Source organism: Mesorhizobium sp. B2-3-13, from assembly GCF_006442195.1.
Classification (GTDB): Bacteria; Pseudomonadota; Alphaproteobacteria; order Rhizobiales; family Rhizobiaceae; genus Mesorhizobium; species Mesorhizobium salmacidum.
The window spans coordinates 109,419-164,688 of sequence record NZ_VFVQ01000006.1; the positions used below are offsets into that span (position 1 = coordinate 109,419).

55 protein-coding genes (2 of these 55 only partly in view) are annotated in these 55,270 nt (G+C 63.6%); 24 read left to right on the top strand and 31 right to left on the bottom strand.

From position 1 onward, the window contains the following. Positions 1–42, top strand: partial view of an MBL fold metallo-hydrolase gene (locus tag FJ941_RS09290; protein ID WP_140504951.1) — the end only. 597 nt of this gene lie to the left of the window's left edge; the window shows 42 of its 639 coding nt (coding positions 598–639); its start codon lies off the left edge, out of view; it ends in the stop codon at positions 40–42. Between the two features lie 198 nt (positions 43–240). Here FJ941_RS09290 and FJ941_RS09295 read toward each other — a convergent pair whose 3' ends face one another. From FJ941_RS09295 to FJ941_RS09305, 3 genes are all read right to left on the bottom strand, one after another. Next, positions 241–675, bottom strand: coding sequence for a BA14K family protein (locus FJ941_RS09295; protein ID WP_140504953.1), 435 nt, complete (start codon positions 673–675; stop codon positions 241–243). A gap of 192 nt (positions 676–867) precedes the next feature. After that, a complete protein-coding gene (locus FJ941_RS09300) occupies positions 868–1,080 on the bottom strand; it encodes a cold-shock protein (protein ID WP_008877668.1) in 213 nt (70 codons plus the stop codon). Between the two features lie 318 nt (positions 1,081–1,398). Then, complete coding sequence (locus tag FJ941_RS09305) at positions 1,399–1,611, bottom strand: cold-shock protein (RefSeq protein ID WP_006202520.1); 213 nt, start codon at positions 1,609–1,611, stop codon at positions 1,399–1,401. A 584-nt stretch (positions 1,612–2,195) separates the two neighbouring features. On the opposite strand from FJ941_RS09305, the gene FJ941_RS09310 reads away from it, so the two are divergent. Further along, complete coding sequence (locus FJ941_RS09310; protein WP_140504955.1) at positions 2,196–2,594, top strand: Kazal-type serine protease inhibitor domain-containing protein; 399 nt, start codon at positions 2,196–2,198, stop codon at positions 2,592–2,594. A 40-nt stretch (positions 2,595–2,634) separates the two neighbouring features. Here the strand turns inward: FJ941_RS09310 and FJ941_RS09315 are convergent, their stop codons facing one another. Next, positions 2,635–3,252: an NAD(P)H-dependent oxidoreductase gene (locus FJ941_RS09315; RefSeq protein WP_140504956.1), complete on the bottom strand. Its 618-nt coding sequence runs from the start codon at positions 3,250–3,252 to the stop codon at positions 2,635–2,637. Positions 3,253–3,512: 260 nt separating this feature from the next. Here FJ941_RS09315 and FJ941_RS09320 point away from each other — a divergent pair, with 260 nt between their 5' ends. Beyond that, entirely contained in the window at positions 3,513–5,153 is a 1,641-nt protein-coding gene (locus tag FJ941_RS09320) for a tetratricopeptide repeat-containing sulfotransferase family protein (protein ID WP_140504958.1), read from the top strand. A 131-nt stretch (positions 5,154–5,284) separates the two neighbouring features. Here FJ941_RS09320 and FJ941_RS09325 read toward each other — a convergent pair whose 3' ends face one another. After that, complete coding sequence (locus FJ941_RS09325) at positions 5,285–5,638, bottom strand: DUF1428 domain-containing protein (protein WP_140504960.1); 354 nt, start codon at positions 5,636–5,638, stop codon at positions 5,285–5,287. 99 nt (positions 5,639–5,737) lie between these two features. Beyond that, entirely contained in the window at positions 5,738–6,154 is a 417-nt protein-coding gene (locus FJ941_RS09330) for a glyoxalase/bleomycin resistance/extradiol dioxygenase family protein (protein ID WP_027143331.1), read from the bottom strand. A 222-nt stretch (positions 6,155–6,376) separates the two neighbouring features. Between FJ941_RS09330 and FJ941_RS09335 the strand changes: the two genes are divergently transcribed. Further along, positions 6,377–6,991 carry a glutathione S-transferase gene (locus tag FJ941_RS09335; RefSeq protein WP_140504961.1) on the top strand — a complete coding sequence of 205 codons (615 nt, stop codon included), beginning with the start codon at positions 6,377–6,379 and terminating at the stop codon, positions 6,989–6,991. A gap of 28 nt (positions 6,992–7,019) precedes the next feature. Here FJ941_RS09335 and FJ941_RS09340 read toward each other — a convergent pair whose 3' ends face one another. The 7 genes from FJ941_RS09340 to FJ941_RS09370 form a co-directional block, all read right to left on the bottom strand. Beyond that, a complete protein-coding gene (locus FJ941_RS09340) occupies positions 7,020–7,172 on the bottom strand; it encodes a hypothetical protein (protein WP_140504963.1) in 153 nt (50 codons plus the stop codon). A 125-nt stretch (positions 7,173–7,297) separates the two neighbouring features. Further along, complete coding sequence (locus FJ941_RS09345) at positions 7,298–7,597, bottom strand: HigA family addiction module antitoxin (RefSeq protein WP_140504964.1); 300 nt, start codon at positions 7,595–7,597, stop codon at positions 7,298–7,300. A 14-nt stretch (positions 7,598–7,611) separates the two neighbouring features. Further along, positions 7,612–7,893 (bottom strand): type II toxin-antitoxin system RelE/ParE family toxin, encoded by a 282-nt coding sequence (locus FJ941_RS09350; protein ID WP_140505192.1) that lies wholly within the window; start codon positions 7,891–7,893, stop codon positions 7,612–7,614. A gap of 129 nt (positions 7,894–8,022) precedes the next feature. Continuing rightward, entirely contained in the window at positions 8,023–9,549 is a 1,527-nt protein-coding gene (locus FJ941_RS09355) for an ABC-F family ATP-binding cassette domain-containing protein (RefSeq protein WP_140504966.1), read from the bottom strand. A gap of 245 nt (positions 9,550–9,794) precedes the next feature. Further along, positions 9,795–10,700, bottom strand: a complete 906-nt coding sequence (locus FJ941_RS09360) for a DMT family transporter (protein ID WP_140504968.1) — start codon at positions 10,698–10,700, stop codon at positions 9,795–9,797. A 132-nt stretch (positions 10,701–10,832) separates the two neighbouring features. Next, complete coding sequence (gene uvrB / locus FJ941_RS09365; protein ID WP_140504969.1) at positions 10,833–14,000, bottom strand: excinuclease ABC subunit UvrB; 3,168 nt, start codon at positions 13,998–14,000, stop codon at positions 10,833–10,835. Between the two features lie 128 nt (positions 14,001–14,128). After that, positions 14,129–15,727: a DUF2778 domain-containing protein gene (locus tag FJ941_RS09370; protein ID WP_140504970.1), complete on the bottom strand. Its 1,599-nt coding sequence runs from the start codon at positions 15,725–15,727 to the stop codon at positions 14,129–14,131. Between the two features lie 528 nt (positions 15,728–16,255). Here FJ941_RS09370 and FJ941_RS09375 point away from each other — a divergent pair. The 3 genes from FJ941_RS09375 to FJ941_RS09385 are packed head-to-tail and all read left to right on the top strand — an operon-like array spanning position 16,256 to position 20,793. Then, positions 16,256–17,125 (top strand): protein-L-isoaspartate O-methyltransferase, encoded by an 870-nt coding sequence (locus FJ941_RS09375; protein WP_140504972.1) that lies wholly within the window; start codon positions 16,256–16,258, stop codon positions 17,123–17,125. Positions 17,126–17,176: 51 nt separating this feature from the next. Further along, positions 17,177–19,861 (top strand): hypothetical protein, encoded by a 2,685-nt coding sequence (locus FJ941_RS09380; RefSeq protein ID WP_140504973.1) that lies wholly within the window; start codon positions 17,177–17,179, stop codon positions 19,859–19,861. Beyond that, on the top strand, positions 19,861–20,793 hold the full coding sequence (locus FJ941_RS09385; protein WP_140504975.1) for a hypothetical protein: 933 nt from the start codon (positions 19,861–19,863) through the stop codon (positions 20,791–20,793). The genes FJ941_RS09380 and FJ941_RS09385 overlap by 1 nt, the downstream gene beginning before the upstream one ends. 26 nt (positions 20,794–20,819) lie before the next feature. Here the strand turns inward: FJ941_RS09385 and FJ941_RS09390 are convergent, their stop codons facing one another. Continuing rightward, a complete protein-coding gene (locus FJ941_RS09390; protein ID WP_140504977.1) occupies positions 20,820–22,076 on the bottom strand; it encodes a hypothetical protein in 1,257 nt (418 codons plus the stop codon). Between the two features lie 146 nt (positions 22,077–22,222). On the opposite strand from FJ941_RS09390, the gene FJ941_RS09395 reads away from it, so the two are divergent. Continuing rightward, positions 22,223–23,263 (top strand): CapA family protein, encoded by a 1,041-nt coding sequence (locus tag FJ941_RS09395; protein WP_140504978.1) that lies wholly within the window; start codon positions 22,223–22,225, stop codon positions 23,261–23,263. A gap of 120 nt (positions 23,264–23,383) precedes the next feature. Beyond that, positions 23,384–24,343 (top strand): DUF3137 domain-containing protein, encoded by a 960-nt coding sequence (locus FJ941_RS09400; RefSeq protein ID WP_140504980.1) that lies wholly within the window; start codon positions 23,384–23,386, stop codon positions 24,341–24,343. 17 nt (positions 24,344–24,360) lie between these two features. Here the strand turns inward: FJ941_RS09400 and FJ941_RS09405 are convergent, their stop codons facing one another. Then, entirely contained in the window at positions 24,361–24,858 is a 498-nt protein-coding gene (locus tag FJ941_RS09405; RefSeq protein WP_140504982.1) for a DUF2314 domain-containing protein, read from the bottom strand. A 438-nt stretch (positions 24,859–25,296) separates the two neighbouring features. On the opposite strand from FJ941_RS09405, the gene FJ941_RS09410 reads away from it, so the two are divergent. From FJ941_RS09410 to FJ941_RS09420, 3 genes are all read left to right on the top strand, one after another. Further along, complete coding sequence (locus tag FJ941_RS09410; protein ID WP_015316128.1) at positions 25,297–25,539, top strand: DUF1344 domain-containing protein; 243 nt, start codon at positions 25,297–25,299, stop codon at positions 25,537–25,539. A 181-nt stretch (positions 25,540–25,720) separates the two neighbouring features. Then, positions 25,721–27,343: an FAD-binding oxidoreductase gene (locus FJ941_RS09415; RefSeq protein WP_140504983.1), complete on the top strand. Its 1,623-nt coding sequence runs from the start codon at positions 25,721–25,723 to the stop codon at positions 27,341–27,343. Positions 27,344–27,361: 18 nt separating this feature from the next. Further along, positions 27,362–27,988: a hypothetical protein gene (locus FJ941_RS09420; RefSeq protein ID WP_140504985.1), complete on the top strand. Its 627-nt coding sequence runs from the start codon at positions 27,362–27,364 to the stop codon at positions 27,986–27,988. Between the two features lie 7 nt (positions 27,989–27,995). Here FJ941_RS09420 and FJ941_RS09425 read toward each other — a convergent pair whose 3' ends face one another. The 4 genes from FJ941_RS09425 to FJ941_RS09440 form a co-directional block, all read right to left on the bottom strand. Continuing rightward, entirely contained in the window at positions 27,996–28,517 is a 522-nt protein-coding gene (locus FJ941_RS09425) for a hypothetical protein (protein WP_140504986.1), read from the bottom strand. Between the two features lie 135 nt (positions 28,518–28,652). Next, entirely contained in the window at positions 28,653–29,651 is a 999-nt protein-coding gene (locus FJ941_RS09430; RefSeq protein WP_140504988.1) for an alpha/beta hydrolase, read from the bottom strand. Positions 29,652–29,666: 15 nt separating this feature from the next. After that, positions 29,667–30,791: a hypothetical protein gene (locus FJ941_RS09435; RefSeq protein ID WP_140504990.1), complete on the bottom strand. Its 1,125-nt coding sequence runs from the start codon at positions 30,789–30,791 to the stop codon at positions 29,667–29,669. 6 nt (positions 30,792–30,797) lie between these two features. Beyond that, positions 30,798–31,232 carry a hypothetical protein gene (locus FJ941_RS09440; protein WP_140504991.1) on the bottom strand — a complete coding sequence of 145 codons (435 nt, stop codon included), beginning with the start codon at positions 31,230–31,232 and terminating at the stop codon, positions 30,798–30,800. Positions 31,233–32,013: 781 nt separating this feature from the next. Between FJ941_RS09440 and FJ941_RS09445 the strand changes: the two genes are divergently transcribed. Further along, positions 32,014–32,952, top strand: coding sequence for a diacylglycerol kinase family protein (locus FJ941_RS09445; RefSeq protein ID WP_140504993.1), 939 nt, complete (start codon positions 32,014–32,016; stop codon positions 32,950–32,952). Positions 32,953–33,178: 226 nt separating this feature from the next. Here the strand turns inward: FJ941_RS09445 and FJ941_RS09450 are convergent, their stop codons facing one another. Genes FJ941_RS09450 through FJ941_RS09460 form a run of 3 tightly spaced genes read right to left on the bottom strand, consistent with a single transcriptional unit; the run spans position 33,179 to position 36,920 of the window. Beyond that, on the bottom strand, positions 33,179–34,096 hold the full coding sequence (locus FJ941_RS09450) for an NAD(P)-dependent oxidoreductase (protein WP_140504995.1): 918 nt from the start codon (positions 34,094–34,096) through the stop codon (positions 33,179–33,181). After that, entirely contained in the window at positions 34,093–35,307 is a 1,215-nt protein-coding gene (locus FJ941_RS09455) for a mandelate racemase/muconate lactonizing enzyme family protein (RefSeq protein ID WP_140504996.1), read from the bottom strand. The genes FJ941_RS09450 and FJ941_RS09455 overlap by 4 nt, the downstream gene beginning before the upstream one ends. Then, a complete protein-coding gene (locus FJ941_RS09460; RefSeq protein ID WP_140504998.1) occupies positions 35,304–36,920 on the bottom strand; it encodes a GMC family oxidoreductase N-terminal domain-containing protein in 1,617 nt (538 codons plus the stop codon). Before FJ941_RS09460 ends, FJ941_RS09455 begins: the two co-directional genes overlap by 4 nt. 204 nt (positions 36,921–37,124) lie before the next feature. Here FJ941_RS09460 and FJ941_RS09465 point away from each other — a divergent pair, with 204 nt between their 5' ends. Together FJ941_RS09465 and FJ941_RS09470 are read left to right on the top strand one after the other, a co-directional pair. After that, the gene (locus tag FJ941_RS09465) at positions 37,125–38,066 is read left to right on the top strand and encodes a phosphoribosylaminoimidazolesuccinocarboxamide synthase (protein WP_140504999.1); all 942 of its coding nucleotides are present in this window, start codon (positions 37,125–37,127) and stop codon (positions 38,064–38,066) included. A 184-nt stretch (positions 38,067–38,250) separates the two neighbouring features. Next, complete coding sequence (locus tag FJ941_RS09470; RefSeq protein WP_027143305.1) at positions 38,251–38,646, top strand: acyl-CoA thioesterase; 396 nt, start codon at positions 38,251–38,253, stop codon at positions 38,644–38,646. Positions 38,647–39,116: 470 nt separating this feature from the next. On the opposite strand, the gene FJ941_RS09480 is transcribed toward FJ941_RS09470, so the two are convergent. Further along, the gene (locus FJ941_RS09480) at positions 39,117–39,485 is read right to left on the bottom strand and encodes a helix-turn-helix domain-containing protein (RefSeq protein ID WP_140505002.1); all 369 of its coding nucleotides are present in this window, start codon (positions 39,483–39,485) and stop codon (positions 39,117–39,119) included. 90 nt (positions 39,486–39,575) lie between these two features. Between FJ941_RS09480 and FJ941_RS09485 the strand changes: the two genes are divergently transcribed. Beyond that, on the top strand, positions 39,576–40,181 hold the full coding sequence (locus tag FJ941_RS09485; protein WP_140505003.1) for an NADPH-dependent FMN reductase: 606 nt from the start codon (positions 39,576–39,578) through the stop codon (positions 40,179–40,181). Positions 40,182–40,478: 297 nt separating this feature from the next. Here FJ941_RS09485 and FJ941_RS09490 read toward each other — a convergent pair whose 3' ends face one another. Both FJ941_RS09490 and FJ941_RS09495 read right to left on the bottom strand, forming a co-directional pair. After that, the gene (locus FJ941_RS09490; RefSeq protein WP_246672628.1) at positions 40,479–40,907 is read right to left on the bottom strand and encodes a sigma factor; all 429 of its coding nucleotides are present in this window, start codon (positions 40,905–40,907) and stop codon (positions 40,479–40,481) included. Continuing rightward, positions 40,904–41,308 carry a YciI family protein gene (locus FJ941_RS09495; protein WP_140505004.1) on the bottom strand — a complete coding sequence of 135 codons (405 nt, stop codon included), beginning with the start codon at positions 41,306–41,308 and terminating at the stop codon, positions 40,904–40,906. Before FJ941_RS09495 ends, FJ941_RS09490 begins: the two co-directional genes overlap by 4 nt. A 233-nt stretch (positions 41,309–41,541) precedes the next feature. Between FJ941_RS09495 and FJ941_RS09500 the strand changes: the two genes are divergently transcribed. From FJ941_RS09500 to FJ941_RS09515, 4 genes are all read left to right on the top strand, one after another. Continuing rightward, positions 41,542–42,468 (top strand): DMT family transporter, encoded by a 927-nt coding sequence (locus FJ941_RS09500; protein ID WP_140505005.1) that lies wholly within the window; start codon positions 41,542–41,544, stop codon positions 42,466–42,468. Between the two features lie 331 nt (positions 42,469–42,799). After that, positions 42,800–44,281 carry a family 16 glycosylhydrolase gene (locus FJ941_RS09505; protein ID WP_140505006.1) on the top strand — a complete coding sequence of 494 codons (1,482 nt, stop codon included), beginning with the start codon at positions 42,800–42,802 and terminating at the stop codon, positions 44,279–44,281. Positions 44,282–44,316: 35 nt separating this feature from the next. Continuing rightward, positions 44,317–46,053 (top strand): type I secretion system permease/ATPase, encoded by a 1,737-nt coding sequence (locus FJ941_RS09510; protein WP_140505007.1) that lies wholly within the window; start codon positions 44,317–44,319, stop codon positions 46,051–46,053. Position 46,054: 1 nt separating this feature from the next. Then, a complete protein-coding gene (locus FJ941_RS09515; protein ID WP_140505008.1) occupies positions 46,055–47,374 on the top strand; it encodes an HlyD family type I secretion periplasmic adaptor subunit in 1,320 nt (439 codons plus the stop codon). A 22-nt stretch (positions 47,375–47,396) separates the two neighbouring features. Here the strand turns inward: FJ941_RS09515 and FJ941_RS09520 are convergent, their stop codons facing one another. Both FJ941_RS09520 and FJ941_RS09525 read right to left on the bottom strand, forming a co-directional pair. Further along, positions 47,397–48,707, bottom strand: a complete 1,311-nt coding sequence (locus FJ941_RS09520) for a hemolysin family protein (protein ID WP_140505009.1) — start codon at positions 48,705–48,707, stop codon at positions 47,397–47,399. Between the two features lie 80 nt (positions 48,708–48,787). Continuing rightward, positions 48,788–49,702 (bottom strand): LysR family transcriptional regulator, encoded by a 915-nt coding sequence (locus FJ941_RS09525; RefSeq protein ID WP_140505010.1) that lies wholly within the window; start codon positions 49,700–49,702, stop codon positions 48,788–48,790. Between the two features lie 119 nt (positions 49,703–49,821). On the opposite strand from FJ941_RS09525, the gene FJ941_RS09530 reads away from it, so the two are divergent. Further along, positions 49,822–50,844, top strand: coding sequence for an NAD(P)-dependent alcohol dehydrogenase (locus tag FJ941_RS09530; RefSeq protein WP_140505011.1), 1,023 nt, complete (start codon positions 49,822–49,824; stop codon positions 50,842–50,844). A gap of 16 nt (positions 50,845–50,860) precedes the next feature. On the opposite strand, the gene FJ941_RS09535 is transcribed toward FJ941_RS09530, so the two are convergent. The 3 genes from FJ941_RS09535 to FJ941_RS29400 form a co-directional block, all read right to left on the bottom strand. Continuing rightward, on the bottom strand, positions 50,861–51,559 hold the full coding sequence (locus FJ941_RS09535; RefSeq protein WP_140505012.1) for an LssY C-terminal domain-containing protein: 699 nt from the start codon (positions 51,557–51,559) through the stop codon (positions 50,861–50,863). Positions 51,560–51,627: 68 nt separating this feature from the next. Beyond that, positions 51,628–52,434, bottom strand: a complete 807-nt coding sequence (locus FJ941_RS09540) for an extensin family protein (RefSeq protein WP_140505013.1) — start codon at positions 52,432–52,434, stop codon at positions 51,628–51,630. A gap of 106 nt (positions 52,435–52,540) precedes the next feature. Next, entirely contained in the window at positions 52,541–53,239 is a 699-nt protein-coding gene (locus tag FJ941_RS29400; RefSeq protein ID WP_246673756.1) for an extensin family protein, read from the bottom strand. A 63-nt stretch (positions 53,240–53,302) separates the two neighbouring features. Between FJ941_RS29400 and FJ941_RS29405 the strand changes: the two genes are divergently transcribed. Then, positions 53,303–53,632: a hypothetical protein gene (locus FJ941_RS29405; protein ID WP_246673757.1), complete on the top strand. Its 330-nt coding sequence runs from the start codon at positions 53,303–53,305 to the stop codon at positions 53,630–53,632. Positions 53,633–53,823: 191 nt separating this feature from the next. Here the strand turns inward: FJ941_RS29405 and FJ941_RS09550 are convergent, their stop codons facing one another. Continuing rightward, complete coding sequence (locus FJ941_RS09550) at positions 53,824–54,249, bottom strand: DUF3775 domain-containing protein (protein WP_140505015.1); 426 nt, start codon at positions 54,247–54,249, stop codon at positions 53,824–53,826. A 143-nt stretch (positions 54,250–54,392) separates the two neighbouring features. On the opposite strand from FJ941_RS09550, the gene FJ941_RS09555 reads away from it, so the two are divergent. Beyond that, positions 54,393–54,926 (top strand): tetratricopeptide repeat protein, encoded by a 534-nt coding sequence (locus FJ941_RS09555; protein WP_140505016.1) that lies wholly within the window; start codon positions 54,393–54,395, stop codon positions 54,924–54,926. A 265-nt stretch (positions 54,927–55,191) separates the two neighbouring features. Then, positions 55,192–55,270 carry the 5' end (the start) of a transcription elongation factor GreA gene (gene greA, locus FJ941_RS09560; protein ID WP_023671981.1) on the top strand. It continues 395 nt past the right edge of the window, so only the first 79 of its 474 coding nucleotides appear in the window; its start codon is at positions 55,192–55,194; its stop codon lies beyond the right edge, outside the window.

Here is a 55,270-nt window from a genome sequence, read left to right on the forward strand (position 1 = left end):
CGCTTCGGCGAGGAACGGCGGACCAATCCGTTTTTGACCTGAATGAGATCTGGACCGGCTCCGGGTTCGAAAGCCTACAGCATGTCGCGGCGAATAGGATTGCCGACCTGCTGTAAACTTCTGATTATGCATGTCGTTATCCCGGAACCGAGGACACTTCCGGGCGACATGCATTAGCAAGCCGATAGCAAAAAGCGCCGGCCTTGCGGTCAGCGCTTTTTTGTTTGGGGCAGGGAAGCCTCAGTTGGCGGTGCAGAAATGCTGTTCGCCGTCACTGCCGGTGAAGGTGCCGGTCCGGGAATTGAAGCTGCGGTAGCGGTCCGAGCAGTACTCGTACCAGCCGCGCGTCCACGGTTCGGCATAGCGGTGGGCATAGACCACCTGCGGTTCCACGTAGTAGCGGCGCACCGGGGCCGGGCGTATCCGCACGTCACGATCGTAATAGCCGTCATCGTAATAACGGTCGGAATCGGGCGGCGGCCGGTCATTGGCCAACGCGCCACCGATCAGCGCGCCGGCGGCAAGGCCGAGAACGCCGGCCGCGACAGCATCGCCATGGCCATGGCCGTGATGGTGCCAACGGCGCCAGTCATCGGCATTGGCCGCCGAAAAGGTCCCCAGCGTGGTGGCGACCACGGCGGCGGACAGTACGGCTGTCTTGAAAATTCGGTTCATCTTGGTCTCCTTCGTGCCGGGCCGTGCAGTTTTGCAGGGGATGCGGTCCGGCTTTACGAATGATTAATATGGGACCGTGGCTGAACGGGGGCTGAACGAAAATTTGACCGCACGCCTTGTTTCTCGACATCAAACCCGCGCCTACGGGGCGCTGACCAGACCTGCCGGAGCCGGCGTCGGTGCGAAGCCGGCTCAGCCGACCGACAGGTTGACGGCCTTGGGTCCCTTGCCGCGCTTGTCCGGCTCGGTGTCGAATGTCACTTTCTGCCCATCTTCGAGACCGGGAAGACCCGACGCCTGCACGGCCGAAATATGGACGAAGACATCCTTCGCGCCATCATCCGGTGTGATGAAGCCGAAGCCTTTGGCATGGTTGAAGAATTTGACGGTGCCGGTCTGCGGCATGGGAAGCTCCTTTGATCCCATAAACTCCAGTCTCGGGCCGGCAAATGCCCGAATGGAAATTTGTCCTTTATTTTAGCGCCATCGGCAAGTGAAAGTTTTCCGGGCACTTAAAGCACGTCGTGCTTTAAGTGCTTGTTATGACGCGTGTCATTGGCCCGGACCGGATGAACTTCCAGATGACATGCGTTTATGCTGCGCCACGGACATGAAAAAGGCGCGACGAAAACCGCCGCGCCTTTCAAAAATCTGTCTGCCTGGCCCAGGTGCTGATCAAGCTGCTCGATCGCGCATCCGCCTGGGATGTGCGGCGCCGATCGCTCAGGCTGCGCGCAGGTTGACCGCCTTCGGGCCCTTGCCCATGCGGTCCGGCTCGACGTCGAAGGTGACCTTCTGGCCGTCGACCAGCGTGCGTAGGCCCGAGGCCTCGATCGCTGAAATGTGGACGAACACGTCCTTGGCGCCGCCGTCGGGCGTGATGAAACCGAAGCCTTTGGTCGCATTGAAGAATTTAACGGTGCCGGTCTGGGCCATTGGGGAAACTCCTTCACCCGTTCAGTCTTGGTGGTCCTGCCCGCCACCTGGCGTCGAGGGCAGTTCCCGGTGGTTGCTTCGGCAGTCATGCATTGGCGCATGGTCAAAACCCCCCGCCGAAAAACGGGGCCGTCAGAGATTCACAGTATCGGGGAAAGGTCGTCCAAAACGTTCCGCTCTCCGGGTCGCAAATGCCCGAACACAGAATTTATCGCACGGAAACGTGAACGTTGCAAGATAGCGCCGCGGGCCGCCGCCACGAGCGCATCCGACGCAAAAAAATCGACCGATCAGGGCGTCGACCGGCTGCAAATAGGCTTCGTTGCCCGAGGGGTCATCGGCCCACGGCCGTGGTCATATATAGGCCACAAGTGATGATTGCCGGCAACGCGCGGCGAGGCCCTCACTGATCCCGGTCATTTCCCGACAGAGGCCGCGAACGGGGTTCCAATTGGCAATGGAATAGCGAGGATCATGCCATAGGCGACTGATTTAAATCTTGTTTTGATCGATATCATTGTCAGCGAACCGCCAAGCAGTCTTGGGCGGTATGGACCGAGACGGAGATCGAGGGAGAGACGATCATGAGGTTTCTTGCGGCAATCTTCTCACGGCAGGGTTTTACCATCCTGTTCCTATCGGCAATTCTCGCCGCCTGTACGGTCGTCGTCGATGAAGGACCGGGGCCGCGCCCGCCGCGCCCTGATCCGCAATTCTGCACCAAGCAGTACGAGCCGGTCTGCGCCCGGCGCGGCGCAGATCGCCAGACCTTCGCCAATGCCTGCCTTGCCGATCGGGCGGGTTACCGCATCGTGCGCGACAGCCCCTGCCGCGACGGCGGTGGTGGTGGCGGCGAGCAGACGTTCTGCACCCGCGAATACGCGCCGGTGTGCGCCCGCCGGCATGGCGAGATGCGCACCTTCCCCAACGCCTGCGAGGCCCGTGCCTCGGACTACCACATTGTCGGCAACGGGCCGTGCTGAGATTCTGCCCTCCCGCAAGAAGGGAAGGCAAGGCGGCGCATTATTTTTCCACGCCAACATAAGCTTTGCTCTTGAGCAGGCCGGCCAGATGAGCAGCGTTCGAGGCCGCCATTTCGATGGCTTCGCTGACCTTGTCGGGGGCTTTCGGCAGGTCGACGTAATTGACGTCATGCATGGCTTCACCGACCCAGTAGACGCCGCCATTGGCGGGGATGGTGAAGCCGACATCGTTCAGCGCCTGGAAGCACTCCGCGTGGCAGTGATGCGCGCCGTCCTCGTTGCCGACGATCGCCACCAGGGCCACCTTGCCGGCGGCCGGCATGCGGCCCTTGTCGTCGGTTTCCTCGAGAAAGGCGTCCATCCGCTCCATGATGCGCTTGGCGACGCTCGATGGTTGGCCCAACCAGATCGGCAAGCCGAGAATGAAGATATCGGCGGCGAGGATCTTTTCGCGCAGGCCAGGCCAGTTGTCGCCCTTGCCCATGTCGGAGAGCACGCCAGGCTTGATGTCATGATCGAGCGCGCGCACGACCTCGCCTTCCACGCCATGCGGTTTGAGCGCCGCGAGCAGATCGGCTATCAACTTGTCGGTTGACGATTTTTCCCTGTCGTCCGAGGCTTTCAGCGAGCAATTGATGGCGAAGGCGGTAAGGGGCATTGGGGAACTCCTGCATCTGGCCGCGCAGGCTCAACGTCGCGACCGGCTTGTGGTTGCGCGTACCTTGCGGTGGCTCCCGGCCGTTCGGCCGCGCCCACACCTTGAATCTCTCCTCGGCATGGCTTAGGTCCCGCAGGGCGTAGAAACACGGCAGGTGTCCCATCAACAGAGATCAGAGAAGAGCGGCGGGTGCGGGAACCAGGTCCGGCGCGGCCAAATCTGGCGCGGGAGGCCAGCCGCCGCTGGGCCTCGACCAGCATGTGCAGCAGGCGCTGCAACTACACCAGGCCGGGCGCCGGCAAGAGGCCGAAGCGATCTACCGGCAGGTGCTGGCGCGTCAGCCCAAACATGCGGCCGCAGCGCATTTCCTGGGGTTGCTGTTGCACCAGACCGGGCGCAGCGAAGAAGGGATGGATTTCCTGGAACAGTCGGTTCAGCTGCAGCCGACGAATCCCGACTTCCTCAACAATCTCGGCACCGTGATGCGCGATCTGGGGCGTGTCACGGCGGCTATCGATTTCTTCCGCGGCGCGGTTGATCTGCGGCCGGAGCAGCTTGCGGCGCGCGACAATCTCGGCTCGTCGCTGAAGCAGATCGGCCGGTTCGAGGAGGCAGAGGACATCTATCGCGGCACGGTGCAGCGCAACCCATTCCACGTGCGCGCGCGGATCGGCCTTGCCGAAACCCTGCAGGAAGCCGGACGCCTCGACGAGGCGCTGGCTGTTTTCCAAGAGGCACTGACCATCCGGCCTAGGGATGCCGACCTGCTGCACGGACTGGGCGTCGGGCTGATGGAGAAGGGCAAGCTCGACGAGGCGGCCGACCTGTTCCGGCAGGCGGTGGCGATCCAGCCCGCCATGGCCCGCGCGTGGCTGATGCTGACGCAGGTCAAGCGCCAGAAGGAGCGCGATGCCGAATTGGCCGGCATGGAGGCGCAGCACGCCAAGGCGCCTCAGGACAGCCTGGCACGCATGCAGCTGTCGTTTGGCCTCGGCAAGGCCAATGACGATCTGAAGGATTATGGCAAGGCTTTCGACTACTTCGCCGAGGGCAATGCCATCCGCCGCAAGGGCATCGACTATGATCCGGTGAAGACACGTGCCGAATTCGAGGCGATGAAGACGGTGTTCGACGCCGGCTTCTTCGAAAAGCACAGACCGAGCCCGATCACCGACGATGCGCCGATCTTCGTCGTCGGCATGCCGCGTTCGGGTACGACACTGGTCGAACAGATCATCGCCAGCCACGCCCAAGTCTACGGCGCGGGCGAGCTCGGCATCTTGAAGACGGCGGTCGGCAGGCAGTTCCCGTCGAACATGCCGGGCGGTTTCCCCTGGGGCGTGGCCGACACGGACGATGCGGATTTCGCCGAGGCGGGGCAGGCCTATCTCGACATGCTCCATGCCCGCTATCCGCATATGCGCCACGTCACCGACAAGATGCCGGGCAACTTCCTGCTCGTCGGCTTCATCCACATGATGCTGCCGAAGGCAAAAATCATCCACTGCGCCCGCGATGCGGCGGCGACATGCCTGTCGATCTACAAGGTGCATTTCCGCGGCGACAGCCACCGCTATGGCTATGACCTCGGCGAGCTCGCCGATTTCCACAATCTCTATACCGACATCATGGCGCATTGGCACAAGGTGCTGCCCGGCGTCGTGCACGATGTGCGCTACGAGGATTTCGTCGCCGACCAGGACGGGCAGAGCCGGGCGCTGATCGACTATCTCGGCCTGCCATGGGAGGATGCCGTGCTGTCGTTCCACCAGACCGACAGGCCGGTGCGCACGGCATCCGCCGCGCAGGTGCGCCAGCCGATGTACCAGGGCTCGGTCGATCTGTGGAAGCGCTATGGCGACAGGCTGAAGCCGCTGCTCGACAAGCTAGGTCGATATTGAGGTGGTGCCGGCCCGCGAACGGTGGTTGCCTGCGCTTCCGGTACTCACGTATTCAAACGTACGCTCCGTTCCGGTTCTCGGAAACCATCGTTCTCGACTCGGCCTGACCTCAATCTCGACCTAGCTTGGCGTCAAAGCTCCATGAAGGGCTGGAAGCCGCCGAAAATCATGCGCTTGGCATCGAAGGGAATGGTTCCCCAATCGGGTTTCAGGCGCGGGTCGGCCATCACCTTGGCCATCACAGCATCGCGATCCTGCCTGGATTTGTAGACGGCCCAGGAGAAAACGACGATCTCGTCGTCCTTGGCCTGAACGGCGCGCGGAAACGAGGTCAGCTCGCCATAGGGCACATCGTCGCCGATACATTCGACATAGGCGAGCGCGCCGTGTTCCATCCATATGGGGCCTGTGAGGTTGGCCAGCTTCTTGTAGTCATCGAGATTTGCCTTCGGCACGGCAAGCACGAAGCCATCGACATAGGACATGGCGGTCTCCTCTTTGCTAGAAATGGGCGCCGGATCGGCGGGGATACGACCCGGCGCGGTTCGGCGCATCCCTCTCGGCGAGGGCGCGCACGCTAAAGCTTATTCCGTCGGTGCGTTCATTGCCCAGGCGACGCCGAAGGGGTCCTTCACCTGGCCCCATCGGTCGCCCCAGAACATCACCTGCAGCGGCGTGACGATCTCGCAACCGGCGTCGACAGCGCGCTTCCACCAGGCGTCGATATCATCCTTGCCGAGATGGAGCTGCAACGTATAGCCCTGCGCCGCCTGGTGCGGATGGCCGTGTTCCGGATAGGCGTCGCCGAGCATCAGCGTCGAGCCGTTGATGTAGAGATGGATATGCATGGTGCGGCCTTTTTCATCCGCCGGATAGGCAAAGACTTCCTCGGCCCCGAAAGCCTTCTTGTAGAACTCGGCGGCCTTGTTGGCGCCGTCGACCTGCAGATAGGGGGTCAATCCGCCAAGCACTTTTGGCCGGGGTGGGGTCTGGTCGGTCATTGTATGTTCCTCTTCACGTTTGGATTGGCCTTGCGGACCATAGGACGGACGAGAGGACGCCAATCCTACAGGGTCGCGAAAATTTTTGGCCGGGCGACAACCGATGGGTTGGGAAGGCGTGCAACGAACTTGCGTCGGCGGCTTCCAATCAGAGCCCAATTCTCTCGGCTCGCAGGCTAAAAGAGCTGGATTGCGCGCCGCCTACTCAGCCCGGAGACGACAATGATCCTCTATTATCAGACCCATTCACCTTTCGCGCGCAAGGCGCTGGTCTTCGCACATGAGGCACGCGTCGCCGATCAGCTCCAGGTCATTCATCACGAAACCAGCCCGACCTTGCACAACGCCAGTGTCCACGCCGAAAACCCGCTAGGCCAAGTGCCGGTGCTGCTGCGTCCGGGCGCGCCGGCGATCTTCGATTCCGACGTCATCTGCGCCTATCTCGATACGCTGCATGATGGCCGGAAGTTGCTGCCGCGGGTCGGCGAGGCACGCTGGCAAGCGTTGCGGCTGCAATCGGCCGCCCAAGGCCTTGCGCAGACGGGGATCGCCTTGCGCTGGGAGACGGAAAGGAGACCCGAACAGCTGCGCTATGATGCTCTTGCCGAAGGATATCGGCAGAAGATCGAGGCGACCTACGACTGGGCCGAGAGCGCCCTTGACGACGAGGCGCCGCTCCATGTCGGACATATTGCGCTAGCCACCACGCTGTCCTGGATGGCGTTCCGTCATCTTCCATCGTTTGGTTCGCGGGCGCGGCTGACGCGCTGGTTCGAGGCTTTCGAAAGGCGCGCGTCGATGCGTGCGACGCCGCTTTCGGGCGATACGCATGATTGATTCGCGCTCGCCTGAGAGGCGGCGAGCGTCAACGGTTGTTCGGAGTGTCGAGGATTTCCGGAAAGCCGATATCCTTGCGCAGCGCGGCCGGCAGCGACAGCAGGATGCGTTCGCCGCGGCGACGGGCGCGCGCCGCGACATACCGGGTTGCGATGCGACCGATGGATGACAGGACGGACATGGTGACTTCTCCCTGGGTTGGCGCCGGCATCATCGTGTCGGCATCCCAAGGACGAGGCAGCAACGGGCGATCCGACAGATTGCCGAATCTTTTTAGCGGCCTCTGTTATCGGCAATGCGCTTACTTCAGGCAGCAGTCTCCAATCGTTCGATCGTTTCAAGATCGGCTCTCTTGGCCTTCGCCTCGACGGCGAGGTCATAGCTTGCCTGCATGTTCATCCAGAACTGCGGCGTGGTGCCAAAAAACTTCGCAAGGCGCAATGCCGTATCAGGCGTTACCGGTGTCGTCTCGCTAGCCAGGCGCTCGATGCGGGTGCGCGGCACATGCAGCTTTTTGGCCAGCGTGTAAGACTTCAGACCAAGCGGTAGAAGATACTCTTCGCGGAGAATTTCTCCTGGATGGATAGGCGGGTTGATATCAAGCATTTGGGACCTGCCTTTCAATGGTAGTCGGTTATTTCAACATCTTCTGCTTGCCCATCCACCCAGCGAAAGCAGCTGCGAAACTGATCGTTGATGCGGATCGAATGCTGACCGGCGCGGTTGCCTTTCAAGTGCTCAAGCCTGTTGCCGGGAGGCGTCTTGAGATCTGACGGTTCGACGGCATTGTCGATCATGTAGAGCTTTCGTTGGGCTGATCGTACAAGATCCGAAGGGAAGCCCTTTGGTGTCTTGCCGTTCGAAACGGCTTCGCTGGTCTTGTCCTTGAATGAGCGTATCATCCCCGGGTTCCGCTGGACGTACCATGGCATGATACGTTCCGGAAATCAAGAGGGCGCCTCATGAATGAGGCCAAGGTCCGGCCTGGCGACGACAGGCCGGACTTCATCGGCATGAATCAGTCCCGCCGCTCAGCCGGTTCCCTCGGCCACCTCGCGGAAGAAATTCTCCGGATCCTCGACCTCGGTCAGCTTTCGCTTCTCGATCAGCCAGAAGCGGTTGCCGACAGCACGGATGAAGGAACGGTCGTGCGAGGCGAGCAGGCAGCTTGCCTGGTGCTTCAGCAACTCCTCCTCCAGCGCTTCCTGGCCGTCTATGTCGAGATGGTTGGTCGGCTCGTCGAGCAGATAGAAGTTGGGATTGGCGAGTCTCAGCGCCAGCATCATCAGCCGCGCCTTCTGGCCGCCCGACAGCACACCGATCCTGCGTTCCTGCATCTCGATGACCACGCCGGCGCCGGCAAGCAGCGAGCGGGCGCGCTGTTCTCCGACATCGTAGCGGCGCGAGACCATCGCCAGCGGCGTATCGTCGCCGCTGATTCCGGACAGCGCCTGGTCGCTGTAGCCGAGCACGGTCGACGGCGTCACCTTCACATTCCGCACCGTGTCCGGCTCGAGAATGGCGTTGCGGATCAAGGTGACGAAGCGCGACTTGCCGACGCCGTTGCGGCCGAGCAGCACGATGCGATCGCCCTGGCAGATGTGGCGCTTGCCGGTCCTGAACAGCAGCGTGCCGTCCGGTGTCTCGACCGCCGCGTCGTCGAGCGTGATCAGCACCTTGGCGTGCGTGCCGCGATTGGCGAGTTTGATCGCCCCCGCCGATTTCTCGCGATGCGCCGGATTGGCGGCCTCTTCGAGCTTTTCCGCGCGCTGGTTGAGCTGTTTGGTCTTGACGGTCAGCAGGTCGCTGCCGGAATTGATGCCGATATTGTTGAGCTTGGCCGCCTGCCGGCGCAATTGCTGGGCCACCTTCATGTCGCGCTGGAACTTTCGCTCAGTCGAGGCGTCGACCTCGTCCAGCGCATCCCTGGCCCGCGAATAGGGGAGAGAAAACACCGGCGACTGTTCCGGGCGCAGGAACAGCGTCCGGTTGGTGGCGGCGTCGAGGAAGGCTCGGTCATGGCTGGCGATGATGACCGGCACCTCGCGCGGCAGCGCGTTGAGCCAGGTTTCCAACTGGCTGATGCGGGCGAGGTCGAGATGGTTGGTAGGCTCGTCGAGCAACAGCACGTCGGGATCGGTGACCCAGACGCGGGCGATCAGCGCCAGCCGCTGCCAGCCGCCGCTCAGCGCCTGCATCTCTCGCTCGCGCATTGGTTCGGGCACGTCAAGCGAATCGAGAACGATATCGACGCGCCACATCTCGCTGTCGGCCTGCTCCGGCGGCAAGGCATCCGCCACCACCTGATAAAAGGTGCGGCCAAGCAGGGCAGGGGCAACGGACTGCTCGACATGGCCGACACGCAGGCCGCGCGTGCGGGTGATGTCGCCCGTCGTCGGCTCCAGCTCGCCGGTCAGGCATTTCAGCAAGGTCGACTTGCCGCGGCCGTTGGTGGCGACGATGCCGAGCCGGTCGCCAGTGCCGATGCTGAGGTCGAGATTGGAAAAGAGCGGCGCACTCATGGTAACGCCGAGGGATTTGAGGCTGATCAGGGCCATGTTCGATTTCTCTGGTCTGTCCGGAAAATCCGGCTCGATGCACTTTGACGGTGCGCATGCCGGTCATCAGGCCAGGCGTTGCGGCACCACGAAGGGCAGACCAAAAAATCGAGGCGGGAAAAAACCCGGACCGTCCCTGGTCAGCCCTGCAAGCAAGCTCGCAGGGCGGAAATCGGGCCACGCTGACGATGGTGATCGAAAAACACGTTAGCCCTCCTTTCAAGACGTTCGAGTATGGGGACCGGTTACACCAAAGGCGGGGCCGATGGCAAGGGCAAGGCTTCCAACCGGCGGGGAAACGGGTCCAGCACCAGCACGCAGCCGGCGATGATCGCCACCGCGCCGAAGCACTGGATGACGGTCAGCGACTCGCCAAGCAGCATCGTGCCGATCAGCACTGCGATCGTGGTCACGGCGAATTCGACGCTGATGGTCCTGGTCGCGCCGATGCTGGCCACCAGCCTGAAATACACGACATAGGTCAATGCGCTCATCACGCAGGCCAGTATCGCCAGATAGAGGAAGTCGACAGGGCGCGGCACTGCCGGCACCGGCACGGCGAGCAGCAGCGGCAGCGTCATCAGGCCGCCAAACAGGAAGGCGGCGCTGGTGAGTTCCAGTGAGCCGGCCGACCGCAAATGGCGATTGGCGTAGTTGCTGCCGAACGCCGCCGAGAAGGAACTGAACAGCGAGGCGGCACAGCCGACCGCAAAGGAAGCGGTGACCGGAACCGCGGGGAAACCGACCAGGACGATGATGCCGGCAGCGCCGAGCAGCAACCCGCCAAGGCCGCGAACAGTGATGCGCTCGAGCCCCCAGAGCTGGCCGATGATCATCGAGAACAGCGGGATCGCGGCAACCAGGATGGCCGCCATCGCCGTGCCGATGCGCGGCGTGGCATAGGACAGACCGATCAGCTGCGCCGCGACCGTCGTTGCGCCGACCATGGCGAAGTGCCGCCAGCCGGCGCTGAAATCCAGCCGTCGCCGCGTGGCGGCTGCAAGCAGAACGAGCGTGATGCCGGCGATCAGCGCGCGCAAGGTGACCGCGCCGACCCAGCCAAAGGCATGCACCACCTTGAGCAGCACCAGGAAGGATAGCCCCCAGGTGACAGCCAGGAAGACGTAGGCGGCGATGTCTCTGGGTTTCATGGGGGAGTTGGCTGATGGTTTTCGGAGCGAAAGAGCTGAATTGCAAGGCCCCGTATAGGTTCATCCCACGACTGGCAAGGTGGCAAGAAGAGCTGATCCATGTTGGAGGACAGAGGGGGGCGCGAAGGATCGCTACCGTCCCGGTCTACCTGTCTTCCCCGGCCGGCGCTTTTCGCGGCGGGCGTCGCCTGGGTCCTCGTAAGAGCCGATGCCGGCGCGCTGACGGACGATTGGCTTATCGGTGTCGCCGCGATCCTTCGCGCCCCCCTCTGTCCTGCCGGACATCTCCCCCACGAGGGGGGAGATTGGCTGTGGCTTCGCCGGCACTTTTCCCTCTACCGGTTTCTCGGTACGGCGCACCGTCATTTCGTCCAGAGAATTCTTCTTGAACAACGGTTTGGCGGCGTCGCCCGGGATGCCGAAATCGGAGCCGTGCGCCTCTTCGGCCGACTGCTTCTTGAACAGCGAGCGCGACACCGCCCCTGACGGTGTCGGCATATCGGTACCAGGCCCCATATCGTCGAGCGAGGGCTTGGCGAACAGCGGCTTCTTCACCGGCACGGCGCCGTCGGCGCCCATCTCGTCGAGATCGGGCTTGCGAAAGAGGTTGGGCCTGGCGGCCTTGGCCGCCTCTTCGGCGGCGCGTGCCTGGTCGAGCTTGCGGAACCGTTCCTGTTCCTCCAACGTGCGATGCTTGGCCATGCCCTTGTTGTGCTTGCCCTTTTCGCGGCCCGAGGCCGGACTTTGGCCTTCCACCTCGCGCGCCAGCGGATCGTCGGAGATCGACAGTTCCATCTCGCGCAGCCGCTTGATCTCGTCGCGGATGCGGGCCGCCTTCTCGAAGTCGAGATTGGCGGCGGCGTCGCGCATCTGCTTGTCCAGCGCGTCGAGATGGGCCTTGAAATTGTTGCCCATCATGGCGCCGGCGCCGTCGGTGAACTGCGAGATGTCGGCGCGGACGTGGTCCTTCTCGTAGACCGAATCCAGAATGTCGGAGATGCGCGACTTGACCGATTCCGGCGTGATGCCGTTGGCGGCGTTCCATTCCATCTGCTTTTCGCGGCGGCGATTGGTCTCGGCCATTGCCCGTTCCATCGAGCCGGTGACCTGGTCGGCGTAGAGGATGACCTTGCCGTCGACGTTGCGGGCGGCGCGGCCGATGGTCTGGATCAGCGAGGTTTCCGAACGCAAAAAACCTTCCTTGTCGGCATCGAGAATGGCGACGAAGCCGCATTCGGGAATGTCGAGGCCTTCGCGCAGCAGGTTGATGCCGACCAGCACGTCGAAGGCGCCAAGCCGCAAATCGCGCAGGATCTCGATGCGTTCCAGCGTGTCGATGTCGGAGTGCATGTAGCGAACGCGCACGCCCTGCTCGTGCAGATACTCGGTCAGATCCTCGGCCATGCGCTTGGTCAGCACGGTGACCAGCGTGCGGTAGCCGGCGGCGGTCGTCTCGCGGATTTCGCCGACGACGTCGTCGACCTGGCTCTTGGCCGGGCGCACCTCGACCGGCGGATCGATCAGCCCGGTCGGGCGGATGACCTGCTCGGCAAAGACGCCGCCGGCCTGTTCCATCTCCCAGCCGCCGGGCGTCGCCGAAACGGCGACCGAGAGCGGCCGCATGGCGTCCCATTCCTCAAAGCGAAGCGGCCGGTTGTCCATGCAGGAGGGCAGGCGGAAGCCATATTCGGCCAGCGTCGCTTTTCGCCTGAAGTCGCCACGATACATGCCGCCGATCTGCGGCACGGTGACGTGGCTTTCGTCGATGAAGACCAGCGCGTTGTCGGGAATGTATTCGAACAAGGTCGGTGGCGGATCGCCGGGCTGGCGGCCGGTGAGGTAGCGCGAATAGTTCTCGATGCCGGCGCAGGAGCCGGTGGCTTCCAGCATTTCGAGGTCGAAGCGGCAGCGTTGTTCCAGCCGCTGTGCCTCCAGCAGCCGGCCGGCGCGCTCGAGCTCGACCAAGCGGTGCTTGAGCTCTTCCTTGATCGACTTGATCGCCTGGTTCAGCGTCGGGCGCGGCGTCACATAGTGTGAGTTGGCGTAGATCTTGACGCTCTTCAACTCGCCCGTCTTCTGGCCGGTCAGCGGGTCGAACTCGGTGATCGCCTCGATCTCATCGCCGAACATCGAGATGCGCCAGGCGCGGTCTTCCAGGTGGGCCGGGAAGATTTCGATCGTGTCGCCACGCACGCGGAATGAGCCGCGCACGAAATTGATGTCCTGGCGCTTGTACTGCTGCGCGACGAGGTCGGCGAGCAGGGCGCGCTGATCGAGCCGGTCGCCGATCTGCATCTGGAAGGTCATCGCCGTGTAGGTCTCGACCGAGCCGATACCGTAGATGCAGGACACCGAGGCGACGATGATGACGTCGTCGCGCTCGAGCAGGGAACGCGTCGCCGAATGGCGCATGCGGTCGATCTGCTCGTTGATAGAGGACTCCTTCTCGATGAAGGTGTCGGTGCGCGGAACATAGGCTTCCGGCTGGTAATAATCGTAATAGGAGACGAAATATTCCACCGCGTTGTCGGGGAAGAATTTCTTGAACTCGGAATAGAGCTGCGCGGCCAGCGTCTTGTTGGGCGCCAGGATCAAAGCGGGCCGCTGCGTCTCCTCGATCACCTTGGCCATGGTGAAGGTTTTTCCGGAGCCGGTGACGCCGAGCAGCACCTGGGTGCGGTCGTTGTTGTCGACGCCCTCGACCAAATCCTTGATGGCGGTCGGCTGGTCGCCCGCCGGTTCGAAGTCCGACACCATCTTGATGGCGATGCCGCCTTCGGATTTCTCGGGCCGGGCAGGGCGGTGCGGTGTCCACAGCACGCCGTCCTTGTGCAGCGGATTGCCGGATTCGATCAGCGCCGAGAGCGCGGCCACCGTGGCGGTGACGCCACTGGACGACATCGTCTCGGCTTCCTCCAGCGAGATGTCGAGGCCGGCGACCGGATTAAGGCCGGCTGCCGTGCGTTCGCGGGCCGACGCGGCGCCGCCCATCGAGGTGCCGCGCGCGGTGCGGCCCGGCGCGGCGGACCGCTCGGGTATCTTCTTCGGCGACTTGGCGCCGCCGCCTTTGCCCGTGGTGCGTCCTTCCCGTTCAGCCTCCTGCTCGATCTGCTCGGCCCAATCCGCGATCGAACCGGTCAGCGGCGTGCCCGACAGTTCTGCCTGCGGCATCTCGGCGAAGCCGCCCTTGTGCAGCGGCTCCGAGGCGTCGAGGAAATCGGTCAGCGGGCTGCGCCGCTTCGGCGCGGCGCGGTCCTCATTCGCCGTCGGCGGCGTTTTTTTATCGGGGGATTTGGCCATGTCCCGAATATGGGAGGTCTTGGCGAAAATGGAAAGAGCACGATGAAGGCAGGCGTGCCGCCGGCTGCGGCTCCTGACAGCAGGCTGTCAGGAGTGGGCAGGTATGGCTCGCTTCCTGCTCGCAGGGGTCAGGCGCCGCGCGCGTTGTCGGCCACGCGGGTCGGCGATCCATTCAGGCGCGGCACCACGACGAGCCGGGTGACCTTGCCCTTCTTGAAGGCGGCGAGGAAGCGCGCATAGTCCTTGAAGGCGACGCAACCGCTCGACTGGGCGTAGCGGCCCCGAAGCAGGTAGGTATGGGCCAGCAGGCCGTCGCGATTGTATTTGTTGCGGCCATCGACCGGTGTTAGGCGCAAGGCCTCCACACCGTGAAAGCGCGACTCGCGCAGCGACAGATTGTAGGTGTTGGGCGGTGTCGGTCCGCGGTTCTTCTGGTCGGCATAGCGCGGCTGGTCCGCCATGGCGCCTTTGCCCGAATGCGCCTCGAGCCTCGAGCCGTCAGGCATGTAGACGGTGCCGGCGCTGATGTCGTAGACGGCGACGCCGTTGCCTGCGCCACTGCCGCCGCGCGGGCCGCCGAACAGGTTCTTGAACGCCTGGCCGAGGCCGCCGGCGGGAACGTCGGGCTTGGCATAGGCCAGCACGTCGCCACCATCGCGGGTACGGCCTTGCCGGGCCGGCTGCGTGGCTTGCTGGACGGGCTTCGGCTGGGGCGCCGGCTTCTGCTCCAAAGTCTTGGGCTGTGCGGCCGGCTTGTCCTCTTCCACCACCCTGGGCTGCTGCGGCGCGTCATATTGCGGGCGGCGGGTCGGCAGCGGCACGTCATCGGTGAGCGCATCCGGCAGCGAGGCGGCGTCGCCGGGCTGTTGCTGCTGTGTCTCGACCGGCGCAACCGCGACGTCGGGCGAGGATTCGGTCATTGGCAGCGGCGAGGCGAAGGCTTCGTCCTCGACAGGCAGAGACTCGACCAGGGCAAGCGCCAGCTGCGCGTTGTCGGGCGTTTCCGACTGGGCAAAGCCCATCGGCGCCGCTGCGGTCTGCACGACCGAACCCGTATCGGCGGGGGCGAAACGTTCCGCCGCCGGAGCCGGCAGGTCATTGGACAGGCTGGCCATGACCTGGACAGACGGCACGAGGGACGCCTCGGCGATCCGTGGCGCGGCGCTGGAAATCAGGGGACGGGTGCTGGCCGTGCCCGCCGGCTTTCCCGCGCCGGCGAAGGCAGCAGCGAGCTTTGTCGGCGACAGCGACGCTTCCATCAGTTCGAAGCGCTGCTGCGATTTCGACTTCGCCGGCGTTGGCTTGGCCTGCGCCACCAGGCGCCCGGATTTCTCCGCCTTGGAGGTTATCGCCGCCAGCTTGAAGCAGCTGGCGCCGCACTGTACGGCGTGGTCGTGCAGCGCTTGCGCGCCGCCATGGGCATTGGCTGTCACGAAGGGCGCCGAAGAGCTGAGGAAACGCTGTTTCAACGGATCGGCGAGAGCGAGCGTGCCCGGCCTGGACAGCGTCTGTGGCAGGCCGATCGACGCCGTCGAGAGCGAGGCGCCGACGGAGCTGAGGCCGGCCATGGTGCCGATCAGCCATAGGCCGACGGCAGCGCTGACGCCCGGCACCGCGACCCAGCGGACAACCCGTTCAGGGGTGAAAGATGAGGCACGTGGCGCTTCGAAAGCGGTCTCGCCGCTCCAACGCCTGTCCCCGACAATTTTACGACTCAAGAACGCCATGCAACCAATCTTGCTCCAAGCGGCTCCCACGTCCGCGGCTGTGATAGCCGCGACGACCATTCTGTGAGTGATCCCAGGTGGTCCCCGACGCGTTTGCCGCGCCTGTCGTTAGTTGCCGATTGCTTCAAAATATGGACAAAGTTGGTTAACCAATCCCTCTCAAAACCAATGGAGAGACGTGGACTTTGTGCCCAAAAAAGGCTCGTCCACGACCATGCACGCGGTATTGCAGCCCTTCCAAGGCTGTTTTGCTGCCTGTTTTTGCCTGCTGAGTCAAGCAAAACAGCCTTCGCTAGTCTTAGCAAAAAGGCGGTTCGGGCGATTCCCGCGCCAATGAGGCACGCCGACATGCGTCGGCCGCGCCGCTGCTACGCCACTGGCTGCCTGCAAATACTGTTGCCGTCCTGCCACAATTCTTCGGCCTGAAGGATCGCCTCCCGGCGGCCGATTGACTCGTTTTGGGAGGCAGTGCAATCCGTTCAAGTGCTTGGTTTTAGGTGGCAAAGGCCACTTTTGGAGGCTTTTTCCATGAAGCGTCGAGACTTCTTGGCGCTGTCGGCGCGAGCTGCGGCGTTTTCCATTCTTCCGGCCGCCGTCAAGGCCGCCGTGCCGGTTGCCTATGACCGCAATGCGGAGGTGCCGTTCAAGGACAAGAAATCATTCATCGACTGGATGGTGGCCAATCGCGGCGAGGATCCGAAGTTGCTGGCGGAGCGGTTCGATCGCTTCCAGATCATGGTCTACAACAAGGACGTGCTGGACGACCGCAACAAGCGCGCCTTCCTGCTGACGCCGCGCGAGGAGTTCGTGCTGCCGCAGAATATGGGCCGCGCCTATGATCATGCCTTCCTCGACATCGGTTATGGCGTGACGATTTCAGGCCCGCATCTGGTCGGGCGCATGACGACGTCCATCGACGTGCAGTTCGGCGAAGCCGTGCTCGAGATCGGCACCGGCTCGGGCTACCAGTCGGCCTACCTCGCCAACCTCACCGACAAGGTGCACACGATCGAGATCATCAATCCTCTGGCGCAGCGCACCCGCCGCACCTATGATGGGCTGATCGAGCGCGGCTACAGCGAATACGGCTCGGTCACCAGCCGCAATGCCGATGGCTATTATGGCTGGGAGAGCGTCGGCCCGTTCGACAAGATCATCGTCACCTGTGGCATCGACCACATCCCGCCGTCCCTCCTGCAGCAGCTCAAGCCCAACGGCGTGATGGTCATTCCGGTCGGTCCGCCGGGCGCCCAGCATGTGCTCAAGGTGATCAAGCAGCAGCTTGCCGACGGCACGTTCAACATCGTCCGCTCGGACATCTACAACGGCAAGGTGGTGCCCTTCGTGCCCTTCACCAAGCTGGAAGGCAACCAGATCGTCGGTACGCATAACGGCTGAGTTGCCGCGCGGCGGCACCGGCCTTGCTGAATTTCGCACCAAGGGGCCTGAATGGCAGCCGTCGCACCGATCTCTCGACCAGGCATCGCCCCGCTGGAGGCGCCACGGCTTGCGCACTATCTCGCGGTCGGGCTGATCGCCGGCGCCATCATCGCCCTGCAGATCGCCGTCATGCGGGTGTTCGCCATGGGCAGCTGGTCGCATTTCGGCTCGCTGGTGGTGAGCCTCGCCATGCTTGGTTTCTCCTTGTCCAGCGTCGTCATCTTCGCCGGCAAGGGCTGGTTCGACCGCCACTGGCAAGGCGCGGCAACAGTGGCCCTGCTGCTGATCGGCCCGCTCGCCGTCGGCTCCAACCTTGTCGCCCAGACGGTGCCGTTCAACGCCATCTTCCTGGTTTCCGATCCCCAGCAGAAATGGCGGCTGCTCGCCAATTTCCTGCTCTATCTCCTGCCGTTCCTGGCCGGCGCCTTCTTCCTCGGCATCGTCTTCCTGAAAAGCCGCACCGCCTTCGGCCGCGTCTATTTCGCCGACCTGACCGGCTCGGGGCTTGCCGGCCTCGTCGTGCTGGTGTCGCTGTATCTGTTCGCGCCTGAAACCATCATCGTCGTGCCGCTGCTTTTGTGGGCCGCCGGCTCGCTCTTGTGGTTCGCCGCGTTCGGCGCCTGGAAGAGTGTTGTCGCTGGTGCCGTGGTTGCGGCGCTGTCGATCGCCGGCTACCTCATGCTGCCTGGGCTCACAGGCATACCCGACATCGCCGTCTCGCAATACAAGGGTGTCGCCTATGCCCGCAATTTCCCCGACGGCAAGCGCATCTACCGCAGCGTCTCGCCGTTCGGCGATTTGCAGGTCTATGCCAGCTCCTATATGCACTTCGCGCCGGGCCTGAGCGACAACGCCGCTTTCGGCATGCCCGAGGTTCCGGCCAACACCTATGTCGGCATGTATCGCGACGGCGACGGGCCGGAAGGCATCATGCGCAACTTGGCGCCGGCCGAGCAGGTCTATTTCCGCTATCTGCCGATGCACTATCCCTATGTCATCAAGCAGAAGCCCAAGACGTTCGTCGTGCAGTTCGGCGGCGGCATCTCCACCCAAGCGGCGCTCAATGCCGGTTCGACATCGGTGACCGTCGCCGAAAGCAACCCGATGACGTTGCGGGCGTTTCGCGATTCCGTGCTCAGGGACGTCACCGGCAATATTCTGGCCGAGCCGCGGATCAAGGTGATCGACTATGACGGGCGCCTGTTCCTCGCCAACACGGCGGAGCGCTACGACGTCATCGACCTCAGCCTCGCCGACAGCGTCGGCCTGTCCAATCCCGGCGGCTTCGCCATTTCGGAGAAATATGCCTACACGCGTGAGGCGATGCTGAGCTACATCCACGCGCTTGCCGATGGCGGCGTGCTGTCGATCACCTTGTGGAACAAGGAAGAGCCGCCGAAATCGGTGCTCAAGCTCTATTCGACCGTCGCCGAAGCGGCCAGAACCTTCGACCGCCAAGGTGCCGCCAACGATATCTTCGCCGTGTCGAGCTATCTCTCCACCACGACCGTGCTGTTCAAGCGCGGCGGCTTCACCGAGGCCGAAATCAAGACGCTGCGCGACTACACCAAATCGATGTCCTGGGAGGAGGTCTACTATCCAGGAATAGTTTATGACGGCTCGGGGGCGCAAAAGGTACTCGATGATTACCGCGCCTCGATCTTCGGCAGCGGACAGGACGCGACGCTGACCCAGCCCGCCGATGCGTCAGCGCCTGCAAATCCTGACTGCGACCCGACGGCGCCTGCCGATCCGACACTCGATGCTTGTGCGGATGCCGGTGCCGATGCCGGTCCGCAGGTGCTGCCTGCGACCGCGTTGCAGCGCATGACCTGGCACGCGCTTTTGACCGGCGGCTGGGAAAAGCTCGCCAACGATTATGTCTTCGACGCGCGTGCGCTGAGCAACGACCAACCCTATTTCGCCGCCTATGTGAAGGTCGCCGACCTGCCGCGCACGCTCGACCGGCTCGACCTGTTCCAGGACGACTGGGGCTATCTCCTGATCTGGGCGACGCTCGGCATTGCCTGCATCACGGCGGCATCGCTGGTGCTGCTGCCGGTCATCTTCGGCTGGCGCATCGTGTTCTCACGCTCGCGCGGCAAGCTCGGCACCATCCTTTATTTCGCCTGCCTCGGTCTCGGCTACATCATGGTCGAGGTCGGGCTGATCAGCCGCTTTACCGTGGCGCTGGCCAACCCGACCGTCTCGGCCTCGGTGCTGATCTCCTCGATGCTGGTGTTCTCCGGCCTCGGCAGCCTGTTCGCCGAGCGCATCTTCGACCGCGCCAGGACGCTGCTGCCGGTTGTGCTGCTGACGGTCTGCGTGCTGCTGCTGGCCTACGGGTTCTATCTGTCGCCCGTGCTCGACCGGATCGGCGCCTATCCCTATGCCGTGCGGCTGCTGCTCTGCTTCCTGCTGGTGTCGCCGCCGGCCTTCCTGATGGGCATGCCGATGGCCACCGCGATGACCTGGCTGGCGCGGCTGGGCAAGGAGCATCTGTTCGTCTGGGCCTGGGGCATCAATGGCTGTTTCTCGGTCATCGGCTCGGCCGCCGTGCCGATCGTCGCCACCAGCTTCGGGCTCAGTGCCGTGCTGCAATGGGCAGCGATGGCCTATGTCGTTGCCATCCCGGCGTTCTTTGCCGTGCTCCTGCCATCGAAGGCGCCCGCTCTCCGGGTGGTGCCCGCCTGATGCCGGACCGGCGCGCCATCGTCGCCGGACTGCTGGCCACGGCGGCGTTTCCGGCGGCAAGCCAGGGGGCGCGCTTGCACAAGGCGGTCTCGACCATCGTGCCGTTCAAGGCGTCACCGTTTCCGTACCGGGGCAAGCTGCCCGACGGCTCCGGGCCGTTTCTCGACGTCGATGCGAACGGCCGCCACGGTCACACCTCGCCGCGCGGGGGAATCTATTGGGAAGACGAGACCTATTCCGATCGCTCGACGCTGCTCGCGATTCCCAAAGGGTTCGATCCCGCCAGGCCTGCTGTCATCGTGGTGTTCTTCCACGGCAATGGCGCGACCTTGCAGCGCGACGTGGTCGGGCGCCAGCGGGTCGTCGCGCAGGTCGAGGCTTCAGGCCTCAACGCCGTGCTGGTGGCGCCGCAATTTGCCCGCGACGCGCAGGATTCCAGCGCCGGCAATTTCTGGACACCAGCCTATTTTGCTAAGTTCATGGCCGAGGCGGCGCAAGGCCTGGCCAAGCTGACCGGCGCCAAGGCGGCAAAATTCGAGGCCATGCCGGTGGTGATGGTCGCCTATAGCGGCGGCTACAATCCGGCCGCTTCCGTGCTCGGGAATGGTGACATCGGCAGACGCCTGCTCGGGGTCATCCTGCTCGACGCCGTCTTCGACGAGGCCGGCATCTTCGCCGACTGGATCGCGCATCACAGGAAGAGTTTCTTCGTCAGCGCCTATGGCAAATCATCGGCCTCCGGCAATGCCGAGATCAGGCGGTTGCTGGCGGGCCACGGTATAGATGCCAGTTCCGATCCACCGCGCCGCCTCGAAGCCGGCACTGTCGCCCTGCTTGCATCGGACGCTGCGCACGACACCTTCGTCACGCGGGCCTTTGTCGGCAATCCACTGCAGTGGCTGCTGGCCCGGCTGCACGGGTTCGCGCGCTGAGGCACCTCCATCGCCTCATTGCGCGCTCAGTTGAACCACAGCGCGAACGTCAAGAACCCGCCGCCGCCGAACTGGCGCTGGATCTGATCGAAATCCTCGCTGGTCAAGATCTTGCCGGTTTCGAGGTAAGGGGCGATGCCGGGACCGGTGATCGACAGCACGAGGTCGAAGGGTTTTGGCTCGTCGAAGAAGCGCTTCATGTTGATGCCCTTGCCGGTGATGCGGAAATGCGGCAGCAGCGCGCGGCCTTCGAGCAGATCCTCGGCCATGGTCAAGGTGGCGAGCCAGGCCTGGACCTGCTCCTCGCCGACTTCGAGGCCAGTGAGCGGGTTTTCGCCCTTCTGCTGCGGGCCGGGCAGCCATTCGCGGTCATTATCGGTCTCGGCGCGGATCGCCTTCCAGTCCTCGCGCGACAGCCGTATCATTTCGAGCAGCTCCTGGCGCGCCGCCTTGCGACGCTCCGGCTCGATCACCGGCCAGTTGATCATGTGCACCATCGAGATGAAATCGGCGATGCGCCATTCCGAGGAGAAGATGCTCGAGCCCATCTCACTTGGCGGCGGCACGAGGATGTCCTGCAACGGCAGCTTGGCGCGCGGAAAAAGCATGTGGAACGAGCCATCGAACGTGCCCCTGAAATCATGCGCCAGCCAGAAATCGGCCTGCGCCATCAGGAATTCGGCATAGCCCTGCAGCCAGTAGCCGTCGGCACGATCGAAGCGGAAAGTGAGCGCCGGTGCGGCGCCGTCCGGCGCCATGCCGCCATGCGACAGCGCGGCCATGATCGCCGCCATGCTTTCATCCGGCGCGATCGTGCCGTCCTCGTTGAGGTCGATACCGACATGGGTGAGGTCGATGACCATGCCGATATCGGCATCGGCCGGCACCGAACCCAGTGTCGCGGCGGATTTTCCCAGCCGGTCGCGGAACGCGACCAGTATGGCGCGGAACTCTTCATAGGTCAGCGGCTCGGGTTTGGGATTGGGCGGCACGGGCAGCTGCATCAGTGGCAGCATGAAGGATTGCGGGCTTTCGAAACCATGGCGGTGCAGGCCGCTGGCCAGCAATTCCAGCGCCGTGAAGAACTCGCCGGCGCCGGCGGCATAGGCGGACGCCGGATCTTTCGGCGCGGCCGCTTCCAGGGTAGACAGCGCGGCGTCGCGCGCGGCTACGGTTTTTGCCTCGAACAAGGCGGTTGCCGCTTCCGGCATGGCGGCCGATGCGGACGACAGTGGCACGAGCAGAATGAAAGCCGATCCCAGCAGGCTTGCTATTCGCGTCATTTTTCCCTCCCATTTGTCGCCAGCGACCATACACAGATTTACGATGTCGCGCCTGTCGGTGCCGACATGCTGTCCACATCGTTGATTGCCGACGGCTTCAACCAGCCCGCTGGACAGTCTAGACAAGGCAAACGATTGGGCGCGCCGTGTCGAACTATCCGCTCTCCTATAAACTGTCCTGGCTGCCGCTTTTCCTGAAACCGTCGCTCGTCGGTGACGCCACCGGGTTTGCGCCGGCATCGGGGACGCTGATGGACCGGCCACCGAGACAGACGGTGCGGCTGGCCTTCATCGGCGACATCTCGGCGGTCGCCAACCGGAGCGCGCCCGACTGCGATCCGGCGATCAAGGCCCTGCTGGGCACGGCCGACCTGATCATCGGCAATTGTGAAAGCCCTGTTGTCGACAGGCCGAGCGCGTTACTGGGAACCAAACTCGGCACACATCATGCAATGAGCGAACGCTTTCTGGTCGAGGCGCTGGCGGCGGTCGGCATCGGGCGCGAAAAACTGGTGCTGTCACTGGCCAATAATCATGTGTTCGACCAGGGCGTCGCCGGTTTCGACGTGACGGTGGCCGCGTTGAAGCGGCTCGATATCCGCACCATCGGCCTAGCCGCCAACGGTCCGGTCGAACGCTTCGCTGCCGGGCCACTCGCTCTCGGCTTCGCCGCTTTCACGCTCTGGCGCAACGCCGATGAGAGACTGTTTGCCGGCCGCGTCTCGATGGAAGGCGATCCGGCGCGCTGGCCGCGCGAGGCGAGTGCTGGGGTCGATCTCCTCTGTGCCGTGCCGCACTGGGATTGGGAGTTCCGGCATTTTCCGCGCGCCGCAACACGGGCACTGGCTCGGCGGCTGGCCGGGCAGGGCGTCGGTCTGATCGCCGGCCATCACGCCCATGTCGTTCAGCCGGTGGAGCGGATCGGCGGGACGGTCATTGCCTATGGGCTCGGCGATTTCCTCGGCACCGCTTTTGCCCGCCAGCCATGGCCGGGGCGGATCGGCGGGATTTTCATCGTGGACGTCAGCGCCGAGGCGGAGACGCGCGGTGCTATTGCGTCGTACTGGTTTCATCCCTTTGTGCGCCTGCGTGCGGGAGACCATGAACGGCTGCTGCCGGTCGAGGCATTGGACGAGCCCATGCGGCAAAAAATCGAGGGCCGGCTGGGAACGGTTTTCCCTTTGTAACTTGTGGACGTGTCGCTCTGACTGGGCAACAGTCCAACAGTCCGAGGGGCGGAAAGGAGTATGCGTTGGCGACTTTCCCGCAAAACCGGCTATCATGCCGCAACACGGCGGGGGATGGCGATGGAAACAACGGATTTCATGCCCGGCGCGGCTGCTATCGCAGCCATCAAGAAAGACATCGAGATCCACGAAGCGAAAAGGGCGTCGGTGGCACGCGCGGCCAAGTGGCGCGTACCCTTGTTCGTTGGCCTGGTCGTCGTCTTCGTGGCGCTCATTGCGTGGCTGTTCAACAAGGTCGCCGATCCCAACGAGCAATGGTTCTCGACGCCGCACGTATTTCTCTACGTGGTCGGCTTCGTGGTGGCGATCGTGGTCTATTTCAGGGCGATCAGGCCGGCGGCGAGGCTGCGGCAATCGTTTCGCCAGATGCTGATGCCGATCATCTTCGGCTTCATTGGGGATATGCGCTACCAGCATGACGTGACGCCGCATTCCTTTGACCGACTGCCGCGCGAGACCGTCGGCGGTTTCACCATGAGCCGCTTCGACGATATCATCTCCGGACGCTATGACGGATTTGCGTTCGAACTGTACGAAGCCGACCTCTGGGACAGAGGCGCCACCAAGAACAAGGCCACCACATTCAAGGGCGTCATCGTCGCCTTCGAGACCATCGAGCCGTTTCCAGGAATACTGGTTGCGGCGCGACGCGCCGGTGGCGTGATCGGCTTTTTCCGCGGCATGTTCGCGCCCAGGATGCAGGAACTGCCGTCCGGCGTGCCGGAGCTCGACGCCGCCTACGAGTTCCGCACCAACAATGTCGAGGCGGCGCGGCCGCTGGTGACCGGCCGGCTGGCGCAAGCGCTGAAATGGCTCGGCGAAACCTGGCCGGACGAGCCCGCGCGTGTCGCGCTCAACGGCAGCGACGGTTTTCTGCTCCTGCCGCAACCGAAGAACTTTTTCGAGCTACCTGGTATTTCGGTGCCGCTCGACTACGCCAGCCATGTCGCACCGATGATTTCGGACCTGGGTGCCATGCTGGCGACCGCGGCACTGGTGCGCAAGATCGGCGCAAGCTAGTCCGGTTGGGCAAACGATCAACAATCGTAACCGGATTTGTCGCGCAGGTAGTCCGCTTCTTCCTTCGACATCCTCTTGAACATCACACACACGGTGAAGCTACCGACTTGCCGCCCGTCGCGCCTGTATCCCCAGTCCGAAATATCGTCCCTGGTGAATTCTATGTTCTGGCCGAGGACGACATTGCGCACAGCTACCGGTTCGTTTGCCAATATGCCGACGAACCCTGTTTCGGTACGCTGGAACGGGATGACCCAGAAGTGCTCGCTGATATCCCCATCGCGCACCTCGACCTTCAATTTGAACCTGTCCGTCCCCGAGGGCGGCGTTCCGGCCAGGGCCAGGAACTCATCCAGGCTGGCAAGAGCCTTTGCAGTGGCCGTCGCCATCTCGGGGTCGTCCGTGGCAAACATAAGCGGTTTGTCATCGTTCGGATTCGCGGCTTGCGCGCCGGCCGATCCCGGAGCACACGCCAGCATTATCAAGGACATCATGGATCGGACTGCAAGCTTCATGGAAAGGCCCCCTTCATGGTAACGGCGCACCATCCGGCATCCGTTCCAGATTTGCAACCGGAGCGCGAGTTTCGTCCGTTTCAATTGGCGATCTGAACTGATCCATGACACAAAATGTGTATCGATAACCGCTCGGCCGTCTGTTTCGTGATGCTGGTCGAGACGGATTGCGGCGGCCGCGCCGTGATCGCTACCGCTCGCCACAATCCGTCTAAACGACTCTTTTCGCGAACAGAAATGCGCTCGCCGGAGGAACCGAAGCGGCCTGAAATGATGTCGGCCGCGGACAATATGTCGGAATTAAGCCTATGATATCCTTTGCGAAAATTCACCCAACGTGATTTGCCGATGATGGCTGTCTCGTTCCAGTCTCGGGCCGTTCGGTGCTGCTCTCTCCCAAGCGGTACCGGAAAACCGAAACAGCACGGAGTGCTATCCATGAAGAAGACCCTCGCAACCACCGCCGCTCTGCTCGCCTTCCTCGGCACGGCCTATGCCGCGACCGTTCAGGGCACCATCCAGGCGGTCGATCCGACAACCAAGTCGGTCACCCTCGACGACGGCAAGATCTACCAGCTGTCGCCTGATGCGTCGGTCGGGAAACTGAAGGTTGGGGCCAAGGTGGCGGTGACCGTCGACGACAAGACCGGCATGGTGACGTCGATCAAGAAGGCTTCATAGCGACTGCTGACCGGACTTTTGAGACCCTGCTCCAATCTGGCCGGTTCCTTCGGGGACCGGCCATTTTCATTACCTTGGGCACTCACCGCCAGGCGACGACGGTGGTAAAACGCCGTTCCGGCAGCGCCGCTATGGTTTTTGCCAAAAGGCCGCGCTATTCCTTGGCTGACGGGGGATCCGCATGGCCGAGGAACAAAGGGGATTTCGCCTGTCGCGGCGGCTGCTGCTGGGGGCGGCTGTTTTCGGCGGCGCGGTACTGTGGGGTGGTACCACCGTGGCGCGGCTGGCGCGTGGCCCGTCAGGGCCGAAGAACACCGGACGCATCGCCGATATAGACGGCGTCGCGCTGCCGCTGAAGCCGATCGCCAGCCCGCCGGCCTTCGATCCGTCGCTGCCCTGGCTGGCAAAAGGCGGCGACATCAACGACGCCAGCGGCCTGTCGAGGACGCCGGTCTACGGCATGGTCGAGGTCAGCGAGGAAGAGCACATCGCCAGGGCGCTGGCCTTCGCGCGCGCCACCGGGCTGAAAGTGTCGCTGGCGGCGATCCGCCATTCGATGGGCGGGCATGCTTTCGACGACAATGCGCTGGTTCTCGACCTCAGAAAGTTCAACAAAGTCACGGTGAACGCCGCGGCCAAGACAATGACCTTGCAGCCGGGCGCGTGCTGGCACGACATCCAGAACATGCTGCATCCGCTTTTCGCGGTGAAGGCGATGCAGTCGACCGACATCTTTTCGGTCGGCGGCTCGCTGTCGGTGAACGCGCATGGCATGGACCATCAGGCAGGCTCGGTGGCCGGTTCGATCCGCTCGATGCGGGTGATGCTGGCCGACGGTTCGGTGACCACCTGCTCGCCAGCCGACAACAGCGAGTTGTTCCGCCATGTCGTCGGCGGCTACGGCCTGTTCGGCGTGGTGCTGGAGGCGACGCTCGATATCGTCGACAATGCCGTCTACCGCACCTCGCGCGAGATCATCAAGTCCGACGATTTCCCGAAATTCTTTGCCGAGGTGCTGGAGCCGAACAAGGACATCGGCCTGTTCTACGGCCATCTGTCGACCGCGCCGGGCAATTTCCTCGAGGACATGATCGTCTACCGCTACGATAAGGTGGCGGAGCAGCCGCCCGCCGACCAGCCGGCGCTCGGCGAGCCCGATGGCGTCGGCCTGAAGCGGGCGATCATGAACATGGCCAAATGGGGCAGTGCGTTCCAGGAACTGAAATGGTTCACCGAAAAGACGCTGGAGCCGAAATTCGAGAGCTGCACGGTGCCGCGTACCTCCGCGCTTGCCGAGGGCGAGGCCTGTCTCGTCACCCGCAACAACCCGATGCACGATTCGGTGCCGTATCTGTTCAACGACCTCATGAGCGAGACCGACATACTGCACGAATATTTTATTCCTCGCGCCGCCTATGTCGAATTCATCGCGGAAGCGCGCGAGATCCTGCGCAACCAGGATCTGCCGGTGCTCAACGCCTCGGTGCGCATCGTCCACAAGGAGGACGTGGCGCTGACCTATGCGCCGGAGCCGGCCTATTCGCTGGTGCTCTATATCAACCAGCCCGCCGATGCCGATGGCAATACCAGGATGCGCGCGCTGACGCGGGCCCTTATCGACCTAACGATCAAGCATGGCGGGCGATTCTTCCTGCCCTACCAGCTGCACTATACGGCCAAGGAGCTGCTGGCGTCCTATCCCGAGCTGCCGGCTTTCCTGGCGGTAAAGCGCCACTATGACCCGACGGAACTGTTTTCCTCGACCTTCTACCGTGCCATCAAGGCGCTGAGCGGGACGGTTTAGCAGTCAGAGGAGAATTCCATGCGGATGGGATCAGCGGCGGCGGTGTTCGCCTTCGTCGCACTTTGCCCCGGACCGGCCGGCGCTGAAGACCTGAAAGCCTTCAGGCTGACGATCGACGGCAAGGCGGTTGATATCGATGCCGGCGAGAGCGCCCATGTGACGTTGCCGGACGGCAAACAGGTCGAAGTGAAGCTCGACAAGAACGATTTCGCGACCTTTTCCGGCGACAGTTTCTCCTTCAACCATCCGAGCGGCATTTCGGTGACCAAGACCGATCTCGGCGAGAACATCACGCAATATCTGATGGCCTCGGCGCTGGGCACGATCGTCGTGGTGCAGGAATACGGCAAGATGAACCCGGTGTCGCTGAACCAGCTGATGCTGCAGGAGATGACGAAGGAATCGGTCAAGGCAGGTGCCAAGCTGACGCAGCAGCCGACGACGCGCAAGCTCGCGGACGGCAAGGAATTGACCGGCATCACCGCCGAGGTGAAGACCCGCACCGACACCGCTTATTTCGAGATCGTCGGCTACGGTCTCGCCGACCAGGGACTGCTGTTCATTACGCGTGTCGCGGGCGAGGACGCGGCGACCGAGAAGCCGCTGATCGACAAGTTCTGGCAGAGCCTGAAGCTGAAGATGTAGGCGAGGCCTACAGCTTGCCCGGCACCAGGCCGGCCAGCCAGTTCACGGAGCGCTTTGCCGCGTCGGCGGTTGCCGAGACGGCGCGGCCGAGATCGGTCTTGACCACGGCGTAGCCATTCTTCGTGCGGTAGAGCACGCCGGTGCCGCCATCCACCACCTGTTCATAGGCGACGGGGCGCGCAGCGGCCGCGTCCAGGGCCGTCGTGGGCGATCCGACCGGGACGCTCGGCCGATGGCTGAGTTCCGGCGGCAGCGGGCTTTCCGTTCTGACGATCCGGCTGGCGGGCTTCAGTTCCGGGCCCGACGCGATCGCGGCCAGGTGCGATGAGGACGCCGAACCTTTCGCGCGACAGATGCCGGACACCAGCGGATAGTTGAAATTGCGCTCGTGCAGGATCTGGCTTTTCATCGCGGCTTCGCAATCGGCGATGGTCGACCACTTGGCCGGCGTCTCGCCGATATATTCGCACAGCTTGGCGTCGCAGTCGCAGCCGACGATAGTCATGGCGACAAGGGCGGTCTTGATCACGGTCTCGTCCCTTCGAGATGCCCCCCGGCAACCCAGTCAGGCGCATGTCGCGTTCCAGGCGACATGCATTCTCCATTGCGCGCGAACAAGGCGGGATTTTGGCTTCGACCGTGGAATGTGCGTGGCGGCGCGTGCCTACCCAGTGCCCGGCAAGGTCCGTTTGAGGAAATTGGCGATCAGCCGCACCACGTCATGCGGGCGCTCGACCTGCGGGATGTGGTTGACACCATCGAGGACGGTCAGTTCGGCGTGTGGAAACAGCGAGGCGATCTCTTCGCCCTGGGCCAGCGGCGTGGTCGAATCCTCTCGCCCCCAGATGACGAGAACCGGCGGCGTGAAGGCGCGATAGTTCGCCTTGTTGGCGGCAAGCGATTTCCGCTCGTCATTGTAGAGGCCGCTGAACAGCCAATGACCAACGGCATTGGTGGTGCCCCTGACGTTCAGCGGGCGCGTGTAGATGGCGATGCGCTCCGCCGTGACGAGATCGTCGTTCTCGATAAATTTGCGCAAGCCGAACCGGGTCATGAGCGGATTGGTGAAGGTCGAGGCAGTCAGAAGCTGGCGTGGCCAGTCCCTTTTCAGGAGGGATGCGAACGGCAGGGCCGAAGCCTCGGTCTGGCCGAGGCCAATCGCCACGTCGAGCAGAATCAGCGCATCGATGCGATTCGGAGCCGAGAAGGCGGCTTCGATCACGCCGCCACCACCATAAGAGTGGACGCCGACGCTGAAATGCCGAAGGCCGAGCGCGTCGGCAAAGCCAAGGACACGCCTGGCGTGAGCGGCGCGCGAATAGTCCTGGTCGGCCGGTCTTTCCGAATAACCGAAGGGCGGCATGTCGACGGCGATCACGCGGAAGCCCTGTTCACCCAGCGGCGCTGCGATATCGCGGTAGGTCTCGGCCCACGATGCCGTGCCGTGGAACAAAAGCAGGGGCGATCCGTCCGGCGGTCCCCAGACCTGGTAGTGCATCTTCAGCCCGTCGACCGTCGCGAACAATGCTCCCGCCGGAGCCGCTTCCCGCGGCGACAGGGTCTCGCGAAAAGCCGCTGCGGCGCGAAAGCCGACGAGCGTCACAATGACCAGCACGACCAGCGTGAGCGCGAGCCAGCCGACAATCCGGATCAGTCGACGCATGGCAGGACTGTCGCCTCAATAGTCGTAGACGTGTTCGAGCCCGGCTCCGGCCTTCATCAGCGATGGCAACACCAGATGCAGCTTGCGCACGGCCACGACCATGCCGGTGCGGCGCGTCGAGGGATCCGCCGGGAGCGGATAGCTGAACAGGATGCGCATACCTTCGGGGACGGCGATCGAATCGGTTGACAGCACCGTGACCATGATCTCGTCATTGCCACCGATCTCGACAAAGGAGACACCCTTGTCGATCAGCCGCGGGATCATGTCGGTGAAGACCTGATATCGCTTGGTGACGAAGATGGTGCCGTCCGGGCCCAGGTCCCGTTCCAGCAAGGTGTCGGGCTCGTCGCGGGTGGCCTCGCCGACCGGCCCCTTTGCCCAGACATGGACATCGAGGAAGGCCAGGTCGGAAGTCGCGGCAAGCGCCTTCTTGATGAGGTCGGCATACCCTTGCTTGATGGTGTCGGCGAGGCCGAAGGCGAGCTTGCGTTCGCTGGTGCGGATGGAACTGTCACCAGGCGCCGGCTGCACGGCAAACAGTCCGGCGCGCTTTTGCGCATAGGGAAACTGGTACCACGGCACCTGGTCGAGAAAGCCTGCATAATCCGCCGCCACCTTGGCCTGGTAGATGTCGGCGGCGGTGCGCTTGCCCGATGCCGCCTCGGTGATGCGGCCGACCGTGTTTTCGTAGGCCCACTGCAATATATGCTCGATCGAGTGGCTGGTGCCGATGATGATCAGCATCTGGTGGTTGGCATAGTTGAACTTGTAGGGGGAACTGGCGCGCATCACCGTCGCGTAATCCTGCCAGAAGCGGCCGACATAGGACCAATAGGGAAAGCCGCTCGGCTGGTCCTTGGCGACGAAACCGGCGTATTCGCGCGCGGCGTAGACGATCGCCCATTCCGGATAGGTGAGGAAGGTCGATTCCTCCGGCCGCTGGTAGCCGGGGATCTCGGCGCGCACCTTGTCGGCCAGCGCCTTGGGTGGCGCGCCGTCGGCAATGCCGGGCAGCGGCGTCCTGTCGAGCGACGGCGTCGTCAGGAAGCCATAGGCGAGCCCAGCGATCGGGATCAGGATAACGATGACGATCAGCCAGAGGATCGCCTTGATGAGGCGCTTTATCAAGCGGGCCATGGCCGGTCAGGCCGTGGCGAAGTGGTCGTAGATGCGCTTCGACAGCCAGAAGCCGATATAGACGGCGATGCCGCCGATGACGATGTGCGGCAGGTTGGCGAAGAAGCGGGTGGGGAATTCAATGTCGTTGAGGGAGCGGAAGCCGTTGATGAAGATGCCGGCATCGAGGCAGCCGGAGCCGGTGATCAGCCCGAGCACGCCGTCGAACAGATAGACCGAGCCGAACAGCTTGAAATAGAACACCGCCTGGCGGTGCGAGATGAAGGCGGCGGCCAGCGCCCAGACGCCGGAAAAGGCATGCAGCAGGTCGTCATACCATTGCAGCGAGAACAGGCCGAACAGATTGCCGCCGGCATCGTTGAAGGCCGGAATGTAGCCGATGGCCACGACAGCGAAGAACAGGAATGCATAGGCGACGGCAAGCTTCTGGATCAATGTCATGAAGTATCCCCCTTCAATTGACGTCGAACGTTAGCTGATTTTGTTTCCGGTTGCAGCCCCAACCGGAAACACCGCAACAATTGTGTGGGAGAGCCAAAAGACAGTCGGCGCCGGGATTTCTCCCAGCGCCTCCCTGTCAGATCAGGACACGGTCGCGGCAGCAACTTCCGTAAAGTCGTCGCGCCATGCCGGCCTTGATTTTGACGGTCCTGCCAGAAGCCGCCCGAGGGCGACGTCCGTTCCAGACCACGCCGGTCTTGGCCCTTGCGGGCTTTGCCCTGCGTGCCATCGAAGGTTTTTGCCGTCCTTCATGGCAGCATCGGTCCGCCGTCGGCGTTGGCACGCTTTCCGCGGCCCCGTAGGTCTCGGCTTCCGTCCCTCGAACAGGCAAGCCTGCTCTCGCTTCGGGCCGTACGGGCCTCAGGAAATCCGCCTTTCACTTCGCCTTTCGGCTTGATGATCGGTAGCCGCCTGAGATGGGTTGAACTTACGCCGGGTAAGGGGTTTGGGGAATGGCCGCGCCCCTGTGGATAGCGGGATTATCGGGGACCGATGCCAGAAGCTAGGGAAATTCAGGCGCGAAGGCCTTAGACAGCCTGCCCCGCTTTTCGGCGAACGAACCGACGGTGCCCCCTTGCTCTGCCGACAGGCGCGGGTTTCAATGCCGGCTAAGATCGGGGCCGGCTAAGATCGGGGCCGGCTACGATCGGGGCCGGCTAAGATCGGGGCCGGCAAAGGATCGGGCGCGGCATGTCCGGCGCCTTCCGGGGGAGGACGCGTAGTGAAGGTCGGGGTGGTGCTCAATCCGATTGCCGGTGGCGGCCGGCTGAAACGGCATTGGCCCGATGTCGCCGCCGCGCTGAAAAAGCACTTCGGCGATTTCGAACTGCGCGAGACGCAGGCCGAGGGCGACGCCGAACGGCTGGCGCTCGATCTCGCGGCAAACGGCTTCGACCTGGTGATCGCGGCCGGCGGCGACGGCACGGCCAGCGAAGTGGCCGACGGCCTGCTGCAGGCCCGCGAGGAGGGCGGCAGGACAGCCGAACTCGGCCTGCTGCCGTGCGGCGCCGGCATCGATTTCGCGCGCGGCCTCGGCCTGCCGAAGGAGATCGACGCAACGCTGAAACGGATCGCCGACGCCAAGGCAAGGGCGGTCGATGCCGGCCGCATCTGCTATGTCGACGATCATGGCGCGCTGGCCAGCCGGCACTTCATCAACATCGCCAGCCTCGGCCTGTCGGGCGCCACCGACCGCGCCGTCAATGCCGACAAACGCAAGGGCAGGATGTCGGCCAAGGCGCTGTTCCTGTGGCGCACGGTGGTCGAGTTCATCCGCTACCGCTTCCAGGACGTACGGATCACCGTCGACGACGCCACGCCGGTCGAGGCGCGGATGGCGCTGGTGGCGGTGGCCAACGGCAAATTCTTCGGCGGCGGCATGATGATCGCGCCCGATGCGGAGCTGACCGACGGGCAGTTCGACATCGTCATCCTGCGCGCGGCCGGCAAGCTGAAGCTGATCTGGGATATCAGGCTGCTCTATGGCGGCAGGCATCGCAACCATCCCGCCATCACCATCCTGCGCGGCAGGAAGGTGGTGGTCGAACCGCTCGGCGATGTGGAAAAGAACGGCGCGCTGGTCGATATCGACGGCGAGTCGCCGGGGCGCATACCGGCGACCTTCGAGATCCTGCCCGGGGCGTTGATGCTGAGATATTGAAGCGAGGCGTTGCCGGAGGGGTAGAGCGCCCGCGGCGGAACAGCACCGTTGCAACGCCTTGATGTACCGCGTGGAGGGTGTTTTCGCCAATCGCCGTGGTATGCAATCCGATCGAAACTCTCGCTCAGGAAACCAGTCGAGATGTTGCAGCTCTGATTCAAGTTGTTGCGGCTATGATTCTAGATTCTTGCCCAACGCATTGATTTCATTTGCTGGCTCATGTTGCTCAAATCTCCAGCTTGGCCGGAAAACCGGGCGCACGAAGATCGGTTCCGACCGCGTCTTCCAGCAGCTTGACGATCTGGGTCGACCAGGCGTCGCCGCCATAGGCAGCCTTGCCCTGCTGAAAGATTGCGTCGACCCGCGATGCGAGCTCCAGCGGAACGCCGAAATCCCTGCCCATGGCGAGCGCGAAGCCAAGGTCCTTCAATGCCAGGTCCATGGTGAAGCCGATGTCATAGGAGCCGTTCAGCACCAACTGGCTTTCGGTCTCGTGCACGAAGCTGTTGCCGGAGGAGGCCACGATGGCGTGGTAGCTCTGCGCGAGATCGAGCCCTCCCTGCTTGGCCAGCATCAGCGCCTCGCCGGCGGCGACCAGATGGATGAAGGCCAGCATGTTGGTGATGACCTTGATCACCGCCGCCGAGCCGATCGGGCCCATCAGGAACGACTTCGCGCACATAGCTTCGATGGCCGGGCGGTGGCGCTCGTAGAGGATGGCGTCGCCGCCGACCAGCGCGGTGATTTTGCCGACCGCCGCCAGATGCACGCCGCCGGTGACCGGGCATTCCAGCGTCTCGACGCCTTGGGCCGAGGCGAGGGTGGCAAGCCGTAAAATCTCGTCACGACCGTTGGTCGACATCTCGATCCAGGTGCCGCCCTTGGGCAGACCTTCCAGCAACCCGCCCGGACCAGCCAGCACCGCCTCGCTGACTTTCGGCGAGGACAGGCACGTGATGGCATTGCCGACGCGGGCAGCGGCCTCGGCCGGGCTGTTGGCGGCCGTGGCGCCGAGCGCGACGAGGCGCTCGACGGCGGTGGGATCGCGGTCGACAACGGTGACGACAAAGCCGTTGCGGATCAGACTGGCGGCAAGGTTGCCGCCGAGATGGCCAAGGCCGATGAAGGCGTAGCTTTCGCTCACGGCATCAACGGTGTCTGCATCATCTGCAGATGCAGGTCCTTGCCGGTATAGGGATGGGCATCGCAGACCGCCTCGTTGAGCTCGACGCCGAGCCCAGGCTCCTTCGATGGGATGACATTGCCGTCCTGCCATTCGATCTTCTTCTTCAAGAGCGTGGCGTGGAAACCGTCCCACTGTTTCAGCGATTCCAGGATGAGGAAATTCGGCAGCGTCACCGCGAGCTGGATGTTGGCGGCACCGACGATCGGCCCGCAATAGCAATGCGGCGCGACCTGGATGTGATAAGCCTCGGCCATGGCGGCGATCTTCTTGGTCTCCAGAATGCCGCCGGAGCGGCCGAGATCCGGCTGCAGGATGGTGGCGGCGCGGTTCTCGATGACTCGCGCGAATTCGGATTTCGTGGTCAGCCGCTCACCGGTGGCGATCGGAATCGAAGTCGCACGCGCCACCTGCGCCATCACTTCGGGCATGTCAGGCGGCACCGGCTCCTCGAACCACAAGGGATCATAGGGTTCGATGGCGCGCGCCAAGCGCAGCGCGCCCGATGCGGTGAACTGGCCGTGCGTGCCGAACAATATGTCGGCGCGGGTGCCTACCGCCTCGCGGATCGCCTTGATCATGCGGGTCGAGACGTCGATGTCGATGAGGCGCGGCTGGTGGCCGTCGAAGGCGGTGTAGGGGCCGGCCGGGTCGAGCTTGACGGCATTGAATCCCTGCTCGACATATTCGACCGCGCAGGCCGCCGCCATCTCCGGGTCGTTGTAGACATTCCTGCCATCCGGCGCGTCCTCGGAATGCACGCTGCCGGTGTGCGGATAGAGATAGGTGTAGGAGCGCAGCGTCTCGTGCACCTGGCCGCCAAGGAGCTTGTAGACCGGCTTGTTGGCTTCCTTGCCAACGATGTCCCAACAAGCCATTTCGAGTGCGGAAAAACAGCCCATGCCGGTCACGTCAGGGCGCTGGGTGAAGCCGGAGGAATAGGCGCGGCGGAAGAAATTCTCGATGTCGTGGGGATCGTGGCCGATCAGATAGCGCTCGGCCATGTCCTCGACGAGCTTGGCCGTGACATGGGCGGAGAAGGTGGCGTTGTAGGCCTCGCCATAGCCGACCACGCCGCCATCGGTGGTGAGCTTGACGAAGATGAAATACTTGCCGCCGATGCCGGGTGGCGGGTTGCCGACAACCCATGTCTTGACGTCGGTGATCTTCATGTGTGGTCCTCCAGAACCAGTTCGGCGCCCTTCCACCCGGTCATGACCGAGGCAGCGTTGGTGTTGCCGGTGATGTTATCGGGAAAGATCGAGGCGTCGATGACGCGCAAGCCTTCGAGCCCGTGCACCTTGAGGCGCGGATCGACCACGGATCGCGAGGGGTCGGGGCCCATGCGGCAGGTCGAAACCGGGTGATAGACCGTGCCGGAGCGCTTCCTGAAATCGGTAATCAGGTCGGCGTCGGACTGGATCGACGGGCCGGGCAACACCTCTTCGGCGATGATCTCGGCCATGGCGGGCATCGAGGCGATCTTGCGCACGAATTTCACCGCCGCCAACATCTCGTCGACATCGGCGTTGGTCGAGTAGGCGTTGGCGACGATTTTGGGATAATCCAGCGGATTGCTGGAGCGGATCATGATCTCGCCGCGGCTCGACGGACGGCAGTTGGACAGGCCGATGGAGAAGCCCGGCCACGGATCCGGCGTCAGGATCGGCCGCTCGCCGTTCTTCGGGATGAGCGTCGAGAAGGCCTGGAAATAGAGCTGCATGTTGGGCCGGGAAAACGCCGGGTCGGTGCGGAAGAAGCCACCGCCATGGTTCATCGACAGCGACAGCGGGCCGGAGCGGGTCAGGATGTACTGCATGCCGACCAAAAGCTTGCCCCACCAGGGGCGCAGGATCTGATTGAGCGTCGGCAGCTTGCCCTTGAAGGTGTAGTTGATGCCGACATGATCCTGCAGATTGGCGCCGACATTCTCGTTGGCATGAACGACCGGGATGCCCAACCCGTTGAGCAGCGCCGCCGGGCCGATGCCGGAGAGCTGCATGAGCTGTGGCGAGTTGATCGAGCCGGCGGACAGGATGATTTCACGGCCGGCGTGGGCCGTCTTGGTCTGGCCGTTCCGCAGATATTCGACGCCGACGGCGCGCCTGCCTTCGAACAGGATGCGGCTTGCCAGCGCATTGGTCTCCACGCGGACATTGGCGCGCTTTATCGCCGGGCGCAGGAAGGCGCGGGCGGCCGACATGCGACGGCCGTTTTTGGTCGAGATCTGGTAGATGCCGACGCCTTCCTGGGCGGCGCCGTTAAAGTCGGGATTGAGCGGCAGTCCGGCCTGCTGGCCGGCGGCGAGATAGCGTTTGGTCAACGGGTGGACGGCGCTGGCTGTATCGCTGATGTGCAGCGGGCCGCCGGTGCCGCGCCATCGGTCGGCGCCGGCCTCGTTGTCCTCGAGCGCCTTGAAGGCCGGCAACAGATCGTCATAGCCCCAGCCGGGATTGCCGGCGGCGCGCCAGTCGTCGAAATCCTCGCGCGCGCCGCGGATCCAGACCATGGCGTTGATCGAACTCGAGCCGCCAAGCAGCTTTCCGCGCGGCCAGTGATCGACATTGCCGCCGAGGCCGGGATCCGGCTCGGTCTTGTAGTTCCAGTTGACGGCGGGATCGAAGAAGGTCTTGCCGTAGCCGAGCGGCATCTGCACGTAAAAGCGCCGGTCACTGCCGCCGGCCTCCAGCACCAGGACCGAGAAGCGCCCCGAGGCCGACAGTTTGTCGGCCAGGACCGAGCCGGCCGAGCCGGAGCCGACAATGATGAAATCGTAGGTCTGCATGGTGGACGTCGGTGGCTCCTGAATGTGGCACCAACCTAGGCGCGGCGGGTCCGCCAAGTCGCCGGGCCTTCCGGCATCGGTTGTGAAAAAAGCGACTGGTATATCCAGCCGGGTTGCCGGGAATACCGACAATCACGCTTGATATGTATGGGGTCGACGGACTATGCGAGGGCATCGGCCACTCTGCGCAAGGCAGGAGAACCCATGCGTGTCCTGTCGGATGCTTTCATTCCCGAACTGCCGGGCTATTACAAAGGCAAGGTCCGCGAGAATTACGACCTTGCCGACGGCAGGCGCATCATCATCGCCACCGACCGTCTCAGCGCGTTCGACATCATCCTGACCTCGGTCCCGTTCAAGGGAGAGATCCTGACGCAGACGGCGCGGTACTGGTTCGAGGAAACGGCCGATATCTGTCCGAACCATGTGCTGGAATATCCCGACCCGAATGTCGTCGTCGGCACAAGGCTCGACATCCTGCCGGTCGAGATCGTCGTGCGCGGCTATCTGGCCGGGACCACCAGCACCTCGATCCTGACCCGCTACCGGCGCGGCGAACGGGAGATGTACGGGATGCGCCTGCCGGACGGCCTGCGCGACAATGAGAAGCTGGCCGAGCCGGTCATCACGCCGACCAGCAAGGCCGCGGATGGGGGCCATGACGAGCCGCTGTCCAGGGCCGAGATCATCGGGCAGGGTCTTCTTACGCAGGAGCAGTGGGACACAGTTTCGAGTTACGCCCTGAAGCTGTTCGCCCGCGGCCAGGCGCGCGCCGCAGAGCGCGGCCTGATCCTGGCCGACACAAAATACGAATTCGGTACCGACAAGGACGGGACGATCATTCTCGCGGACGAAATCCACACGCCCGACAGCAGCCGCTACTGGATCGCCAGGAGTTACGAACAGGCGCTGGCTGATGGCACGCGACCGGAGAGCTTCGACAAGGATTTCATTCGCTCGTGGGTGACGGCGCGCTGCGATCCCTACAAGGACCCGATCCCGAGGATTCCGGACGAGATCATCGAACAGGCCTCCAGCGTCTATGCCCAGGCCTACGAGGCGATCACCGGCAAGGCATTCGTTCCCGACACCTCCGGGGACACGGTTCTCGACCGTATCCGCGCCAACCTTGCACGTTATTTTTGAGGGGTGCGATCTCGGGGAACCGCGTTCCTTCTGATACCCGAAGCCGCTGAAAATCAGGCACAATCGGGCGAATGCCAGGGTAGCCGATGGCCTTGGGGCGAGGAATCAGTAGCCGCCGCGCGTTGACCTATTCCTGTAGCGGCGATACGGGATCGATGACCATCACTGCTTAAGGATTCTGCCCATGGTGCAGTACGCGGACGGACGGCCGATCGGAGACCTGACGCTGCGCACGCTGGCCATGCCTTCGGACGCCAATGCCGCGGGCGACATTTTCGGCGGCTGGGTGATGGCGCAGATGGACCTTGCCTGCGGCATCCGCGCCGCCGAGCGCGCCAGGGGTCGCGTGGTGACGGCGGCGGTCAAGGAGATGTCCTTCGCCAAGCCGATGAAGATCGGCGACACGCTGTGCATCTACACCCATGTCGAACGCGTCGGCCGCACCTCGATGACGCTCAAGGTCGAGGCCTGGGCGCAGCGCTATCTCTCCGACCTGATGGAAAAAGTCACGCACGCCGATTTCATCATGGTGGCGCTGGACGGCGAGGGCAAGCCGAAGGCCGTTCCAGCCGAAAGCTGATTCGATACCGCCAATCCGGACATTTGTAACATCGCCCGAGCGGAGCGATGCGGTCAGCGACATCCTGCCGTTGCCTCCACGCCCAATTCTGCGGGCGTCGGAGGAAGACAATGCGTCAACACCTATTGAACGGCTGGCTTGCGGCGGCTCTCGCCGCGCTCGCCTGCCTGCTCGGCATAACCGCTTCTGCCGAAGTCAAACAGGACCTAGGGCACACCGCCTGTCTGCGTGACACGGCTGGTGTGAAGGAGCGGACAGCGACGTGCACGATCTGCAGTTCGACGCCTTGCGGGGCCATGGCGCGAAGAGCCTGACCGGCTGCCTTTGGAATGTGGTCACCGCCACGCGCGTGAGCACACCTTGAGCGCCATGGGCGAACCAGGACTTCTCGTTCAGGGAACCATGACTTCGCCTTAAAACACGAACCGCCGCTCAGTGCGAAACTCCGGCCTCCTTGCCGCGCAAGGGTTTCAGGCTTGCATCTCGTCGAATCTGGCGCGCGCCGACTGAACGCGTTGGGTGTTCTTGCGGGCCCATTCGCCGAGCGCGCCGACCGGGACCAGCAGCTCGTGGCCAAGCTCGGTCAGCTCGTAGTCGACGCGTGGCGGGATGGTCGGAAACACCTTGCGGGTGACGAAGCCGTCGCGCTCCAGGCCGCGCAAGGTGGTGGTCAGCATCTTCTGCGAGATGCCGCCTACGGCCGCGCGCAACTCGTTGAAACGCAGCGGTCCGCGGCCAAGCTTGCCGACCACGAGCACGGTCCATTTGTCGCCGACGCGCTGCAGGATCTCCGACACGGCCCGGCAGTCCTCGGTGTCATGCGGGTGCCTCAGTAACAAAAACGTGCCTCCTTGCGCGCCGGTTTGTCAGTATCACATATAGCGCCGGTATCCAAACGATACCAAAAATTCCCGCAAGGAGAGCCCCTTATGTCCAAGCCCAAAATCGCCATTGTCATCGGTTCGACGCGCGCCGCCCGCTTCGCCGACGTGCCGACGCAGTGGATCGCCAAGATCGCCAAGGCACATGCCGATATCGATGTCGAAATCGTCGACCTGCGCGATTTTCCGCTGCCCTTCTTCGATGAGGTCGCGTCTTCCGCCTGGGCGCCGTCGCAGAACGAAGTCGCACAGCGCTGGCAGAAGAAGGTCGCCGGATTCGACGGCTTCATCTTCACTGCCGCCGAGTACAATCACGGCCCGACGGCCGTGCTGAAGAACGCCATCGACTACGCCGCCAACGAGTGGAACAAGAAGCCGGCCGGCTTTGTCGGCTATGGCAGTGTCGGTGGTTCGCGCGCTGTCGAACAGCTTCGTCTCCACGCCGTCGAATTGCAGATGGCGCCGGTCAAGTCCGCCGTCCATATCGCATGGGGCGATTTCCTTGCCGTCCGCCAGGGCGAGAAGAAGCTCGAAGATCTCGAGCACCTGAACCAGGCCGCCACCGCGCTGGTCAATGACGTCGCCTGGTGGGCCAAGGTGCTGAAGGCCGCTCGTGCCGCCGATGCTATCGCCGGGGAAGCCCAGGCGGCCTGATCCGCCGGATCGGATTGTCCTCCCAAGGCTACGGGGCGGTGCTTGCGCCGCCCTTTTTTGTTGGCGGGTTTCTTGCAAAGAAGTTGCGGCTTGGCCTGAAACTGCTGGAAACGCCGCGCCGCACCAACCAAACCTCTTGGCGTTGCGGCGGAGCATAGGAGGTGAACTGTCACCGGACGTGCTGAGGGCCAGCCTGCCCGAGCGGGTTCCAACTGGCGGCGAACGGACAGCTAAAGGTCGCAATCGGCTGCGCCGTGGCGCGGGCGAGCAGCAGGGCGCGTTCCCTGTCATTGCGGGTCAATTGGGCGGCGTGGCGGAACGCGGCGCTGGCTTCCGCCTGATGGCCTGCTCGGTTGGCAAGACGGGATGACAAGCGGTGAAGATCAACCGCAAAAGGTCGTCGTCGATATCCTCGTCGAGCGCCCCCTCGATGTCGGGAATCCCGCGCTCCAGCTCGCCGAGGTCTACGGCGAGTTCGCGATGTTTGCCGTCGATCATGGTGGTGCGGCGCAGCCGGTCGAGCGCGCGGTTCCTGGCGACCTGCGTCAACCAGGCGGCCGGATTGCGCGGAATGCCGTCGCGAGGCCAGCGCTCCAGCGCCAGCAGGAAGGCGTCCTGCGCGATTTCCTCGGCCAGCCCGACATCCCTGAGAGTGCGTGCCAATCTGGCGGTGAGCTTCGGCTGCTCGATCCGCCAGACGGCTTCGATGGTTGCGTTGGGGGTCAATCCTTCAGGCTGCCGAGGCGGTCCGCCACCTTCTGGACGTCCTCGGGAAATTCGCTCATTTCAAAGACCTGGCGGATTTCGATCACGTCACTCTCCCCGGCGGGGCAGCGGCGGGCCCATTCAATGGCCTCGTCGCGCGAGCGTACATCGATCACCAAATAGCCGCCCAGAACTTCCTTGACCTCGGCGAAGGGGCCGTCGACGACCACAGGCTTGCCGCCTTTGAAGCTGACCCGCGCCCCGGAGGATGGCGGATGCAGGCCGTCGAGCGCCAGCAACACGCCGGCTTTCTTCAGCTCGTGATTGTATTTCATCATCCGGTCCACCGCCTCGGCGCCGGGCATGACATCGGGCGCGGCGTCCGCGTAGCCGCCGGGGATCATCAGCATCATAAACCGCATGGTCTTTCTCCTGGGTTGGGTTGGTTCAATCATATGACGAGCGGGCAATGTCGAAATCGACACGCGCGGCAAGAAAATTCAGGTCGCCAGCAGTTCAGGGCCACAGTGGTTCGGGTCCTTAGTAGTCGGGCCCCCAATCAGGCCACAAGCCGGCTTGGTTGGACCGCCATATCGGCGGGGCTGCCATCTGGCCCCGCCGGTCGGCCCTGATATATCCGGCTGCGATCCATCACATGAGGGGCCTCGTGAAGTCATCCAGCCTGGCAGGCGCCGTTTCTCCCATGGTCCCGGTGCTTGTCTGCGCGCTCGGCATCTTCCTTCTGTCCGGGATGGACGCGGCCATGAAGGTCCTGGTCATCGCCGTCGGCGTCTACAACACGGTGCTGTGGCGCAGCATGCTCGCGACCGTGGTTGCGGGCGCCGGCTGGTCGGCGGGGCCGCGCACGCTGCCCACGCCTTCCGTGCTCAGGCTGCACGCATTGCGTGCCGCGGTCGTCGGCTTTGTCTTGCTGTCCTTCTTCTGGGGGCTCGCCAGACTGCCGCTGGCGGAGGCGATCGGGCTCAGTTTCGTAGCGCCGCTGTTCGCCCTGCTGCTGGCCGCGCTGCTGCTGGGCGAACGAATCCAGCGTCAGGCGATCTGGGCCTCGCTGGCCGGCATTGCGGGCGTCGCAATCATCGTCGTCGGCCAGTTCGGGCAGACAAGCCATGCCAGGGATGCCTTGCTCGGCACGGCGGCGGTGCTGGTGTCGACGGTGTTCTATGCCTACAATTTGATCCTTGCGCGGCAGCAGGCGCTGTTGGCCAAACCGATCGAGATCATGCTGTTCCAGAACCTTTGCGTGGCGGTCATCCTCGGTCTCGCCGCACCCTGGCTCGCCATTGCCCTGCCGCGCGAGCTCTGGCTTCCGCTGGCCGGAGTGACGGCACTGTCGCTCGCCGGCCAATTCCTGATGAGCTGGGCCTATGCGCGGGCGGAAGCGCAGTATCTGATCCCGACGGAATACTCCGCCTTCATCTGGGCGATCGCGCTTGGCTTCCTCTTCTTTGATGAGGCGGTGACCTGGACCACGCTGGCGGGAGCGGGCCTCATCGTGGCCAGTTGCCTGATCGCGGCACGTTCAAATCCCAGGCTTGCCGAGCCGATTGAAGCCGCTGTCTGAGGGCGTAAGCTTCCCGCCCCACCGCAGGATCTGGCGGCGAGAAGGGAGGCAGCGATGGGCCGGGTGGATACCCTTCATCCAAGTAGATCCTTCATCTAAGTAGATCCTTTGCAATTTCTGGTTTATACACAATTTTACTAAATAGCTGCGGTTAACCGACGCTCTCTTTACGGATAATAAGTATATGTCTTCCGAAAGATCGATGTTATGGTCAATTGCGTAATGATTCCCGGGAACGATATCGTTCCTTTCAGCATTGATCCAATGCGGCTATCCGAAGTTCGTATCGAACGGTTCGAGCTGGCCTGGCACCGCGAGGAGGATTTATTCGATGAGCTTCTTCGTCAACGCCGTGGGTGTTCCTCTTCCCTATAGCGGCACGTCCAACCACTGGTACTCAGCGACAGGGGCCGGGCCGGACATGTATGGCAGCGCCGGAAACGATTCCTTCTGGGGAGCAGGCGGTGCCAACGTCACGATGCACGGTGGCACGGGCGATGACATCTATTACCTCTATGGGGCGGGCAACAAGGTGGCCGAGGCCGCCGGGGCAGGCGTCGACACGATCAGCACATGGATGAGCTACAAGCTCCCCGACAATGTCGAGAACCTCATCATCACAAACCCCAATAACTACGCCTTCGGAAATGGGTTGGACAACATCATCACCGCCACGGCCGGGCACCAGACGCTGGACGGCGGCCGGGGAAATGACGTTCTGATCGACGGCGGCGGCGGCTACGACACCTTCATCATCTCGAAAGGCAACGGAAGCGACCTGATTGCCAATTTTGCCGCCACCGACACCGTCCGCCTCAATGGCTATGGCTTCAGGTCGTTCGACGCCATCCACTCGAACATGGTCCAGGCGGGATCGAACGTGCTGTTGAACCTCGGATCCGGCGAGATCCTCGAGTTCAAGGATACGACCGTCGACAAGCTGAATTCCAACCAGTTCCAGTTGCCGATCGACATGTCCGGAATGAAGCTGTCCTTCAGCGACGATTTCAACACGCTCAATCTTCACAATGCCCAGGGTGGCACATGGGATACCAATTTCTCATGGGGGGCGGCGAACGGCAGCACATTGACCAGCAATGGCGAGCTGCAATGGTACATCGACGCCAATTACGGGCCGACGAGCTCCGTCCACCCGTTCAGCGTGAACAACGGCGTGCTGACCATCACCGCCGCGCAGGCGCCGGCCGACATAAAGCCGCTGATCAATAATTACGAATACACGTCAGGCATCCTCAACACACACAGCACTTTCTCGCAGACCTACGGCTATTTCGAAATACGCGCCGACCTGCCCGAGAACGCCGGCACCTGGCCGGCCTTCTGGCTGCTGCCGGCAGACGGCTCGTGGCCGCCGGAATTGGATGTGATCGAAACGCGCGGACAGGACCCGAACTCGTTGATCATGACGGCGCACTCGAATGAAACGGGAACGCACACCAAGGTGACATTGACGGTGAATACAATGGATACCGCCGGCTTCCACACCTATGGTGTGCTGTGGACGCCGGACAAGCTCGTCTGGACCTATGACGGTGTCCAGGTCGCGGAAACGGCGACGCCATCCGATATGCACAAGCCAATGTACATGCTGGCCGATCTCGCGGTCGGCGGCATTGCCGGCGCGCCTCCCGATCATCTGGCGACGCCTGCCGAGATGAAGATCGACTACATCCGCGCCTATACGCTGGACAACGCGCCGGCGAGCGCTCTGCACCTCACCAGCAGCACCGCCACGCACAGCATCGCCAGCAGCACGCAGCACGGCGGTTCCGAATTCGGGGGCCACGTGTAAGGTCTCGGGATCATGCAGCGGCGGGAAATGCGGAAATGACTGGACCCTCCGGCCTGCGGCCGGTCTTCATGCGCGCCATCGCCGATGTCGGCGTCTTCTCGCTGCTGATCAACATCCTGCTGTTGGTGATCCCGCTCTACCTGCTGCAGGTCTATGATCGCGTGCTGCCGTCCTCCAGCGTCGAGACGCTTGTCTATCTTTCGGCCATCGCGGTTCTCGCGCTCGCCTTCCTCGGGCTGCTGGACGCGATCCGCGCCGTTTACACGCAGCGCGTCGCGGCGACCGTCGACCGCAAGCTGGGTGCCAGTACCTTCGCCGTTTCGCTCGGCGCAAGATATGCCGGCGGCCTGTCGCCGCTGCGCGACCTCGCCTCGGTCTGCGCCTTCATCAGGTCGCGCGGCGTGGCGGTGCTGTTCGACCTGCCCTTCGCCCCTGTCTTCCTCGCCTTGCTCTATCTCATCCATCCGGTGCTGTTCTGGGTGACGGTCGCCGGCGCGGTGCTTCTGCTTTTCCTGGTCGTGGCCAACCAGCTTGCCATCGGCAGGAACGATGCCTTGTCCACGGAGCGTTCGGCCTTGGCCAGCCAGGCGGAACAGGCCTTTGCCCGCAATGCGGAAACGCTGCGCGCCATGGGTATGGTGGAGAACGCCGCGCGGGTCTGGGGACGGCACGTAGGGGCGGCGCTCACCTTCCATGACCGTTCCTCGAGCGCCAATGCGATCTTCAGCGGCGCCTCGCGGGCGTTGCGCATGATGCTGCAACTGGCGATCCTCGGCGCCGGCGCATGGCTGGTGCTTCAGGGGCAGATGACGGCCGGCATGATCTTCGCCTCTTCGCTGGTGTCGTCGCGCGCGCTGCAGCCGCTCGACCAGCTGATCGGCGCCTGGCGGCAGATCGCCGACGCCCGGCGGGCGTGGGCACGGCTGGAAAAGGCGCTTGCGGCACGTCCGGCCGAGTCGCGAAAACTGATCCTGCCCGATCCGGCAGGCGCGATTTCCGCGCAGGACGTTTTCTTCATGGCGCCGAATGCCCGACCCGGCACGGAGCCCCTCCTCAAGCGGCTGACCTTTGCGATCGGCGCCGGCGAAGCGTTGGCCATCGTCGGTCCGAGCGGCGCCGGCAAATCGACGCTGGCGCGGTTGCTCGTGGGTGCCGCCCAACCGACCGGCGGCTCAATCAGGATCGACGGCGCCGACCTCGGGACCTGGGACGAAAGCCAGCTCGGAAAGCATATCGGCTACCTCTCGCAGGAGGTCGAGCTCTTTCCAGGATCGATCGCGCAAAACGTCGCCCGCTTTGACCCGGAGGCGGACGACGGGGCGATCGTCGAGGCGGCAAAGCGCGCCCAGGTGCATGAGTTGATCCTGGCGCAGCGCGATGGCTACCAGACCATGATCGGCCCGTCGGACAGGGCGCTGTCGGGCGGCGAGCGCCAGCGAATAGGGCTGGCGCGCGCCTTCTACGGCAATCCGCGGTTCCTGGTGCTCGACGAGCCCAGCTCCCATCTCGACGGTAGCGGTGAGGCCGCGCTCGAGGCGGTGCTTTCGGCCGCGCGGACGGCGGGCGTCACGGTCGTCGCGATCACCCATCAGCCTTCGATCGCCGCTGCTTGCGACCGCGTGATGCTTTTGCGCGGCGGCATGATCGAAGCCTTCGGTCCAAGCGGCGAGGTGCTGCGGCGGTCGGTCACCGGCAAGGCGGTCCAGCAGAGCACGGTGGTGACCGGGTCGTTCGCCCCGACGATCCGCGCGGGTGGCAGTTTCGGATCCTGAGATGACGACACGGAGCCTCGCCCGGGACAGTCAGCCCCGCACCGACATAAGACGCGTGGCCCTTACCGGCTATGCCGCCATAGCGCTGCTGGCGGGCGGCTTCGGCTACTGGGCCGTCAGCGCCCCCTTGTCGGGAGCGGTGATCACGCAAGGCACGATCTCGGCAACCGGCGGAAACATCCAGATCCAGCATCGCGAGGGCGGTATCGTCCAGGCGTTGCTGGTCCATGAAGGCGATCGCGTGCAACTGGCCCAGGATCTGATCGTGCTGGACCCAACGGCCGCGCGGGCCGAACTCAACCGGCTGACGAGACAGTCGATCGCGCTCAGGGCGAGTGCGGCGCGGCTGGAGGCGGAACGCGACGGGTTGGACAGGCTGGCGCCAATCACCGAAGCGGCGCCGGCACCTTTCCAGCCCGATTTCGAGATCCTGATTCGAGAACAGCAAAAGGAATTCGACGCCAGGCTCGCCCGGTTCCGGTCGGAAAAATCGATCCTGGCACAACGGGTCGCCATGCACCGGCAGTCGGTGGCGGGGTTACAGGCCCAGAAACAGGCCGTTCAGCAACAAGCCGAAGTCGTAAAGAAAGAACTCGGCATCAAGACCGGCTTGCTGGACAGGGGCCTCACCAATCGTACCGAATACTCCCAGCTATTGCGCAGCGAAGCCGATCTCGTCGGGCAAGCCGGAGCGCTGGAGGCCAATCTCGCGACGGCCAACACCCAGATCGTCGAAGGCCAGGAGCAGACCGAGCGCCTGACCACGCAACGCGTCGAGGAGGCGCTGACGAAACTGGACGACGTTCGCTCCAATCTGGCCGATGTCGACGAACAGATCAGGGCGGCGGAGGCGGTGCTGCGGCGCACGACGATCAAGGCGCCGGTAGCGGGCATCGTGGTGTCGTCGACCTACAATTCCAAGGGCAGCGTGATCGCCCCGGGCGAAAAAATCATGGAGATCCTGCCCACTGCGTCGGGCCTGGTCGTCGATGCGAAGCTGCGGCCGAAGGACATCGATCAGGTCCGTGTCGGCCAGCCGGCGAAACTGCGATTGTCCGCGTTGAACTCGCGGTTCACGCCAGAGGTTTCAGCCACCGTGACGCAGATTTCGGCGGATCGGCTCATCGACCAGACCACGCGTGAACCCTATTTCCGCGCCAAACTGACGATTGCCGCCGACCTGCCGCCCGGCGTGAGGCGCGATCAACTTTATCCCGGGACGCCGGTCGAGGCGTTCATCAGCACCGGCGAGCGGACTTTTTTCGAGTATCTCGCGCGGCCGATGCTCGATTCATTCGCGCGCGCTTTCGCGGAGCAGTAGATCCCCTTGGACATTTGAACGGTCAGCGTGCCATCTCGCGGTGGCCGCTGGGCAGGCGGGTGGCGATCAGCTTGTCGATGCGGCGGCCGTCGAGGTCGACCACCTCGAAGCGCCAGCCCTGCGCGTCGACGCATTCGCCGGTCGCCGGCAGATGGTGCATGTGCGACAGCACATAGCCGGCGACGGTCTCGTAGTCGCGGTTCTCCGGCAGGTCGATGCCCAGCACCTCGGCCATCTCGTCGGCCTGCATGTAGCCGGCGAGTAGCCATGAGCCGTCATCGCGCTGGACGGCGTTTTCTTCCTCGCCGGCCTCGAGGTCCGAGCGGAAGACGCCGGTGATGGCTTCCAGAATGTCGGCGGGGGTGACAATGCCTTCGAAGTGACCGTATTCGTCATGCACCAGCGCCATCGGCACGTTGCTCTCCTTCAGCTTCTGCAGCACGTCCAGCGCATCGGCCTGGTCGTGCACGATGGGTGCCGCGCGCACATATTTGCGCGGGTCGAGCGCGCGGCCGCCGAGCAGCGCGGCCAGCACGTCGCGTGTCTGGATGACGCCGATCATGGCGTCGACCCCGCCGTCGCCTGCGGGCAGGCGCGAATGCTGGGTGTCCATCAGAAGCTTGCGGATCGTGGCTTCGTCGGACTGCAGGTTGATCCAGTCGACATCGGTGCGCGGCGACATGACGGCGCGCACGGCGCGGTCGCCGAGCCGCATGACGCCGGCGATCATGCGCCGCTCGTCGGATTCGATGGTGCCGTGATGCTCGGCCTCGGCGACCAGCATCTTGATCTCCTCGTCGGTGACCTTTTCCTCGCTTTCGCCGCGATGGCCGAGCAGCCAGAGCACGGAACGGCCCGAAATATCGAGCAGGAAGACCAGAGGGGCCGAGACGGAGGCAAGGATGGTCATTGCCGGGGCCGCGCGGGCCGCGACCCGCTCGGGATCGCGCAACGCAATCTGCTTGGGCACCAGTTCGCCGATGATCAGCGAGGCATAGGTGATGATGGCCACGACGATGCCGACGCCGAGCGGATCGGCGATGTTCTCGCGGATGCCTGTCGAAGCCAGATATTGCGCCAGCCTCTGGCCAAGCGTGGCCCCGGAAAAGGCGCCCGATAGCACGCCGACCAGCGTGATGCCGATCTGCACGGAGGACAGGAATTTGCCCGGATTGGAACCAAGCGCCAAAGCGCGGCCGGCGCCTTTGACGTTGCGGTCGATCATCGCCTTCAGGCGAGCCGGCCGCGACGAGACGATGGCGAGTTCGGACATCGACAGAAGGCCGTTCACGCAGATGAGGACGACCACGGTGGCGATTTCAACGTATAGCATGAGGGCTCAATAGCATTGCCGCACGGCTTTCGAAAATAGTCGGCGACCATTTTAGAAAGATGACGGCGGATGCGGGGCGATCAGACGGCGTCCCAGGGTGGCGATGAGAAATGCGCGACCAGCGCGTCGACGACGACCCGCACCTTGGGCGTCAAGGCCCGTGTCACCGGCCAGATGGCATGGACGGAAATGTTTTCGACCAGCGTGTCCACAAGCACCATTTCGAGCGTGCCGCTCCTGAGGCTGTCCGCCACCAGCCAGGTCGGCAGGAAGGTTATGCCGCAACCGGCAAGGACCGCGCCGAGCATCGACTCGCCATTGTCGAGCACCAGCCTTGCCCGCGGCGTGAACTTCACGACATGGCCATCGGCCTGCCTGATGCTCCAGGCGTGGGCGACGCCGTTGCGGGTGTAGCCGATCAGGTCATGGCCGGCGAGATCCTCGATCGTCCGGGGTCTGCCGTTTCTGTCGAGATAGGCGGGGGCGGCGCATATGGCCGAACGCTGGGTATAGAGCCGGCGTGCGGCGAGCGACAGGCTGTCGTCGAGGTCGCCCATGCGGATCGCAAGGTCGATGCCTTCCTCGACGAGGTCGACGCGGCGGTCGTTGAATGAAATCTCCATGGCCAGATCGGGAAATCGCCTGGAAATGTCGAACAGCACGGGAGCCACGCAGCGGTGGCCGAAGGCCGAGGGCAGGTCGACCCGAAGCCGGCCCGAGGGCACCTGCCGGCGCGAGGCAAGCAGCGCCTGGGCGGCTTCGATCTCGGACAGTGCCCTGACGCAGGCTTCATAATAGGACAGGCCTTCACTTGTCGGGCTGAGGCTGCGCGTGGTGCGGTTGAGCAAGCGGATGCCAAGCCGCTGTTCCAGCTGCGCGACCGATTTGCCGACCGCCGATTTCGTCACGCGCAGCCGCTCTCCGGCGCCGGTGAAGCTTCCTGCCTCGATCGTTTGAACGAAGGCGACGATGCCTTGCAAATCCGCGGATTCCATCGATCTATTCCCATTGTAGAAATCTGAGCACCAACTCGTTGCCAATTATGGATCGTAGAAGCGCTTTTTTCCACAGTGAAACAGCGTAAATATCGGCCATGCAATCGGGAGCAGACGCAATGAGCAGCGACATCAACAGATCCTGGCGGATGACCGGCTTCGGCCTGCCCAGGCTGGAATTGGCCGAAGGGAGGATTCCCGAGCCCGGACCGCATGGCCTGCTGGTGCGGATCAAGGCCATATCGCTGAACTACAAGGATAGGATGATCGTCGATGGCGTGCTGATCCCCGACCTTGGCTTTCCGTTCGTCCCGACATCGGATGCTGTGGGCGAAGTGGTGGCGGTCGGCGGCGGTGTCAGCCGCTTCAAGACCGGCCAGCGCGTGCTGGGGCACGTGATTGCCGACTGGCCGGATGGCGATGCGCCGCCAGTGCTGCATCACCACACGCTGGGATCGTCGCTGCCCGGCACGTTGAGCGACTACCTGCTCCTGCATCAGGATGCCGCAGTACTGGCGCCGCCATCGCTCGGCGATGCGGAGGCTTCGACGCTGCCGATCGCGGCGCTGACGGCCTGGTTCGCCATGGCAGAGGCGACAAGACCTGTGCCTGGCCAGACCATTCTCATCCAGGGCACGGGCGGCGTCTCCCTGTTTGCGCTGCAATTCGCCCACGCCTTCGGCTTGCGCGCCATCGTCACGTCAAGCAGCGACGGCAAGCTCAAGCGGGCAAAGAGGCTCGGCGCATGGGAAGTGATCAACTATCGCGCCCGGCCGGCATGGGACGAGGCGGCGCGCGAGCTGACGGGTGGCGCCGGCGTCAACCATATCCTCGAAATGGTCGGCGGCGACAATGCGCGGCGCTCGCTCGACGCGCTTGCCGCCGACGGCCGGCTGTCGATCATCGGCCTCCTGGGCAGCATGGAGCTCAGCTTTCCGATCGTGCCCTTTCTGCGCAACCGGATTGTCGTGCAAGGCATTTCGATCGGTCACCGCCGGGCCTTCGAGCGGATGAACCAGGCGATCGAGGCGCTGGCGATCAAGCCGGTCATCGACAGGATCTTTGGTTTCGACGAGGTGCCGCGGGCCTTCGAGCATCTTGAGAAGGGGCCGTTCGGCAAGATCGTCATCACCACGGCCTGATCTCCGGTCGCGGCAACTACCTCAGCACGCCGACGATTGCCTTGCCGTCGGTGAAATAGGGGTCGCCGCCGCCATTGCGGCCGGTCCGGGTGGGGCCGATGCCTGCCAGGTCGCTGGTCGAGGACAACAGGCCGGCGGCATTGAGATCGCCGATCACAAAGTCGCGTTCGGCATCGAGGTCGGGACCGATATGATGGGTGATGGCGCCCGTGTCGTGGCTCAACCCGACGCCGCGATCGAAGCTGGCGGCGCCCAGCCAGAGTGGCCTTCCGTCGTCGCCGACCGTATCCGTTCGCCAGAAGCGGACATGGTGGCGCCGGTCGGCACTGTCGCCGACCGGCTTTTCGAAAGCGAGTTGCTGGGCGCGGCCCTCGAACAGCAGGCGGCTCATCGGCGCGTCGGGATAGGGCCGGGAAAACAGGACGCTTTCGCCGATGTCGATGGCGGTCCTCAAGGTGACGGCGTCGGCGGTGTCCCAGCCGGCGATGGCGAAAGCGTGCACCAGCTCCTTCTCCGTGCCGACCAGGCCGACATTGATGGGGTCGCCGGGAATGCCTTGCGGCGTGTGGGTGACCATCTCGAAGCGCTGGTTGCGAAAGCCGCGATCGCGGAATGTCCAGAATTCCGGCGCGGCGACATAGGCGAGCGCCACATACCCGGCCAATAAGGCCGGTACCCAGATCGCAATGCGTCGCCGAAGACTTTGCTGCCTCATGTGCCGTCGTCCGCCCCTTCCGGGCGTCACTCTAGCGGAGTCGTGTACCGCTGGCAGGGGGCATGCCATTACCGGCAGGCGCGATAACCGTTCTTGCGGTTCTTGATGTCGAAGTGGAAATGGTTGCGGTGATCGTAATTGTAGCCGGGGCCGAGCACGGTGGTGAAATACTGGCAGCCGTCGGCGCGCACATTGTTGAGGAAGCCCCGGGTGCGGAAGGCGAACAGCCCGGGCTTGCGCACGTCGATGTCGTCGCCATTGTTGAGTTCGATGCTCATGACGTCGAGTGCGTTGCCCTTGCCGTGCTCCGACAGCACGCCTTCACCGGCAATGTTGCGGCAGGAATAGCTGGAGCCCTGGTGGATAGTCCTGACGCCGGAGAAGTAGCGCCAGCGGGCGGAGGGAACGAGTTCGTTCTTCGTCCAGGCGGCGAAGGTGGCCGCCATGTCGCAGGTCAGCGTCGCCGCGGGTTTCATCTGGATGCCGCCGATGGCCGAGACCTTGACCGGATAGTCGATGCCGCACTGGCCCTCGTGGATCGGCGCCAGATCGGTGTAGGCGACATCGAGGCGCTTCAGCTGCTGGCGGCAATCGGCTTCGCTGGCTGGAATCTGCTCGACCGGCGACATCGGCTCATCCATGCGTGGATAGGCGGCCTGCGTCATATAGGGATTGGACGGAACAAGCTTCTGCATGCCCGTATATTGCGGCACGGCCGCGGTCTGCGAGCCGACATCGACGGCAGGCTGCAACGACAGCACGCTGCCGGTGTTGCAGGCCGAAACCGCGGCAAGTGCAAGGCTGGCGGCCAGCAACGCAGCGGGTTTCAATTGGCGTGCGGCGGCGAGGAAAACGGCGCGAAATGTGCCGGCCATTGGCGGAAATCCTAATTCTGGATATCCGGCATTTTAACGATCAAGGGTAAAGGAAAACTCAGCGCCCGTGTTCATGCCTGCGGCTGAATTGCGGCGGAGGTTCCGCTCACTGGCAAAACGTACCGCCATGCCGGCGCGGCTCCAGATCGAAATGAAAATGCAGCGCGTGGTCGGCGTCGGCGCCGGGGCCGAGTACGGTCTTGAACGGGCCGCAGGCGGCCTTGCGCACTGCGTCGAGGAATTTGCCGTCCTTCTCGGGCGGTGCCGGGCCAACCTCGATCGTCTTGCCGTCGGAAAGCGTAAAGCTGGCAATGTCGAGCGCGTTGCCGAAAGCATGTTCCGACAGTTTGCGCGTGCCGTTGCGCGGCCGGCAGATGAAGGCCGATGCCTGGCCGATCGATTTCAGGTCGGCGCCGAACTCGGCTTTCGCCGCCGGCTGGATGACGTCGGCGGCAAAACGCGCCGCTGCCTCGGCCATCGGGCAGTTGAGTTCGGTGCCGGGGGCAATCGCAATCGACTTGCCGAGCGTCTTCAGCACGATCGGGTAAGGGATCGAGCAGCCGATTTCGGGGTTGCTCTCGGCTTTGTGCTCCTCGAATTCGACGCCGAGCGTCTTCAGGCGCTCGCGGCAGGCGACTTCCTCCGCCGGCATCTTGTCGGCGGGAAAATCGGCCGAGCGTGGATCGGGCAGCATCTTCTCCTCGTCGGCCGCATCGGCCGGCTTTGGCGTCGGCTGAGGGGCGACGGCCGGCGGCTGAGGCTCGGGCGTCGTGGTGCCCGGCTTTGGCGTCGGTATTGGCACCACGGCTGGCGGCTCCGGCTCGCTTTCCGTTTCGGCTGGTGGTTCGGGCGGTGTCTGGCTTTTCCGATGGGCCTCTTCGTCCTTGAGCAGATCGGGGTCCTTGAGCAGATCGGGGTTCTTGAGCAGATCGGGGTTCTTGAGCAGATCGGGCGCTTCGCCGCTCTTTGGACCTCCAGCGTTCCGGTCTTGCGTCTTTGGAGCGTCAACCTTTGGAGTGTCCGCCGGACGTGGCTCGGGCACCGGAACATCGGCGGATGGCTGGATATCCTGCGTTTTCCGCGGCGCTGGATTTGGCGCCGGATGCTGCCTGGCCCGCGCTTTCGACTGCCGCTTGCCTCGCGGGTTCAGCGGCTGATCGGCCCGCTGTGTCAGCGGCTGCTCCACGCGCGGGCTTAGCGGCCTGTGATGTTTGTGACGATGTTTGGCCTCGGCCGGCATAACCAGCAGAGCCGTGACGGCCATCGCCGATGCAATCATCCTGGATCTACGGGAAGAGCTCAGCTTTGCCATCATCCACGAAACGGCGCCGGTCGGCTGAAGTTGCCTGGACAGGCGCTTCGACCCGATCACAATCGGTTACCTCCGCGTTACGCGCCGATCGCTTCCAGTCCCTCTTCCAGCAAGTCGGCGAGCAGCGGCATGCCAAGCAGGTATTTCGCCGTGCGCTTGTTGGCCCGCTCTCGCGCCGCCGCCACCGCCTCGGCCCATTCCGAGGCGTCGTAGTCGCCGCGGCCGACCCAGGCCAGCGCGATCAGCTCGGCGGCCTCGTCGATATTGAGGTCGTTGATCAGCTCGCGCAGCTCTTCCTCGGTGAGGTTTTCCGAGCTTTCCTCGGCAAGGCCGTCATGGTGGTGGTTGTCATGCCTATCGCCGTCGAACTCGACCTCGTGTTCGGCGCCGCCGGCATAGTCCTCGTTGACGGCCGCGCTCAGCGCCTTGGCCTTGAGAATGAACAGCCGCACGGTATCGGGGCCGATCGTGAGATCCCAGTCTTTGTCAAGCCGCCGCTGCACGGGCCCTCTCCGTCTCATTCGAGGGCGATGATACCGGATTTGCGGCATCCGTCACCTCATGTTCTCCAGACGGGCTTTTTCCGGGATGAAACGCGGATCGCTTGGCGTTAGTGTTGCATTGTCACACCCTCAGGAGGTTTTCCATGCATAAAAGAATGCTGATCCAGGCAGCCGCCGCGCTTGTCGCCGTGCAGTTTTTTGCCGTTCCGGTGTTTGCGGCCGGTAGCGGTGGCGACACCAATACGACCACCCAATGCAAGAAGGGAATGGTCTGGGACAAGAAGAAGAACAAATGCGTCGCACCCCAGGAAGGCAAGCTGGACGACGACAGCATCTACTATGCCGGACATGACCTGGCGATGGCGGGCCGCTATGACGAGGCGATCGCCGTGCTCAGCCTCGCCGCCAACAAGCAGGATCCGCGCATCCTCAACTATCTCGGCTACTCGCACCGCCATTCCGGCCGCGTCACCGTCGGGCTCGGCTATTACGAGGAAGCGCTGCGCATCGATCCCAATTACACGCTGGTGCGCGAATATCTCGGCGAGGCGCATCTGCAGATCGGCGACCTGGCCGGCGCCCAGCAGCAGCTGACGGAGATCGAAAAGCGCACCGGCAAGGGTTCGCGCGAATACGGTATGCTGGCCGAGCAGATCGAGCATTTCATGAGAAGCTGATCGGGTTTCATGGTCTCGAAACGGCCGCGAGCAATCGCGGCCGTTTTTGTTCGCTCCATCCCACAGCCACCTTCGCTGACAAAAGAAGGGATGATTTTTGCAAAACCGATTTTTGAGCGTGAAAAGCCCGCAAAGATTGCTATATTCAGGGAAATTGCGGTGAAACGGTTCCGTTAGCCCGAGGCTGCCGGACCGTTTTCTTTTTATACCCAACGACAAGGCTTCCCCCGAAACGCGGGGGCGGCGGCAGGAAAGGTCAGGCACTATGAACAAGGTCCCGATGACAGGCGAGGGGTTCGCGTCATTGAAGGAAGAACTGCGCTGGCGCCAGCAGGAAGAGCGGC

Excerpts from the sequence above, each read along its gene's own strand:
- FJ941_RS09435 (WP_140504990.1), bottom strand. The coding sequence starts at position 30,791 with ATGGCCCGCTTGATAAAGCGCCTCATCAAGGCGATCCTCTGGCTGATC.
- FJ941_RS09330 (WP_027143331.1), bottom strand. The coding sequence starts at position 6,154 with ATGACCGACCAGACCCCACCCCGGCCAAAAGTGCTTGGCGGATTGACC.
- FJ941_RS09440 (WP_140504991.1), bottom strand. The coding sequence starts at position 31,232 with ATGACATTGATCCAGAAGCTTGCCGTCGCCTATGCATTCCTGTTCTTC.
- FJ941_RS09375 (WP_140504972.1), top strand. The coding sequence starts at position 16,256 with ATGAAGCGTCGAGACTTCTTGGCGCTGTCGGCGCGAGCTGCGGCGTTT.
- FJ941_RS09535 (WP_140505012.1), bottom strand. The coding sequence starts at position 51,559 with ATGAGGCAGCAAAGTCTTCGGCGACGCATTGCGATCTGGGTACCGGCC.
- FJ941_RS09520 (WP_140505009.1), bottom strand. The coding sequence starts at position 48,707 with ATGCTATACGTTGAAATCGCCACCGTGGTCGTCCTCATCTGCGTGAAC.
- FJ941_RS09305 (WP_006202520.1), bottom strand. The coding sequence starts at position 1,611 with ATGGCCCAGACCGGCACCGTTAAATTCTTCAATGCGACCAAAGGCTTC.
- FJ941_RS09340 (WP_140504963.1), bottom strand. The coding sequence starts at position 7,172 with ATGTCCGTCCTGTCATCCATCGGTCGCATCGCAACCCGGTATGTCGCG.
- FJ941_RS09390 (WP_140504977.1), bottom strand. The coding sequence starts at position 22,076 with ATGACGCGAATAGCAAGCCTGCTGGGATCGGCTTTCATTCTGCTCGTG.
- FJ941_RS09380 (WP_140504973.1), top strand. The coding sequence starts at position 17,177 with ATGGCAGCCGTCGCACCGATCTCTCGACCAGGCATCGCCCCGCTGGAG.
- FJ941_RS09300 (WP_008877668.1), bottom strand. The coding sequence starts at position 1,080 with ATGCCGCAGACCGGCACCGTCAAATTCTTCAACCATGCCAAAGGCTTC.
- FJ941_RS09500 (WP_140505005.1), top strand. The coding sequence starts at position 41,542 with ATGAGGGGCCTCGTGAAGTCATCCAGCCTGGCAGGCGCCGTTTCTCCC.
- FJ941_RS09420 (WP_140504985.1), top strand. The coding sequence starts at position 27,362 with ATGCGGATGGGATCAGCGGCGGCGGTGTTCGCCTTCGTCGCACTTTGC.
- FJ941_RS09455 (WP_140504996.1), bottom strand. The coding sequence starts at position 35,307 with ATGAAGATCACCGACGTCAAGACATGGGTTGTCGGCAACCCGCCACCC.
- FJ941_RS09515 (WP_140505008.1), top strand. The coding sequence starts at position 46,055 with ATGACGACACGGAGCCTCGCCCGGGACAGTCAGCCCCGCACCGACATA.
- FJ941_RS09350 (WP_140505192.1), bottom strand. The coding sequence starts at position 7,893 with ATGATACGCTCATTCAAGGACAAGACCAGCGAAGCCGTTTCGAACGGC.
- FJ941_RS09355 (WP_140504966.1), bottom strand. The coding sequence starts at position 9,549 with ATGGCCCTGATCAGCCTCAAATCCCTCGGCGTTACCATGAGTGCGCCG.
- FJ941_RS29405 (WP_246673757.1), top strand. The coding sequence starts at position 53,303 with ATGGGCCTCTTCGTCCTTGAGCAGATCGGGGTCCTTGAGCAGATCGGG.
- FJ941_RS09315 (WP_140504956.1), bottom strand. The coding sequence starts at position 3,252 with ATGCCCCTTACCGCCTTCGCCATCAATTGCTCGCTGAAAGCCTCGGAC.
- FJ941_RS09385 (WP_140504975.1), top strand. The coding sequence starts at position 19,861 with ATGCCGGACCGGCGCGCCATCGTCGCCGGACTGCTGGCCACGGCGGCG.
- FJ941_RS09370 (WP_140504970.1), bottom strand. The coding sequence starts at position 15,727 with ATGGCGTTCTTGAGTCGTAAAATTGTCGGGGACAGGCGTTGGAGCGGC.
- uvrB (WP_140504969.1), bottom strand. The coding sequence starts at position 14,000 with ATGGCCAAATCCCCCGATAAAAAAACGCCGCCGACGGCGAATGAGGAC.
- FJ941_RS09415 (WP_140504983.1), top strand. The coding sequence starts at position 25,721 with ATGGCCGAGGAACAAAGGGGATTTCGCCTGTCGCGGCGGCTGCTGCTG.
- FJ941_RS09525 (WP_140505010.1), bottom strand. The coding sequence starts at position 49,702 with ATGGAATCCGCGGATTTGCAAGGCATCGTCGCCTTCGTTCAAACGATC.
- FJ941_RS09465 (WP_140504999.1), top strand. The coding sequence starts at position 37,125 with ATGCGTGTCCTGTCGGATGCTTTCATTCCCGAACTGCCGGGCTATTAC.
- FJ941_RS09485 (WP_140505003.1), top strand. The coding sequence starts at position 39,576 with ATGTCCAAGCCCAAAATCGCCATTGTCATCGGTTCGACGCGCGCCGCC.
- FJ941_RS09410 (WP_015316128.1), top strand. The coding sequence starts at position 25,297 with ATGAAGAAGACCCTCGCAACCACCGCCGCTCTGCTCGCCTTCCTCGGC.
- FJ941_RS09405 (WP_140504982.1), bottom strand. The coding sequence starts at position 24,858 with ATGAAGCTTGCAGTCCGATCCATGATGTCCTTGATAATGCTGGCGTGT.
- FJ941_RS09430 (WP_140504988.1), bottom strand. The coding sequence starts at position 29,651 with ATGCGTCGACTGATCCGGATTGTCGGCTGGCTCGCGCTCACGCTGGTC.
- FJ941_RS09295 (WP_140504953.1), bottom strand. The coding sequence starts at position 675 with ATGAACCGAATTTTCAAGACAGCCGTACTGTCCGCCGCCGTGGTCGCC.
- FJ941_RS09360 (WP_140504968.1), bottom strand. The coding sequence starts at position 10,700 with ATGAAACCCAGAGACATCGCCGCCTACGTCTTCCTGGCTGTCACCTGG.
- FJ941_RS09530 (WP_140505011.1), top strand. The coding sequence starts at position 49,822 with ATGAGCAGCGACATCAACAGATCCTGGCGGATGACCGGCTTCGGCCTG.
- FJ941_RS09460 (WP_140504998.1), bottom strand. The coding sequence starts at position 36,920 with ATGCAGACCTACGATTTCATCATTGTCGGCTCCGGCTCGGCCGGCTCG.
- FJ941_RS09310 (WP_140504955.1), top strand. The coding sequence starts at position 2,196 with ATGAGGTTTCTTGCGGCAATCTTCTCACGGCAGGGTTTTACCATCCTG.
- FJ941_RS09335 (WP_140504961.1), top strand. The coding sequence starts at position 6,377 with ATGATCCTCTATTATCAGACCCATTCACCTTTCGCGCGCAAGGCGCTG.
- FJ941_RS09505 (WP_140505006.1), top strand. The coding sequence starts at position 42,800 with ATGAGCTTCTTCGTCAACGCCGTGGGTGTTCCTCTTCCCTATAGCGGC.
- FJ941_RS09555 (WP_140505016.1), top strand. The coding sequence starts at position 54,393 with ATGCATAAAAGAATGCTGATCCAGGCAGCCGCCGCGCTTGTCGCCGTG.
- FJ941_RS09345 (WP_140504964.1), bottom strand. The coding sequence starts at position 7,597 with ATGCTTGATATCAACCCGCCTATCCATCCAGGAGAAATTCTCCGCGAA.
- FJ941_RS09495 (WP_140505004.1), bottom strand. The coding sequence starts at position 41,308 with ATGCGGTTTATGATGCTGATGATCCCCGGCGGCTACGCGGACGCCGCG.
- FJ941_RS09510 (WP_140505007.1), top strand. The coding sequence starts at position 44,317 with ATGACTGGACCCTCCGGCCTGCGGCCGGTCTTCATGCGCGCCATCGCC.
- FJ941_RS09540 (WP_140505013.1), bottom strand. The coding sequence starts at position 52,434 with ATGGCCGGCACATTTCGCGCCGTTTTCCTCGCCGCCGCACGCCAATTG.
- FJ941_RS09400 (WP_140504980.1), top strand. The coding sequence starts at position 23,384 with ATGGAAACAACGGATTTCATGCCCGGCGCGGCTGCTATCGCAGCCATC.
- FJ941_RS09470 (WP_027143305.1), top strand. The coding sequence starts at position 38,251 with ATGGTGCAGTACGCGGACGGACGGCCGATCGGAGACCTGACGCTGCGC.
- FJ941_RS09325 (WP_140504960.1), bottom strand. The coding sequence starts at position 5,638 with ATGTCCTATGTCGATGGCTTCGTGCTTGCCGTGCCGAAGGCAAATCTC.